The sequence below is a fragment of the Kitasatospora sp. NPDC058243 genome, from assembly GCF_042882025.1.
Lineage (GTDB): Bacteria > Actinomycetota > Actinomycetes > Streptomycetales > Streptomycetaceae > Kitasatospora.
Genome location: NZ_JBHVWW010000039.1, coordinates 1 through 57,671, shown reverse-complemented (window position 1 = coordinate 57,671; position 57,671 = coordinate 1). Strand labels below are relative to the sequence as shown.

General features: G+C 73.3%; 40 protein-coding genes. 18 read left to right on the top strand and 22 right to left on the bottom strand.

Going from position 1 to position 57,671, the window contains the following annotated elements; translation table 11 throughout:
- Positions 1 to 361 precede the first annotated feature (361 nt).
- Complete coding sequence (locus ACFVX9_RS24245) at positions 362 to 2,467, top strand: tetratricopeptide repeat protein (protein WP_387983404.1); 2,106 nt, start codon at positions 362 to 364, stop codon at positions 2,465 to 2,467.
- On the opposite strand, the gene ACFVX9_RS24240 is transcribed toward ACFVX9_RS24245, so the two are convergent.
- From ACFVX9_RS24240 to ACFVX9_RS24230, 3 genes are all read right to left on the bottom strand, one after another.
- Positions 2,451 to 4,238, bottom strand: coding sequence for a hypothetical protein (locus tag ACFVX9_RS24240; protein ID WP_387983402.1), 1,788 nt, complete (start codon positions 4,236 to 4,238; stop codon positions 2,451 to 2,453). The two genes, ACFVX9_RS24245 and ACFVX9_RS24240, sit on opposite strands and share 17 nt — an antisense overlap.
- A 165-nt stretch (positions 4,239 to 4,403) precedes the next feature.
- Entirely contained in the window at positions 4,404 to 4,601 is a 198-nt protein-coding gene (locus ACFVX9_RS24235) for a ferredoxin (protein ID WP_063349674.1), read from the bottom strand.
- Positions 4,602 to 4,641: 40 nt separating this feature from the next.
- On the bottom strand, positions 4,642 to 5,844 hold the full coding sequence (locus ACFVX9_RS24230; RefSeq protein WP_387983400.1) for a cytochrome P450: 1,203 nt from the start codon (positions 5,842 to 5,844) through the stop codon (positions 4,642 to 4,644).
- Between the two features lie 229 nt (positions 5,845 to 6,073).
- Between ACFVX9_RS24230 and ACFVX9_RS24225 the strand changes: the two genes are divergently transcribed.
- On the top strand, positions 6,074 to 6,637 hold the full coding sequence (locus tag ACFVX9_RS24225) for a MarR family winged helix-turn-helix transcriptional regulator (protein WP_380485225.1): 564 nt from the start codon (positions 6,074 to 6,076) through the stop codon (positions 6,635 to 6,637).
- Between the two features lie 68 nt (positions 6,638 to 6,705).
- Here the strand turns inward: ACFVX9_RS24225 and ACFVX9_RS24220 are convergent, their stop codons facing one another.
- The 11 genes from ACFVX9_RS24220 to ACFVX9_RS24170 all read right to left on the bottom strand — a co-directional run bounded on the left by ACFVX9_RS24220 (position 6,706) and on the right by ACFVX9_RS24170 (position 33,125).
- Positions 6,706 to 7,935: a PLP-dependent aminotransferase family protein gene (locus ACFVX9_RS24220; RefSeq protein ID WP_380485252.1), complete on the bottom strand. Its 1,230-nt coding sequence runs from the start codon at positions 7,933 to 7,935 to the stop codon at positions 6,706 to 6,708.
- A 65-nt stretch (positions 7,936 to 8,000) separates the two neighbouring features.
- A complete protein-coding gene (locus tag ACFVX9_RS24215) occupies positions 8,001 to 9,203 on the bottom strand; it encodes an alpha-hydroxy acid oxidase (RefSeq protein ID WP_380485227.1) in 1,203 nt (400 codons plus the stop codon).
- Positions 9,200 to 10,297: a 4-hydroxyphenylpyruvate dioxygenase gene (hppD, locus tag ACFVX9_RS24210; RefSeq protein ID WP_363374059.1), complete on the bottom strand. Its 1,098-nt coding sequence runs from the start codon at positions 10,295 to 10,297 to the stop codon at positions 9,200 to 9,202. Before hppD ends, ACFVX9_RS24215 begins: the two co-directional genes overlap by 4 nt.
- A 52-nt stretch (positions 10,298 to 10,349) precedes the next feature.
- On the bottom strand, positions 10,350 to 11,648 hold the full coding sequence (locus tag ACFVX9_RS24205) for an MFS transporter (RefSeq protein WP_380485229.1): 1,299 nt from the start codon (positions 11,646 to 11,648) through the stop codon (positions 10,350 to 10,352).
- A gap of 207 nt (positions 11,649 to 11,855) precedes the next feature.
- On the bottom strand, positions 11,856 to 12,869 hold the full coding sequence (locus ACFVX9_RS24200; protein ID WP_380485231.1) for a pyridoxal phosphate-dependent aminotransferase: 1,014 nt from the start codon (positions 12,867 to 12,869) through the stop codon (positions 11,856 to 11,858).
- Positions 12,869 to 13,915 (bottom strand): class I SAM-dependent methyltransferase, encoded by a 1,047-nt coding sequence (locus ACFVX9_RS24195; RefSeq protein ID WP_363374052.1) that lies wholly within the window; start codon positions 13,913 to 13,915, stop codon positions 12,869 to 12,871. The genes ACFVX9_RS24200 and ACFVX9_RS24195 overlap by 1 nt, the downstream gene beginning before the upstream one ends.
- Before the next feature lie 124 nt (positions 13,916 to 14,039).
- Positions 14,040 to 21,152: an amino acid adenylation domain-containing protein gene (locus tag ACFVX9_RS24190; RefSeq protein ID WP_387983398.1), complete on the bottom strand. Its 7,113-nt coding sequence runs from the start codon at positions 21,150 to 21,152 to the stop codon at positions 14,040 to 14,042.
- 167 nt (positions 21,153 to 21,319) lie between these two features.
- Positions 21,320 to 30,898, bottom strand: a complete 9,579-nt coding sequence (locus ACFVX9_RS24185; protein WP_387983396.1) for an amino acid adenylation domain-containing protein — start codon at positions 30,896 to 30,898, stop codon at positions 21,320 to 21,322.
- Positions 30,899 to 31,112: 214 nt separating this feature from the next.
- Positions 31,113 to 31,325: an MbtH family protein gene (locus ACFVX9_RS24180; RefSeq protein WP_380374148.1), complete on the bottom strand. Its 213-nt coding sequence runs from the start codon at positions 31,323 to 31,325 to the stop codon at positions 31,113 to 31,115.
- A 61-nt stretch (positions 31,326 to 31,386) separates the two neighbouring features.
- Positions 31,387 to 31,515: a hypothetical protein gene (locus tag ACFVX9_RS24175; protein WP_380374146.1), complete on the bottom strand. Its 129-nt coding sequence runs from the start codon at positions 31,513 to 31,515 to the stop codon at positions 31,387 to 31,389.
- Between the two features lie 365 nt (positions 31,516 to 31,880).
- Positions 31,881 to 33,125 (bottom strand): IS256 family transposase, encoded by a 1,245-nt coding sequence (locus tag ACFVX9_RS24170; RefSeq protein WP_387983393.1) that lies wholly within the window; start codon positions 33,123 to 33,125, stop codon positions 31,881 to 31,883.
- 338 nt (positions 33,126 to 33,463) lie between these two features.
- Here ACFVX9_RS24170 and ACFVX9_RS24165 point away from each other — a divergent pair, with 338 nt between their 5' ends.
- Positions 33,464 to 34,447, top strand: coding sequence for a LuxR C-terminal-related transcriptional regulator (locus tag ACFVX9_RS24165; RefSeq protein ID WP_387983391.1), 984 nt, complete (start codon positions 33,464 to 33,466; stop codon positions 34,445 to 34,447).
- 54 nt (positions 34,448 to 34,501) lie between these two features.
- Here the strand turns inward: ACFVX9_RS24165 and ACFVX9_RS24160 are convergent, their stop codons facing one another.
- On the bottom strand, positions 34,502 to 36,058 hold the full coding sequence (locus tag ACFVX9_RS24160; RefSeq protein ID WP_387983389.1) for an ABC transporter permease: 1,557 nt from the start codon (positions 36,056 to 36,058) through the stop codon (positions 34,502 to 34,504).
- Between the two features lie 48 nt (positions 36,059 to 36,106).
- On the opposite strand from ACFVX9_RS24160, the gene ACFVX9_RS24155 reads away from it, so the two are divergent.
- The 6 genes from ACFVX9_RS24155 (at position 36,107) to ACFVX9_RS24130 (ending at position 40,525) form a co-directional block, all read left to right on the top strand.
- Entirely contained in the window at positions 36,107 to 36,628 is a 522-nt protein-coding gene (locus ACFVX9_RS24155) for a hypothetical protein (RefSeq protein WP_387983387.1), read from the top strand.
- An 824-nt stretch (positions 36,629 to 37,452) separates the two neighbouring features.
- The gene (locus ACFVX9_RS24150; protein WP_380561834.1) at positions 37,453 to 37,650 is read left to right on the top strand and encodes a hypothetical protein; all 198 of its coding nucleotides are present in this window, start codon (positions 37,453 to 37,455) and stop codon (positions 37,648 to 37,650) included.
- Between the two features lie 94 nt (positions 37,651 to 37,744).
- Positions 37,745 to 38,155 (top strand): hypothetical protein, encoded by a 411-nt coding sequence (locus ACFVX9_RS24145; protein WP_387983385.1) that lies wholly within the window; start codon positions 37,745 to 37,747, stop codon positions 38,153 to 38,155.
- Positions 38,156 to 38,201: 46 nt separating this feature from the next.
- Positions 38,202 to 38,639 carry a hypothetical protein gene (locus tag ACFVX9_RS24140; RefSeq protein ID WP_387983383.1) on the top strand — a complete coding sequence of 146 codons (438 nt, stop codon included), beginning with the start codon at positions 38,202 to 38,204 and terminating at the stop codon, positions 38,637 to 38,639.
- A 264-nt stretch (positions 38,640 to 38,903) separates the two neighbouring features.
- Positions 38,904 to 39,260, top strand: coding sequence for a hypothetical protein (locus ACFVX9_RS24135; protein ID WP_380481135.1), 357 nt, complete (start codon positions 38,904 to 38,906; stop codon positions 39,258 to 39,260).
- Complete coding sequence (locus ACFVX9_RS24130) at positions 39,260 to 40,525, top strand: hypothetical protein (protein ID WP_063349692.1); 1,266 nt, start codon at positions 39,260 to 39,262, stop codon at positions 40,523 to 40,525. The genes ACFVX9_RS24135 and ACFVX9_RS24130 overlap by 1 nt, the downstream gene beginning before the upstream one ends.
- A 42-nt stretch (positions 40,526 to 40,567) precedes the next feature.
- On the opposite strand, the gene ACFVX9_RS24125 is transcribed toward ACFVX9_RS24130, so the two are convergent.
- Both ACFVX9_RS24125 and ACFVX9_RS24120 read right to left on the bottom strand, forming a co-directional pair.
- Positions 40,568 to 42,007 (bottom strand): M1 family metallopeptidase, encoded by a 1,440-nt coding sequence (locus ACFVX9_RS24125; protein ID WP_387983381.1) that lies wholly within the window; start codon positions 42,005 to 42,007, stop codon positions 40,568 to 40,570.
- A 23-nt stretch (positions 42,008 to 42,030) separates the two neighbouring features.
- The gene (locus ACFVX9_RS24120; protein WP_380481144.1) at positions 42,031 to 42,996 is read right to left on the bottom strand and encodes a M20/M25/M40 family metallo-hydrolase; all 966 of its coding nucleotides are present in this window, start codon (positions 42,994 to 42,996) and stop codon (positions 42,031 to 42,033) included.
- 143 nt (positions 42,997 to 43,139) lie between these two features.
- On the opposite strand from ACFVX9_RS24120, the gene ACFVX9_RS24115 reads away from it, so the two are divergent.
- From ACFVX9_RS24115 to ACFVX9_RS24100, 4 genes are read left to right on the top strand one after another with little or no spacing between them, the layout of a single operon-like run.
- Positions 43,140 to 43,901: a response regulator transcription factor gene (locus tag ACFVX9_RS24115; RefSeq protein ID WP_387983380.1), complete on the top strand. Its 762-nt coding sequence runs from the start codon at positions 43,140 to 43,142 to the stop codon at positions 43,899 to 43,901.
- Positions 43,891 to 45,825, top strand: a complete 1,935-nt coding sequence (locus ACFVX9_RS24110; protein ID WP_387983379.1) for an ATP-binding protein — start codon at positions 43,891 to 43,893, stop codon at positions 45,823 to 45,825. Before ACFVX9_RS24115 ends, ACFVX9_RS24110 begins: the two co-directional genes overlap by 11 nt.
- A 44-nt stretch (positions 45,826 to 45,869) precedes the next feature.
- Positions 45,870 to 46,235, top strand: coding sequence for a PadR family transcriptional regulator (locus ACFVX9_RS24105; RefSeq protein ID WP_063351477.1), 366 nt, complete (start codon positions 45,870 to 45,872; stop codon positions 46,233 to 46,235).
- Complete coding sequence (locus ACFVX9_RS24100) at positions 46,232 to 47,239, top strand: hypothetical protein (RefSeq protein ID WP_387983378.1); 1,008 nt, start codon at positions 46,232 to 46,234, stop codon at positions 47,237 to 47,239. The genes ACFVX9_RS24105 and ACFVX9_RS24100 overlap by 4 nt, the downstream gene beginning before the upstream one ends.
- A gap of 192 nt (positions 47,240 to 47,431) precedes the next feature.
- On the opposite strand, the gene ACFVX9_RS24095 is transcribed toward ACFVX9_RS24100, so the two are convergent.
- The 5 genes from ACFVX9_RS24095 to ACFVX9_RS24075 all read right to left on the bottom strand — a co-directional run bounded on the left by ACFVX9_RS24095 (position 47,432) and on the right by ACFVX9_RS24075 (position 51,583).
- Positions 47,432 to 47,671 carry a hypothetical protein gene (locus ACFVX9_RS24095; RefSeq protein WP_387983377.1) on the bottom strand — a complete coding sequence of 80 codons (240 nt, stop codon included), beginning with the start codon at positions 47,669 to 47,671 and terminating at the stop codon, positions 47,432 to 47,434.
- Between the two features lie 288 nt (positions 47,672 to 47,959).
- Positions 47,960 to 48,679 carry an ATP-binding cassette domain-containing protein gene (locus ACFVX9_RS24090; protein WP_363375544.1) on the bottom strand — a complete coding sequence of 240 codons (720 nt, stop codon included), beginning with the start codon at positions 48,677 to 48,679 and terminating at the stop codon, positions 47,960 to 47,962.
- Between the two features lie 217 nt (positions 48,680 to 48,896).
- Positions 48,897 to 49,700 carry a helix-turn-helix transcriptional regulator gene (locus ACFVX9_RS24085; protein ID WP_159398536.1) on the bottom strand — a complete coding sequence of 268 codons (804 nt, stop codon included), beginning with the start codon at positions 49,698 to 49,700 and terminating at the stop codon, positions 48,897 to 48,899.
- 119 nt (positions 49,701 to 49,819) lie between these two features.
- The gene (locus tag ACFVX9_RS24080) at positions 49,820 to 50,449 is read right to left on the bottom strand and encodes a hypothetical protein (RefSeq protein ID WP_063349701.1); all 630 of its coding nucleotides are present in this window, start codon (positions 50,447 to 50,449) and stop codon (positions 49,820 to 49,822) included.
- Between the two features lie 714 nt (positions 50,450 to 51,163).
- On the bottom strand, positions 51,164 to 51,583 hold the full coding sequence (locus ACFVX9_RS24075) for a hypothetical protein (protein WP_387983376.1): 420 nt from the start codon (positions 51,581 to 51,583) through the stop codon (positions 51,164 to 51,166).
- Between the two features lie 329 nt (positions 51,584 to 51,912).
- Between ACFVX9_RS24075 and leuC the strand changes: the two genes are divergently transcribed.
- Genes leuC through ACFVX9_RS24050 form a run of 5 tightly spaced genes read left to right on the top strand, consistent with a single transcriptional unit; the run spans position 51,913 to position 57,560 of the window.
- A complete protein-coding gene (leuC, locus tag ACFVX9_RS24070) occupies positions 51,913 to 53,313 on the top strand; it encodes a 3-isopropylmalate dehydratase large subunit (protein WP_380338220.1) in 1,401 nt (466 codons plus the stop codon).
- Positions 53,314 to 53,348: 35 nt separating this feature from the next.
- Positions 53,349 to 54,032, top strand: coding sequence for a 3-isopropylmalate dehydratase small subunit (gene leuD / locus ACFVX9_RS24065; RefSeq protein ID WP_363375500.1), 684 nt, complete (start codon positions 53,349 to 53,351; stop codon positions 54,030 to 54,032).
- Complete coding sequence (locus tag ACFVX9_RS24060) at positions 54,029 to 55,228, top strand: pyridoxal phosphate-dependent aminotransferase (protein WP_380373313.1); 1,200 nt, start codon at positions 54,029 to 54,031, stop codon at positions 55,226 to 55,228. The genes leuD and ACFVX9_RS24060 overlap by 4 nt, the downstream gene beginning before the upstream one ends.
- Positions 55,225 to 56,253, top strand: coding sequence for a TauD/TfdA family dioxygenase (locus ACFVX9_RS24055; protein WP_063349705.1), 1,029 nt, complete (start codon positions 55,225 to 55,227; stop codon positions 56,251 to 56,253). The genes ACFVX9_RS24060 and ACFVX9_RS24055 overlap by 4 nt, the downstream gene beginning before the upstream one ends.
- The gene (locus ACFVX9_RS24050; protein WP_387983374.1) at positions 56,250 to 57,560 is read left to right on the top strand and encodes an MFS transporter; all 1,311 of its coding nucleotides are present in this window, start codon (positions 56,250 to 56,252) and stop codon (positions 57,558 to 57,560) included. The genes ACFVX9_RS24055 and ACFVX9_RS24050 overlap by 4 nt, the downstream gene beginning before the upstream one ends.
- The last annotated feature ends 111 nt before the right edge of the window (positions 57,561 to 57,671 follow it).

Below are 57,671 nucleotides of genomic sequence, written 5' to 3'. Positions count from 1 at the left end.
GCTGGGTCGCGGGGGCGGTGGCGTTGGCGCGGCCGTTGAGGATGATGTTCTCCATGAATGCGGCTGGTGCGGCGGAGGACGCCTTGTTCAGCGCGTGGAGGGCCGGGCGGGTCGCGAGTCGGGTGTAGGCGTCGTGGGCGTCGGTCTGCGGGGAGGGGGGGAAGGGGGAAGCGGAAGCGGATCCGGCTGTGGGCAAGCGGGCTGGTGCGCGCCCGTGGTGGGGTTCGGCAGGCTACCGTGGGGCCGGACGCGAGGGTGCGGCGGTGCTGGTCGGGTGCCGCGATGGACCAGGGGGTGTGGGGTGTTGGAGCCGGTGTCGCTGTCGGCGGTGGCCGCTGTTTTCGGCGCCGTGGGTGCGAGCGTGGCGAACGAGGCCGGTAAGTGGGCCTGGGAGTCGGCGGGTGCGTTCGTCCGCCGGGTGACGGGACGGGATGTGCCGGCGCCGACCGATACCGCCGAACGGGCCGCTGTGGCGCAGCTGTTGCTGGATGTGGCCGAGTCGGATCCGGCGCAGGCCAGGGCGCTTCGCGCCTGGCTGGGCGGCCAGGGCGGGGCCTGGTCCGGGCCGTTGGCGACGCCCTCCCTGCTGCCGCCCTCTGACCGCTTCTTCACCGACCGGCGCAAGGTGTTGGCGTTGTTGGACAAGGAGGCCGGACGGAAGGCGGACGGCACGCCCCGCGTCAGCGTCCTGTACGGACCTCAGGGGATGGGCGTGAGCACCGCGGCCGTCCACTGGGGTGCGCAGCAGCGGAAGCGGTTTCCGCACGGGCAGCTCTACGCGGACCTCTCCGGCGGGTCGCTGGCCACCGCACCCGATGCGGCCGCCGTGCTCCGGCAGTTCCTGATCCACCTCGGCATGCCGGCGGACCGGGTTCCGCCGGCCGCGCAGGACCGGGTCGAGCGGTTCCGGTCGCTGGTCGCCGAGCGGCAGTTGCTCGTCGTGCTGGACCACACCCGGTCGGCGGCCCAGGTCCGGCCGTTGATCACCGCGGCTCCGGGCGTCGTCACGGTCGTCGTGGCCCGGCGTCCGCTCACCGGTCTCGACGCCGTCCCGATCCCGGTGGGGCCGCTGTCCGACAAGGACGCCAGGCGGCTGCTCACGGACCTCGTGGGGAAGGAGACCGTCTCCGCCGCCGGCCCCGCCCTGTCGGGCATCCTCGAACGGTGCGAAGGATCGCCCTTCGCCCTGCGTGCCGCGGCTCCCCGGCTGGCGTTCGTCCCCCAGCAGCGCCGGGGCCGGGGCGGTGGTGGTGACGGCGATGCCCATGTGGGTGATCCGGTGCGGGCCGCGGTGCAGGAGTCGTACGAGGCGCTGGAGCCGGAGGAGGCCCGGCTGTTCCGGCTCTGCGCCTTGCGGCCGTGGCCGGCCGTCGGTCCCGAGCTGGCCGTGGCGGTTGTCGGACCCCATGGAACTGGCGGGCTCACCGTCGAGCGCGCTGGTGTCCTGCTGGCCGGGCTCGCCGAGGCCGGCCTGGTGGAGGCCACGCCCGAGGGCCGCTACCGCTACCGGCCCGCCGTGCGCCGGTTCGCCGAGGAGCAGGCGGCGCGGGAGGACGGTTTGGCCGCGTGCGCGGGTGCGGTGACGCGTGCCGTGGAGCACCTGCTGCGCTTCGCCGTCCGGGCCGACTACGCGGCGTTGCGGGAGCGTTGGCACGTCGGGCCGCTCTACCGGGAGCTCGGGCCCGGTGACTACCCGGACGCCGGTGCGGCGTTGGCCGCGCTGGCCGCGGAGGTGGGCAACCTGGTCGAGGCGGTGCTCGCCGCCGAGGAGTTGGCCGCGCCGGCCACGGTGTGCGAGCTGGCGGAGGCGTCGTGGGCGGTGCAGCTCAAGGCCGGTCGGCACGAGACCTTGTTGCCGGCGCTGCGAACCGCCGTGCGGGCGGCGGTCGCGCACGACCCGGACTCGGCGATGGCCGGCCGGATGCACACCCAGCTGGCGTTCGCCCTGATGGAACTGGACCTGCTGGCCGAGGCCGAGAGCTGTCTGGTCGACGCCTCCTCGGCGTTCGAGCGGGCCGGTCACCTGCTGGGCCGGGCCACGGCCGTCGAGTCGCTCGGGCTGCTGAGGCTTCGGCAGTGGCGGTGGCAGCCCGCGTACGACTGCTTCGAGCAGGCCGACGGACTGCTCGGGTCGATCGGTCCGGACCACGAGCGGGCGGGGGACGTTCCGCGGGCCCGGGCGCTGTTGAAGCGGCACCGGGGGCGGGCGCTGCGAGGCCTGGCCGAGTACGAGCGGGCCCGGACCTGGCTGACGGAGGCGTTGTCCGAATTCCGGTGTCTGCGCGACAACTACAACGCGGCCCGCACCCTCACCAATCTCGCGGAGACCTGGGCGGACACCTCGGCGACGGAACAGGCGCTGGCCGCGATCGACGAGGCCGCCGCGATCCTGGACCGTGAGCAGGCGGAGCCCCATCTGCGCTACCTGGCGGGCCTGCGGCAGCAGTGCCTCACGGAACGGGACTGACCAGGACCGCGTGGGACGCGCCGCCGGTGCGCACCGTCAGCTCCATCCGCGGCAGCGGACGGGGGATGGTGGTGCCGTCCACCTGGGCGAACAGTGCCGAGGCGGCCGCCGCCGGGTCGAGCGAGGGGCTGGTGAGGCGGACGAATCCCCGGTCACGCAGCAGTACTTCACAGGTGCCCGGACCGGAGACGAAGGCCGCGAGCGAGCAGTTCGGGTAGCGGGCGAGCGTCGCCGCGGCCCACTCCCGGGGCGGGCCGATCCGGGGGTCGTCGGCCTCCCCGTACCGGAGGATCGCGTCGGCCAGACCGAGGAGGCCCTGGTCGAGGGTGTCCTCGTGCACCGCGAGGTGATCGGAGCCGGGCCCGGAAGGCCCGTACCGGCCTTCGGCGACCCGCTCGATGGTGACCTCGTGCGGGCGGGGCCCCGGGCGGGTACGGACCCGCAGCGGCACGGTTCGGGTCGGTGGCCGGTAGTCGGGGAGTGGGAGCAGGTCCAGGAGAGCCGGCTCTGTCGGCTCGAGCAGTCCCATGACCTCGTAGAAGAGCGAACGCAACAGGCCGGCCGCCTCGCCGGGTGCTGATGTCGTCAATTCGCTTGTGCTGGTTATGGGTTGATGGTGCGTCAGGAGTAGGTTCAGCTGCGGCAGCAGAGGGGAGTCCAGGGCGAGTCTGGGGGCTTCGCGGACGAAGGCTGCCACCGGTGAGGTGGCGCCCAGGACTTCGTCGGAGGCCGTGCCGAGCAGGACGGGGGTGCCCAGTGCCGCGGCGTAGTAGCTGACCGAGCCGAAGTCCCCGATCACCGCGTCGGCGGCGACCAGTGCCTGCCGCCAGCCGTCCAGGGGGTCGATCAGGGTGAGGCCGGCCCGCTCGGCGCGGTCCAGCCAGAGGCGGACCTGGCCGGGGCCGTGGCCGTGCCAGATGTTCGGGTGGAGGACGGCCGCCACCCGGTAGTCGTCGACCGGGAGTTCGGTGGCGAGGCGGTCGAGCAGCCACGGCAGCGGGTCGTTCGCGCCGGCGTCACCGAAGAGCGACTGCGGGTTCCAGGTGGAGTTGAGCACGATGAACCGCTGCCCGGGTCGGACGCCGAACGCGCGGCGATGGCGTTCGCGGCGCGGAAGGGCGGCCAGGATGCGGTCGAAGCAGGGGTCGCCGCCGAGCACCGCCGTCGGAGCGGCCTCGGGGCAGGCTTCGCGCAGGCGGCCGAGCTGCTCGGGGTGGGAGAGCACCATCGCCCGGGCGAGCGGAACCCCGTCGGACAGCAGCCACTCGGGCGCCAGGCCGAAGACAGGGGCATGCGGCGTGTTCGGTGTTCGGTGTTCGGTGTTCGGTGTTCGGTGTTCGGTGTTCGGTGTTCGGTGTTCGGTGTTCGGTGTTCGGTGTTCGGTGTTCGGTGTTGCGAGCTTTTTATTGTATCCGACTCCGTGTGAGAGGACGACCAACTTCCCTTGGAAGCCCGATAGTTCACCGCCGAAGCTGGCCGACAGGGCGAGGTCGACGGGGGTCTGCTTGGCCTGCTCCCACGGAAGTACCGGAACCCCGAGGGAGCTCAGCAGCTCGGCGACTCCTGCGCTGAAGGGGGACGATCCCGTGCAGGAGGCCAGTAACTGGATCCTGAGGTCGTCGCGGAACAGTGGAACGACGTCCAGGAGCCGGGTCGCGGAGGTCACGTTGTGGACGACGAGGAGAACGCGGCGGCAGCCACCGCGGGTGGTCCACCTCGAAGCGTCCTCGCCCACCGGAACCCGGATCCAGTCGGTCACCAGCCCTGCCAACCCGCCGCTCCTTCGATGCTCGCCGCCTCCCCCGCGCGAGGCCCGTCCATTGTTCCACGGCGTGGATGTCGAGGATCGGCCTCGGTCGGGGTCCGGTCGGTTCGGCCGGGCCCGACGCGCGGTCAGGGGCGCCGCTCGGCGGCGGGTTGGTGGGGTGGGGGGTGGTTACGGCTGGTCGAGCCGGATGGCTGCGGCCGGGCAGACCGCGGCGGCGTCCTGGACGGCCTGGTGGAGGTCGGCGGGGGGTGCGGCGTCGAGGAGGACGACGATGCCGTCCTCCTCGCGCTGGTCGAAGACCTCGGGGGCGGCGAGTACGCAGTTGCCGGCGCCGCAGCACTTTTCCTGGTCGATGTGGATGAGCATGGCTTTCCCTTCGGAGGATCGGTTCGGACTCGGGGGGCCGTTACCAGGCGAGGGGGAGCTCGTGGACGCCGTAGATGAGCATGTCGCCCCGGAAGCGGATCTCCTCGAACGGTACGGCCAGGCGCAGTTCGGGCAGTCGCTGCAGGATGGTGTTCAGCGCGATCTGCAGTTCCAGCCGGGCCAGGGGCTGTCCGAGGCACTGGTGGACGCCGAAGCCGAAGGCCAGGTGGAGGCGCGCGTCGCGGGAGAGGTCGAGTTCGTCGCCGTCGGGGAACTTCTGCTCGTCCCGGTTCGCGGTGCTGATCATGCAGATCACGCCCTCGCCCGCCCGGATCCGGACGTCGCCGATGGTGACGTCCTCGGTGGCGACCCGGGTCAGGCCGGAGTGCACGATGGTGAGGTAGCGCAGCAGTTCCTCGACGGCGCCGGCGACCGACTCCGGGTGCTCGCGCAGGTGGGCGAGCTGGGTGGGGTTCTGCAGCAGGGCCAGGATGGAGAGTGCGGTCATGTTCGCCGTGGTCTCGTGTCCGGCGACGAGCAGCAGCCGGCCCATGGCGCCGATCTCCTCGGTGCTCAGCTCGCCGCGGGCGACCAGGCGGCTGAGGATGCCGTCGTCGGGCTCGGTGCGCTTGGAGTCGGTGAGCTTGACCAGGTAGTCGGCCAGGTTCTTCTGGGCGATCTGCACCTCTTCGACCGAGGAGTCGCGGCGCAGCAGGACCCGGCTGCACTCCTGGAAGAAGTCGTGGTCCTGGTAGGGGACGCCGAGCAGCAGGCAGATGACCAGGGACGGCAGCGGCAGCGCGAACTCGTGGACCAGGTCGCCGGAGTTGCGGCCGGCGGTCAGCTCGTCGAGCAGGTCGTCGGCGATGCGCTGGACCTCGGGGCGCAGTGCCTCGACCTTCTTGATCATGAATTCGCTGGTGAGCATCCGGCGCAGCTGGGCGTGCTCCGGGTCGTCCATCCGGATGAAGGTCCGCTGGCCGGTGCTCAGCTGTCGGGCGCCGGCGCTGATGAACGGGAAGCCGGGTCGGGCGGCGTCCGAGCTGAAGCGGGCGTCGCTGAGCACGGCCTTGATGTCGTCGTGGCGGGTGACCAGCCAGCTGGGGGCGCCGTCCCAGAGGGCGATCCGGCTGATCGGTTCGTCCTGCTGGGCCTGCTGGTAGGCCGGCGGCGGGTCGAACGGGCAGCCGCCACGGGCGGCGGGGTGGGTGAACTGGGGGTGGTGAGCGGCGGTGGCCATCATGGGCTCCCTTCACGGAGCGGATTTGCCGGTGGCGCCGAGCGGATGGGCCTGCGGTGCCGTGGGGTAGCGCCCGGGACCATTGCATGCCCTAAGCAACTAACTCACCGTCACGCTAACTCGCGGTCAGTGGTGGCGAAAGGGTCCATCCGGTGGCGAACGAATCTGTCCGGAAACCGGTCAGTGGTCGAGAGGGGAGCCACTCCTCGAACGGGGTCGCTACAGTTCCCCCATGCCGGACGCAACAGACAATCCGACCGCCACCTCCGAACTGGAGGAGGTGCTGGCCTCGCTGGCCTACCTGCTGACCCGCTCGCAGGAGCACGAGCGCCAGACGGCGCGGGCCGGCATCACGGCGGCGCGCTCGGACGTCTACCTGCTGCGCGCGCTCGCCGAGGCCGAGGAGGTCAGCCGGGTGGGCGACCTGGCCGCCCGGTTGATGGTCAAGCCCTCCCACGTCACCCGGCAGATCGACCGGCTGCAGACCCAGCAACTGGTGGAACGCACCCCGGACGCGCTGGACCGCCGGGCCCGCCAGGTGGCGCTCACGGCCGAGGGGCGGGCGATGCTCAACCGTCTGAAACAGGCCAACATCGCCGGTCTGGCCAATGCGCTGGACGGCATTCCGGCACCGGACGTCGCCGCCACGGTCAGCGTGCTGCGCCACTTGGTGGACCGGTACGTGCGGCAGGTCCGGATCAAGATGCTGTCCGAGGACGCCACGCCGGCGGACCGGGCGGTCGGGGGCGTCGGGGGCGTCGGGGGCGTCGACTCGGGCTCGTCCCACTGCCCCTGACGCGAGGGCCCGGCAAGGGAGGGGGCGCCGGAGCGGGCGCCCCCTCCGAGGTCAGGACCGTGTGGCGATCAGGACCGTGCGGCGATCAGGGCGGCCAGCCCGTCCAGCCCGCGGTCGACGGTGTCCGGGTCGACCTGGCTGACGGAGAGCCGCAGTTGCCGCTCCCCGCCCGCGCCCGGGTAGAAGTGCGACATCGGGGTCCAGATCACCCCGTACTCCGAGGCCGAGAGTTCGAGCAGTGCGTCGTCCACCGCGAACGGCACCGTGACCACCAGGAAGAACCCGCCGCGCGGCTCGTTCCAGCTCACCCCGCTGCCGGGCGGGAATCGCCGGGCCAGGCCCGCCAGGACGAGCGCGAGGTTGCGCCGGTAGAGCGCGGCGACCTCGGTGTTGGCGGCCCGCAGGCTGTAGCCGTGTTCGAGCAGTGCCCCGCCGATCACGGCCTGGGCGATCGGTGAGGTGTTCACCGTGGTCATGCTCTTGATCATGCCGAGCAGGTCGGCCAGCAGGTCGGTGCCGCCCGCGCCGTCGGCCACCGGCTGGTCCGCCACCACGTACCCGACCCGGGCGCCCGGGAGGGCCGTCTTGGCGAAGGAGCCGAGGTGGACGACCCGCTGTTCGGTGTCCAGGGCCTTGAGCGAGGGCAGCCGCTCCTCGCCGGCGAAGACGCAGTACGGGTTGTCCTCCAGCAGGAGGAAGTCCTCCTCGGCGGCCAGGGCGAGCAGCTCCCGCCGCAGCTCCAGCGGCAGGCTGGCCCCGCTCGGGTTGGCGACGTCCGGCACCAGGTAGAGGGCGCGCGGGCGCAGCCCCTCGGCCCGGGCGGCGGCCAGTTGGCGGCGCAGGTCGGCGAGGTCCACGCCGTCCGGGCCGTCGGCCACCGGCCGTACCGGGAGGTCGGCGAGCAGCGCCGCGCCGGTCAGCCCCACGTACGTGGGCGAGACGGCGAGCACCACGTCCTCGGGGCCGCGGCGCAGTGCCCGCAGCACCAGGAACATCGCCTCCTGGCAGCCCACCGTCACCACGATCGACTCGGCGGGCACCTCGATGCCCTCGTCCACCGCGAGGTGGGTGGCGATCAGCTCGTGGATGATCCCCTTGGTCCGCCCGTACTGGAGCACCTGCCGCCGGGCCGCCTCCTCGGAGAGCCCGCGCTCGGCGCGCAGGTGGGCGACGTAGCGGTCCAGGTGGCGGTGGACGGCGTCGAGTTCGAAGAACTGCTCCGCCGGGCGGCCCGCGGCGAAGGAGACCGCCTCCGGGTAGCGGATGGAGATCTCGTTGAGCAGGTTCATCGAGGTCATCGCCGGGTCGGCGAGGGAGGGGTGCAGGTCGGCCCGCAGCAGGCCGCGGGGTGGGGCGGTGGTGGTCACGGGGCACTCCAGGTGGGGCAGGGCATGGGGGTGGTGCGCAGCGCGGCGGCCGCGCTCAGGTCGGCGCAGCCCGCGAGGCCGAGCGCGTGCCGCAGCTCCGCGGCCAGCAGGTCGAGCACGTGGGCGCAGCCGGCCTCGCCCCGGGCCGCCAGGCCCCAGATCATCGGGCGTCCGAGCAGCACCCCGGACGCCCCGAGGGCCAGGGCGGTGAGCACGTCCGAGCCGCCGCGTACCCCGCTGTCCAGCAGCACCTGGCAGTCGCGGCCGGCCAGCGCCTCGGCGACGGCGGGCAGCGCGGTGATCGAGGGGACGGCCCGGTCGAGCTGGCGGCCGCCGTGGTTGGACACCACCACGGCCTCGGCGCCGAGTTCGGCGGCCCGCACCGCGTCCGCCGGGTCGAGCACCCCCTTGACCATCAGCGGCAGGCTGGTGTGCTCGCGCAGCCAGGCGAGATCCGCCCAGGTGACGGCGGGGGAGAGCAGCTCGGCGGTGTGCGCGGCCACGGCCGAGACGGCGGTGGTGGCCTGGTGGGCCCGCCCGGCGGCGCCGTCTTCGAGCAGGACCGCGCGGACGTCCGCGGGCAGCGCGAAGGCGTTCTTGGCGTCGCGCAGGCGGCGGCCCATGAACGGCACGTCGGCGGTGACGACCAGGCACTCGCTGCCCGCCGCCTCGGCCGCCGCGACCAGGTCGAGCAGCCGCCCCCGGTCGCGCAGCCAGTACAGCTGGAACCAGAGCGTGGCTCCCGTCGCGGCCAGGTCCTCGAAGCCGACGCTGCTGAGCGTGCCGACGGTGAACGGCACCCCCGCCGCGGCCGCCGCCCGGGCCGAGGCCAGCTCGCCCTCGGGGTGGAACAGCCGGTGGTACGCGACGGGCGCCACCGCCACCGGCAGGCTCGCGCGGCTGCGCACCAGGGTGGCGGCGGTGTCGCAGGCGGAGACGTCGGCCAGCACCCGGGGCACCAGGGCCAGTTGGTCGAAGGCCGCCCGGTTGCCGGCGAGGGTGCGCTCGCGCTCCGCGCCGCCCTCCAGCCAGTCCCAGACCTCGGGCGCGAGCGCGGCCCGGGCCGGCTCCGCGTACTCGGCGACGGAGAGCGGCTGGGTGGAGGGTGGCTGGGAGGGGAGCGGCTGGGTGGAGGGCGACGGGGTGGAGGGTGACGGGGCGGGGGAGGGCTGGTGCCCGGTCAGGGCCGGCGCGTTCATCCGGCCACTTCGCTGGCGCTGCGCTGGAGTTCGACGGCCTCGTAGAGGGCGCGGACGTTGTTGCTGCCGAAGGTGCGGGCCCGGATGCGCTCGATCACCTCGAAGAAGAAGGTGCCGCGCGGGTGCTGGGAGCGGGTGAAGATCTGGAACAGCTGGCCGTCGTGGTCCTGGTCGACCAGCAGGTGCAGGGCGCGCAGCTGGTCGAGGGAGTGCCGCAGCGGCGTCAGGCGGGCGGGCAGCGCGTCGAAGTACGCGCCCGGGGTGCGCAGGAACGGCACGCCGCGCTCCGCCATCGCGGAGACGGAGTGCACGGCGTCGGCGGAGGAGAAGGCCACGTGCTGCACCCCGGCGCCGCCGTGGTCGGCGAGGAAGGAGGCGATCTGGCCGCCCGCGTCCGGGCTGAGCGGCTCGATCAGGGTGAGCGTGACGCTGTGGTCGGTGCTCTGCACGACCGCCGAGTCCATGCCGAGCGCGCCGACCTCGATCCGCTCCTCGAAGATCATCCGGAAGCCGAAGACCTCGCAGTACCGGCGGACGGTCTCGCGCAGCTCACCGGAGGGGACGCAGACCGCGAAGTGGTCGACGGAGCGCAGCCCCGTCGTACCGGCACCGGTCACGGGGGCGGCGTCCGGCAGGCCGGGGATCCGGTCGGCGGGGGCCTCGGGGCCGCGTTCGATCAGGGTGTGCACCACGTCGCCGAAGGCGCCGACCACCGCCGTGACGCAGCCGTGCGCGGCCTGCGGCGGGCGCAGCCCGTCGGCGCCCCGGCCGGTCAGCGTCCGGTAGGCGTCGGCGGCGTCCGGCACCCGCAGGGCCAGTGCGCCCACGCCGTCGCCGTGCCGGGCCAGGTAGTCGGTGGCCGGGTGGCCGCCGGCCAGCGGCTGGGTGAGCAGCAGCCGGACGGTGCCCTGCCCGACCAGCGCCGAGAGGCAGCGCTCGGCGGCCTCGCCGCGCTCGGTGGGCGGGACGAGCAGCTCGAAGCCGTACTCGGTGGTCAGCCGGGCGGTCTCGGCGGTGAGGTCGGACAGGTAGAACTCGACGTGGTCCAGTTCGACGGGGAGCGGGGCGGCGGTGGGTGAGGAGCGGTCGGTCATCTGAGGAGCTTTCTGGTGAGGAGGAGAGGAGGTGTCGGGGGTGATCGGGCGATCAGGTGCGCTGGAGGTCCGGGGCGCTCCCGGGCTCGGTGGGGCTCGCGGAGTCGGCCGGGGGCTCGGTGGAGCTCTCGGGCTCTTCGGGGGCCTCGGTCCCGGCGGGGGCCTCGGGCTCGGTCGGGGCCTCGGGCTTGCCGAGCAGGTGGACGGCCGCGAGCAGGGCGCCGAGCACCATCACGGCCAGCACGACCCGGAAGTCCAGGGCGGCCACCAGCCCGGAGCCGACGCCGACCGCGAGGGCCTGCGGGGCGGTGAGCGAGAGGTTGACGGCCGCCTGGGCGCGGCCCATCAGCTGGGGCGGCGTGGCCGCCTGGGCGGCCGTGGCGAGGCCGACCATGGCGGCCGGGATGCCCGCCCCGGCGATCACCAGGCCGGCCGCCACCACGGGGAGGGACGGCGCGAGCAGCAGGACCGTGCCGAGGCCGAACACCACCGACCCCGCCATGACCGTCCGGCGCGGCCCGAGCCGGCCGATCAGCAGACCGCCGACCACCGAGCCGCCCAGCGCCCCGACCGCCTCGATCGTCTCCAGCACGCCGAGGAACTGCGGCGGGCGGTGCAGCCCGTGCTGGGTCAGTGCGAACAGCACCGGCTGGAGCAGGCTCAGCACGAAGCCCGTGACGGCGGTGGCCGCCACCAGCGGGCGCAGCCCGGTCGCGCCGCGCAGGTGGGCGAAGCCCGCCAGCACCTCGGTGCGCCACCGGCGGCCCGAGGGCTCCGGCCTGGGCTCGTCCGCCCGCAGGCCGAGGAAGGCCAGGGCCGCCAGCAGCAGCACGCCGAGGTCGGCCAGCGCCACGGCGCGCCCGCCCAGCCAGCTGTAGAGGCCCGAGCCGAGCAGCGGCGCGACGAGCGTGGTGCCGGCCCGGGCGCTCTGGGTGAACCCGGCTGCTGCGCCGAAGTCCTGACGGTCCGTCAGGATCGTACGCAGCAGGGCGCTCTGCGCCGGGGCCAGCACGGCCCCGGCGAGACCGCAGAGCGAGGCGGTGCAGTAGATGATCCAGACCCGGTCCGGACCGTCGACGAGCAGCAGGGGCGTCAACCCCACCGCCACCACCAGGTTGACCCCGACCAGCAGCGGCCTGCGCCGGACCCGGTCGGCGAGCAGGCCGCCCAGCGGCAGGAGCAGCAGCGGCGCGGCGAAGCAGAACAGCACCAGCCCGGCGGCGGAGTTGCTGCCGGTCAGCACCTTGGCCCAGATGCCGAGGGCGATGGAGAGGGCGCTGTCGCCGAGGACGGACAGGGTCTGCCCGGCGAGGTAGCGCCGGAACTCCGGGCGGGCCAACAGCGGGTGCATCGCGGTTCCTTCGCTGCGCCGACGGCGCTTCGGGGTGCTGGACGTGCTGGACGTGCTGTGTGTGCCGTGTGTGCCGAGTTGCTGGGCTGCTCGGCGCGTGGGGCGCGGACGGTGCGCCCTCACGCGCCGTGCGCGGGGACGTGCGGGATGTGCGGGACGTGCGGGGAGGTGCAGGGATGCGCGGGGATCCGCGGACGCGGGGTGCGGTCAGGGAGCGGCGGGCGCGGTGGCGCCGAAGCCCTCGATCACCGCGTCGTTGGCGTCCTTCTCGCCGACGGCGATCCGGATGCCCTGCCCGGCGTAGTAGCGGACGGCCACCCCCCGGCGCTCCAGCTCCGTCCGCAGGGGGAGCTGGTCACCAGGCGCGACGACCCAGAGGAAGTTGGTCAGGCTGGGCGCCACCGTCCAGCCCAGCCCCAGCAGTTCGGCCCGCAGGCGCTCCCGCTCGGCGGCGATCTCGGCGATCCGCCGGTCCACCTCGTCCTGGGCCGAGACGGCGGCCAGCAGGCCCGCCTCCTGGAGCCGGTTCACCGCGTACGGGACCTGGTGGTCCCGCACCCGCTGGGCCACGGACTCCTTTGCGAGCGCGTAGCCGATCCGCAGGGCGGCGATGCCGTGCGACTTGGAGAGGGTGCGCAGCACCACCAGGTTCGGCCACTCGGCGATCCGGTCCGGGACGGCCGGGGCCGCCCAGTCCCGGGCGAAGTCGACGTACGCCTCGTCCAGCAGGATCAGCGCCGTGGCCGGGACCAGGCGGAAGAAGTCCGTCAGCTCCGCCCAGGAGTAGACCGTGCCGGTCGGGTTGTGCGGGTTGCACAGCACGACGATCCGGGTGCGCTTGTCCAGCCGCTCGGCCATCGCGGCCAGGTCGTGCCGGGCGTCGGGGCCGAGCGGGACGGCCCGGGCCTCGGCCCGGGCGATCTCGCAGAACAGCGGGTACGCGTCGAAGCAGGGCGCCGAGTGCACCACGTTGTCGCCGGGCTCGACGACGGCGTGGAAGAGGTCCAGTGCCACGCCCGCCGAGCCGTGGCCGACCACGACCTGGCCGGCCGGGACGCCCTGCCAGTCGGCGATGATCCCCTCGATCCGCTGCGGGCGGAAGTCCGGGTACCGGTGCAGGTCGCCGGCGGCCGCGGCCAGGGCGGCCACGACGGACGGCAGCGGCGGGCCCGGGTGCTCGTTCTGCGCCAGCAGGTGTCTGGCGGCGGGGGCGGCGGCCATCAGTCGGCCTGGAGGACGTAGAGCCAGGAGTGCGGGGTGGCCAGCGCCTCGACGCGGTCGATCCGCAGCCCGGCGTCGGTGAACAGCTCCTCGTACGTCTCCTTGGTGTGCAGCGGGACGCCCATCATCGCGTGCGCCAGCTCGAAGCCGACCGAGAAGACCGGCAGGGCGCTCTGGGACTCGCCCGGGCCGCGCAGCATGGTGTCGCCGAGCACGAAGGTGCGGGCCTTCGGGAAGGCCTCCCGCATCCGGGTGAAGATCGAGGAGCGGGTGGCCGGGTCGGCCAGCAGGTCGTGCAGCAGGAAGAAGCTCATCACGGTGTCGACCTCGGCCACCTCGGCGGCCTCGGCGTCGTTGTCGATCTGGGTGCCGAGCAGGCCCAGGACGTCGGCCCGGACGGCGGTGACGCGGTCCTGCATCCCGGCCGTGACGATGTCGCGGCGGGCGATGTCGGTGGCCGGGCGGCTGATGTCGATGCCCAGGCCCCGGGTGCCCTCGCGCTGCCCGACCACCCGGCGCACCCGGGCGGAGGTGCCGCTGCCCAGGTCGGCGATGGTGCGGAAGTCGATGCCGGAGAGCACGTCGGTCAGCTGCGCGGCGAACAGCGACTGGTCGCACTGGGCGGAGCCGAGGGCGACCATCGCCTCGTCGCGCAGGACGTCCTCGCTGTAGCGGTGCGTCCCCGCGCTCAGGTGCCCGGCGCGGCCGAACACGTCGTGGTACCCGCCGACGGCCCAGGTGAAGTAGCCGCGTGCGGCGGCGACTTCGAGACCGACCTCGGTGGGCACGTAGGCGGCGCCGTCGGCCTTGACGTAGCCGCAGTCGGCGGCGGCGCGCAGGACGGCCTCGGTCCGGGCGGTGTCGCCGCCCTGGGCGGTGGCCTCGACGGCGGAGAGCGGCTCGCCGCGCCCGAGCTTCTCCAGGACGCCGATCCGGTCCAGCGCGAAGATCACGTTGGCGGCGATGAAGCCGTTGTAGGCGTCGGTCGACGTGATCGGCGACGGGGTGACGCCGCGCCAGGTGTCGGGGATGGCGGCAGTGGTCATGGTGGTGTCCGTTTCTCGGTGGGCGGGCCGGGTGCGGCCCGCGCGGTGGGTGCAGGTCGGTGGCCTGCGGTCGGAAGGGATGCGAAAGTCGGCGGGTCGGGAGGCCGGTCGGGAGGCCGGTCGGTCAGGAGGCCGGTCGGGCGGTCAGACGGGCGGCGAGCACCGGGCCGATGACGGCGAGCGCCTCGGGGCCCGTCATGGCGCCGTGGGTGCTCGGCACCTCGTGGACGTCGATCCGGCCGCCCACGTGGGGGCGCCAGCCGTCCGGGTCGGGGGCGTCGGCCGGGCGGTCCTTGGCGGCGGTGAAGACCACCGCGTCGCCGTCGTAGCCGGGCAGCGGGAGCGCGTGCGCCAGCTCGGCGTTGGTCTGGAAGACCGCGACCACCCGGGCCACCGCGGCGCCGCTGAGGCCCGCGAGCGGGCCCTCGCCGTGCCGGACCAGCTCGGCGTAGCCGTCCTCGTCCTCGGGCCAGGCGCCGATCTCCCCGGCCGGGTGGCCGAGCGAGTCGAGGATCACCGCCAGCTGCGCCGGGTCGTCCCGCCACTGCTCGGGCCCGGCCTCGCCGGCGCCCGGGTAGGCGTCCAGCAGGGCCAGCAGTTGGACCTCCTCGCCCTGGTCGCGCAGCAGCGCGGCGATCGCGTGGGCGACGGCCCCGCCGAAGGACCAGCCGAGCAGGGCGTACGGGCCCTCGGGGCGGACGGCGCGGATCTGCGCGAGGTAGTCGCGCGCCAACTCCGCGACGGAGGAAGGGCGGTGGCTCGGATCGGCCAGGCCCGGGGCCTGGAGGCCGTAGATCGGCTGCTCGGCGTCGAGGTGGCGCAGCAGCCCCGTGTACACCCAGCTGATGCCCGCGGCCGGGTGGACGCAGAACAGCGGCGGGCGCGAGCCCCGGGTGCGGATCGGCAGCAGGACGGGGAAGCTCTCGGCGCCCGGCCCCCGGGCGAGCCGCTCGGCGAGCCCGGCGACGGTCGGCGCCTCGAACACGGTGCGGACCCCGATCCCCTCGCCCGCGCCGACCAGCTCCCGCAGCCCCGCGACCAGCCGGGCGGCCAGCAGCGAGTGCCCGCCCAGCTCGAAGAAGTTGTCGTCCACGCCGACCCGTTCGAGCCCGAGCACGTCGGCGAACAGCCCGCAGAGCACCTCCTCCTGCGGCGTGCCGGGCGCCCGCCCGGCGCCGGGCCAGGCGGCGGTGTCGGGGGCGGGGAGGGCGCGGCGGTCGACCTTGCCGTTGGCGGTGAGGGGGAGGGCGTCCAGGGCCACGACGGCGGAGGGCACCATGTAGTCGGGCAGGGTCGCGCCGACGTGGGCCCGCAGGAGGGCCTGGTCGACCGTCTGGCCGGGCCGGGCCACGGCGTAGCCGACCAGGCGCCGGTCGCCGGGGCGGTCCTCGCGGACCAGGACGAAGGCCTGGGCGAGGGAGGGGTGCCGGACGAGGGCGGCCTCGATCTCGCCGGGTTCGATGCGGAACCCGCGGACCTTGACCTGGTGGTCGGTGCGGCCGAGGTACTCCAGGGAGCCGTCGGCCCGGCGGCGGACGAGGTCGCCGGTGCGGTACATCCGGCTGCCGGGGGCGCCGTACGGGTTGGCGACGAAGCGCTCGGCGGTCAGGCCGGGCCGGTTGAGGTAGCCCCTGGCCAGGCCGGCGCCCGCGAGGTAGAGCTCGCCGACGACCCCGGCGGGGACGGGCCGCAGGGCGGCGTCGAGGACGTGCAGCCGGGTGTTCAGGATGGGCCGGCCCAGCGGCGGTGCGATCCGGCCGGACAGCGGGGTGGTCATGCTGGCGCAGACGGTGGACTCCGTCGGCCCGTAGGCGTTGACCATCCGCAGGCGGGCGGACCAGTGCTCGACGAGGTCGGGCGGGCAGGCCTCCCCGGCGACGGCCAGGGTCTCGACGGGCGCGAGCGCGTCGGGGGGCAGGACGGCCAGGGCGGTGGGCGGCAGGGTGACGTGGGTGACGCCCTGCTCGGCGATCAGTTCGGCCAGGGCCGGGCCGGGCAGCAGTTGGTCGGCGGTGCCGAGGACGGCGCGGGCACCGGTGAGCAGGGCCATGCTGAGCTCGGCGACGGCGGCGTCGAAGGAGGGGGAGGCGAACAGCAGGACGCGGCTGTCGGGGGTGGGCGCGAGACTCTCGCGCTGGCTCTCGATCAGGGAGGCGAGGCCGGTGTGGGGGACGACGACGCCCTTGGGGCGGCCGGTGGAGCCGGAGGTGTAGATGACGTACGCGGCGGCGTCGGGGGCGGTTTCGGCGTCGGTTTCGGCGTCCGTGAGGTTGTGTGTGGGGTGGCCGGAGGTGTCGAGGTCCTCGACCAGCAGGCGCGGGACGGCGCTGTCGGTCGGCAGACCGGCGGCCACCGTACCGGTGGTGAGGACCAGGACGGGGGCGGCGTCGGCGAGCATGTAGGCGATGCGGTCGGCCGGGTAGCGCGGGTCGAGCGGGAGGAAGGCCGCGCCGGCCTTGAGGACGGCGAGCTGGGCGACGATGAGCTCGGTCGAGCGGTCCAGGGCGATCGCGACGAACCGCTCGGGGCCCGCGCCGTGTGCGGTGAGCAGCCGGGCGAGGCGGTTGGCGCGTCCGTTCAGCTCGGCGTAGGTGAGCTGCTCGGCGCCGAAGGCGAGGGCGACGGCGTCGGGGCGGGCGGCGGCCTGGGCCTGGAAGAGCGCCGGGAAGGTGGCGGGGGCGACGGGGTGGTCGGTGTCGTTCGAGGCCGTGATCAGCTGCCGGCGCTCCTCCGGGGCCAGGATCTCCACCTGGCCCACCCGCTGGTCCGGGTCGGCCAGCACCGCGCGCAGGGCGCGCTCGAACCGTGCGGCCGTCGCCGCCGCCGTGGCCCGGTCGAACAGGTCGACGGCGTACTCGACCGACAGCTCCAGCCCGGCGGGGGCGCCGTCGCGATCGAAGGTCTCGCCGAAGGCGAAGGTCAGGTCGAACTTGGCGAGGTCCGAATCCAGTGCCTCGACCCGGCCCGGCAGGCCGCCGAGGCGGATCTGTCCGGCGTCGCCGCCCGAGGTCAGCATCACCTGGCAGAGCGGGTGCCGGGCCGTCGAGCGCGCCGGGTTGAGCAGCTCGACCAGGCGCTCGAAGGGCACGTCCTGGTGCCCGAAGGCGTCCAGGGTGCCGATCCGGACGCGCTCCAGCAGCTCCCGGAAGCTCGGGTCGCCGGACGTGTCGGTGCGCAGCACCAGGGTGTTGACGAAGAAGCCGACCAGGTCGTCGAGGGCTTCGTCGGTGCGCCCGGCGACGACGGTGCCGATCGGCAGGTCGGTGCCCGCGCCCAGGCGGCCCAGCGTGGTGGCGAGTGCCGCCTGCATCACCATGAACACGCTGGCCCGGCTCTGCTGCGCCAACTCGACCAGGGCGCCGTGGAGTTCGCTGTCCAGGTGCAGTTCCACCGCTGCGCCCCGGCGGGTCGGTGCGGTCGGGCGGGGGCGGTCGTAGGGGAGCGCAAGCTCTTCGGGGAGGCCGGACAGCGTCTGCTGCCAGTGGGCGAGTTGTTCGGTGAGCAGGGTGGTGGGCTGCTGGGGGGTGCCGAGGAGTTCGTGCTGCCAGAGGGCGTAGTCGGCGTACTGCACGGGGAGTGGCTGCCACTGCGGTGCGGTGTTGGCGAGGCGGGCGTCGTAGGCGGTGGAGAGGTCGCGCAGGAGCGGGGCGACGGACCAGCCGTCGGTGGCGATGTGGTGCATGAGGACGAGCAGGACGTGTTCGTCGTGCGGGAGGGAGAGCAGCGTCGCGCGGACGGGCAGGTCGTGGGCGAGGTCGAAGACCGCCCCGCCGGCCTCGGCCAGGGCGGCCTGGAGCTCGGTCTCGGTGGCCACCGACACGGTGTGCAGCGGGAGTTCGGGGCGCTCGACGATCAGCTGGTGCGGCTGGCCGTCGGTGGCCGGGTAGACGGTGCGCAGCACCTCGTGGCGGTCGAGGACGTCCGTCAGCGCCGCCTGGAGGGCGGGGGCGTCGATCCGGCCGGTCAGGCGCACCGCGCACGGGGTGTTGTAGAGCGCGCTCGGGCCCTCGAACTGCTCGATGAACCACAGGCGTTGCTGCGCCGGGGAGAGCGGGATGCGCTCGGGCCGGTCGACGGGCCGCAGGGTCGGGCGGGCCGTGCCGGAGGCGGGCAGGACGGCGGCCAGGGCGGCGACCGTGGGAGCGTCGAACAGGGCCCGGATGGGCAGTTCGGTGCTGAGGGTGGCGCGGATGCGGCTGACCAGCTTGGTGGCGAGCAGCGAGTGGCCGCCGAGGTCGAAGAAGCGGTCGTCGATGGTGACGGTGGTGAGTCCGAGGACGTCGGCGAAGAGTGCGCAGAGGGTTTGTTCGGTGGTGTTGCGGGGGGCGCGGCCTTCGGTGGTGCCGGTGTAGTCGGGGGCGGGGAGGGCGCGGCGGTCGACCTTGCCGTTGGCGGTGACGGGGAGGGTGTCGAGGATGACGACGGCGGCGGGGAGCATGTAGCTGGGGAGGGTGTCGGTGACGGCGGCGCGCAGTTCGCCGGCGGTGACGGTGTCCGCGCCTGTGCTGGCGAGGGTGGTGTAGACGACGAGGCGTTTGTCGCCGGGCTGGTCTTCGCGGACGTGGGCGAGGGCTTGCCCGACGGCGGGGTGGGCGGTGAACGCGGCCTCGACTTCGCCGAGTTCGATGCGGAAGCCGCGGATCTTGACCTGGTCGTCGGCGCGGCCGAGGAATTCCAGGATGCCGTCGGTGGTCCAGCGGGCGAGGTCGCCGGTGCGGTACATCCGCTCGCCGGGCGGGCCGTAGGGGCAGGCGACGAAGCGTTCGGCGGTGAGGGAGGGGCGGCCGGTGTAGCCGCGGGCGAGTCCGGCGCCGGCGATGTACAGCTCGCCTGCCACGCCGGCGGGTACGGGCTGCAGTGCGGTGTCGAGCACGTACGTCCGGGTGTTGGCCAGCGGGCGGCCGATCGGCACCACGTTCGGGACCGCCGAGGAGGGGGTCATGGTGAAGGTGGTCTTGATGGCCGTCGTCTCGGTGGGCGCGTAGACCGCGACGACGGAGGTGTCCGGGCACGCCTGGAACAGCCGGCGGACGGCCTCGGGCGGGACGACGTCGCCGCCGGTCCACACCTGCCGGACGGCCCGGAAGGCCTCCGGCGTCTCCTCGGCCATCAGCCGCAGCAGGCCCGAGGGCGCCTGGACCAGGGTCACCCGGTGGGTGGTGATGGTCTCGGCGAGGCGCCGGATGTCCAGCTCGCCGGGCTCGGCCAGCACGATCGCCCCGCCGGTGACGAGCGGTGCCCAGATCTCGGTGGTGGAGGCGTCGAAGGCGGTGGGCGAGTGCAGCAGGACGCGCTCGTGGTGGCCCGTGCGGAAGTGCTGGTTGCCCAGCAGGTCCACCACGTTGCGGTGGGTGACGGCGACGCCCTTGGGCAGGCCGGTCGAGCCCGAGGTGTACATCACGTAGACCAGCTGGCCGGGGTGCACGGGCACGGCCGGGTCGCCCGCCTCGGGGGCCGTGGCGAGCAGCGCGTCGGTGACTTCGACGGTGGCGAAGCCGCCGGTGGCGAGGACCGGATGCCCGTGGTGGGCCGGGTCGGTGAGCAGCAGGCCGGTGCGGGTGTCGGTGAGGATGTGCTGGAGCCGGTCCAGCGGGTAGCGGTCGTCCAGCGGGACGTACGTGCCGCCCGCCTTGGCGATCGCGAGGACGGCCGTGAGCAGCCCGGCGGAGCGCTCCATCAGCACCGCCACCGGCTGTTCGGTGGTCAGGCCGCGCGCCAGCAGCAGGGCGGCGAGGCGGTTGGCGCGGCCGTTCAGCTCGGCGTAGCTGAGCTGTTCGGCGTCGGTGATCAGGGCGGGGGCGTCGGGGGTGGCGGCGGCCTGGGCCTCGAACAGCCGGGGCAGGCTGGTGTCGGGCACCGGTGCCGTCGGTCCGTTCCAGCCGGTGAGCAGGTGCTCGCGTTCGGCCGGGTCGAGGATCTCGATGCTGCCGATCGGGGCGTCCGGGTCGGCGGCGACGGCGCGCAGGATGCGCAGCAGCCGCTCGGCGAGGGCGGTCGCGGTGGCGTGGTCGAAGAGGTCGGCCGCGTAGTCGACGGCGCCGCGGACGCCGAGGCAGTCGCCGTCCGCCGTGAGGTGCTCGACGAAGTTGAAGTTCAGGTCGAACTGGGCCTGGGCCTCGCCGGCCTCGACCGGCCGGGCCGTCACCGGGCCGAAGGCGAGATCGCCGGCCCGCTCCGTGTTCAGGGTGACGAGCGACTGGAAGAGGGGGTGGCCGGCGGTGCGGGTGGGGTTGAGGTGTTCGACCAGGCGCTCGAAGGGGATGTCCTGGTGGTCGTAGGCGTCGAGGTCGGTGCGGCGGACGCGGTCCAGCAGTTCCCGGAAGCTCGGGTTGCCGCTGGTGTCGGTGCGCAGCAGCAGGGTGTTGACGAAGAAGCCGACCAGGTCGTCGAGGGCTTCGTCGGTGCGTCCGGCGACGACGGTGCCGATCGGCAGGTCGGTGCCCGTACCGAGGCGGGTGTAGAGGGCGGCGACGGCGGCTTGCAGGGCCATGAAGAGGCTGGCGTTCTGCGTGCCGGCCAACTCGGCCAGCGCGGTGTGCAGTTCGACGTCGAGTTCCAGCTCCGCGGCGCCGCCCCGGCGGGTGGGCGCGGTCGGGCGGGGGCGGTCGTAGGGGAGCGCAAGCTCCTCGGGGAGGCCGGACAACGCCTGCTGCCAGTAGGCGAGTTGCAGGGAGACGACGCTCTCCGGGTCGTCCTCCTCGCCGAGCAGCTCGCGCTGCCAGAGGGTGTAGTCGGCGTACTGCACCGGCAGCGGCTCCCACTGCGGCTCGGTGCCGGCGAGCCGGGCCTCGTAGGCGGTGGCGAGGTCGCCGAAGAGCGGGGCGACGGACCAGCCGTCGCTGGCGATGTGGTGCGTCAGCAGCAGCAGGACGTGCTCGCCCGGCGAGGGGAGGGCGTACAGCCAGGCGCGGACGGGGAGATCGGCGGCGAGGTCGAAGACCTGCCCGGCGTCCTCGCGCAGCCGCTCGGACAGTTCGGCCTCGTCGGCCACCGGCACCCGGTGCAGCGGCGGGCGCCCCTGGTCGAGGATGTGCTGGTGGGGCTGGCCGTCGGTGGTCGGGAAGACGGTGCGCAGCACCTCGTGCCGGGCCACCACGTCCCACAGCGCGCCTTCGAGGGCGGCGGCGTCGAGCTCGCCGGTCAGCCGGAGGGCGAACGGCGTGTTGTAGAGGGCGCTCGGGCCCTCGAACTGCTCGATGAACCAGAGCCGCTGCTGGGCGAACGACAACGGGATCAAGGTCTGCCTCCGACTGGCGACTTACGGGTGCTGTGACTGCTGTGACTGCTGGGGCTGGTGTGGCTGGTGGGGTTCGGCGGTCGCGGGACGCGGCGGGCCGCGCCGCCGGCCGGGCCGGCGGCGGGCGCGCATCCTGCGGTGGACGGGGCCGCGAGGTGGGCGGCAGGTCAGGCCGGACCGCCTGGGCGGCGCATCGGCCGCAGGGCCGGGCGGGCCTTCTTCGGCGTGGCCTTCTGTTCGCGCTCGGGCAGGACGGCGGCTAGGGCGGCGACCGTGGGGGAGTCGAACAGGGTGCGGATCGGCAGCTCCGTACCGAGGGCGGCGCGGATGCGGCTGACCAGCTTGGTGGCGAGCAGCGAGTGGCCGCCGAGGTCGAAGAAGCGGTCGTCGATGGTGACGGTGGTGAGTCCGAGGACGTCGGCGAAGAGTGCGCAGAGGGTTTGTTCGGTGGTGTTGCGGGGGGCGCGGCCTTCGGTGGTGCCGGTGTAGTCGGGGGCGGGGAGGGCGCGGCGGTCGACCTTGCCGTTGGCGGTGACGGGGAGGGTGTCGAGGATGACGACGGCGGCGGGGAGCATGTAGCTGGGGAGGGCTTCGGCGACGGCGGCACGCAGTTCGCCGGCGGTGACGGTGTCCGTGACGCTGTCTGTCGAGGTGGTGGTGAGGGTGGTGTAGACGACGAGGCGTTTGTCGCCGGGCTGGTCTTCGCGGACGTGGGCGAGGGCTTGGCCGACGGCGGGGTGGGTGGTGAACGCGGTTTCGACTTCGCCGAGTTCGATGCGGAAGCCGCGGATCTTGACCTGGTCGTCGGCGCGGCCGAGGAATTCCAGGATGCCGTCGGTGGTCCAGCGGGCGAGGTCGCCGGTGCGGTACATCCGCTCGCCGGGCGGGCCGTAGGGGCAGGCGACGAAGCGTTCGGCGGTGAGGGAGGGGCGGCCGGTGTAGCCGCGGGCGAGTCCGGCGCCGGCGATGTACAGCTCGCCTGCCACGCCGGCGGGTACGGGCTGCAGCGCGGTGTCGAGCACGTACGTCCGGGTGTTGGCCAGCGGACGGCCGATCGGCACCACGTTCGGGACCGCCGAGGAGGTCGGCATCGGGAACTGGGTCGCGCACAGGGTCGTCTCGGTCGGCCCGTAAAGCGCTCGCACCGCGATGCCCGGGACGGCCTCCAGCACCCGGCGGACGGCCGGGGCGGAGACGACGTCCCCGCCGGTCAGCACCTCGCGCACGCCGGTGAAGATGCCCGGGTCCTCCTCCGCGATGACACGGAACAGCCCGGCGGTGACGTGCACGTGGGTGAGCCCGTGCGCCCGGACCAGCTCGCGGATGGCGGAGGCGTCCAGGTCGCCCTGCGGCGCGACGACCACCTGGCCGCCGGAGAGCAGCGGCGCCCACAGTTCGTAGGTCGAGGCGTCGAAGGCGTGCGGCGCGTGGAAGAGCACCCGCAGCCCGTCGGGGTGGTGCCAGCACGGGTCCGTCGCGAGCTGCACCACGTCCCGGTGGGTGATGGCGATGCCCTTGGGCATCCCGGTGGATCCGGAGGTGAACATCACGTACGCGAGCTGCTCCGGGTGGAGCCCGGCGGGCTGGGCGCGCCGCCTGCGAGGGCCGTCGAACCAGCCCTCGGTGAGCGGCAGGACGGGGCAGGGGGCGTCGGTGGCCAGCGGGTGGCCCTGGTGCGCGGGATCGACCAGGACGAGCGCCGCCCGCGTCTCGGCGGTGATCTGCCGCAGCCGCTCGGCCGGGTGCCGGTCGTCCAGCGGGACGTAGGTGCCGCCGGCCTTGGCCACCGCCAGGATCGCCGTCACCAGGTCGGCGGAGCGGTCCATCAGGAGGATCACCGGGGTGTCGGCGCCGACGCCCGCCTCGGCGAGGTGGGCCGCCAAGTGTTCGGCCCGGGAGTCGAGTTCGGCGTAGCTGAGCTGTTCGGCGCCGGTGATCAGGGCGGGGGCGTCGGGGGAGGCGGCGGCCTGGGCCTCGAACAGCTGCGGCAGGGTGGCCTCGGGCACCGGCGCCGCCGGTCCGTTCCAGCCGGTGAGCAGGTGCTCGCGTTCGGCCGGGTCGAGGATCTCGATGCTGCCGATCGGGGCGTCCGGGTCGGCGGCGACGGCGCGCAGGACGCGCAGCAGCCGTTCGGCGAGGGCGGTCGCGGTGGTGTGGTCGAAGAGGTCGGCCGCGTACTCGACCGCCACCGACAGGCCCGCCTGGGAGCCTTGTTCGGTGAAGCGGAAGGACAGGTCGAACTTGGCCACGTCCAGCTCGAAGGGGTGGTCCGCGCAGGCCAGGTCGCCGAAGGCGGCGGGCACCGCCGGGCCGCTCTCCAGGGCGATCAGCGACTGGAAGAGGGGGTGGCGGGTGGTGCGCGGGGGGTTGAGGTGTTCGACCAGGCGCTCGAAGGGGAGGTCCTGGTGGTCGTAGGCGTCGAGGTCGGTGCGGCGGACGCGGTCCAGCAGTTCCCGGAAGCTCGGGTTGCCGGTGGTGTCGGTGCGCAGCAGCAGGGTGTTGACGAAGAAGCCGACCAGGTCGTCGAGGGCTTCGTCGGTGCGTCCGGCGACGGGGGTGCCGAGCGGGAGGTCGGTGCCCGCGCCGAGGCGGGTGTAGAGGGCGGCGACGGCGGCTTGCAGGGCCATGAAGAGGCTGGCGTTCTGCGCGGCGGCCAACTCGGCCAGGGCGGTGTGCAGTTCGGCGTCGACCTCGAACTCGGCGGCGCCGCCCCGGTGGCTGGGCGCGGTCGGGCGGGGGCGGTCGTAGGGGAGTGCCAGCTCTTCCGGGAGGCCGGACAACGCCTGCTGCCAGTAGGTGAGTTGCTCGGTGAGGAGGGTGGTGGGCTGGTGCGGGGTGCCGAGGAGTTCGTGCTGCCAGAGGGCGTAGTCGGCGTACTGCACCGGCATCGGCTGCCACTGCGGTGCGGTGCCGGCGAGGCGGGCTTCGTAGGCGGTGGCGAGGTCGCGGAGGAGGGGGGCGACGGACCAGCCGTCGGTGGCGATGTGGTGCATGAGGACGAGCAGGACGTGTTCGTCGTGCGGGAGGGAGAACAGCGTCGCGCGGACGGGCAGGTCGTGGGCGAGGTCGAAGACCTCCCCGCCGGCCTCGGCCAGGGCGGCCCGGAGCTCGGCCTCGGTGGCCACGGGTATGGTCCGCAGGATCGACTCGGGGGTCTCGGCGACCAGTTGGTGCGGCTGGCCGTCGGTGGTCGGGAAGACGGTGCGCAGCACCTCGTGCCGGGCCACCACGTCCCGCAGCGCGCCGTCCAGCGCGGGGCGGTCGAGGGCGCCGGTCAGCCGGAGGGCGACGGGCGTGTTGTAGAGCGCGCTCGGGCCCTCGAACTGCTCGATGAACCACAGGCGTTGCTGCGCGGAGGACAGCGGGACGCGCTCCGGCCGGGCGGCGGGCCGCAGGGCCGGGCGGGCCGCGCCGGAGGCGGGCAGGGCGGCGGCCAGGGCGGCCACCGTCGGGTGGTCGAAGAGCGCGCGGATCGGCAGCTCCGTGCCGAGGGCGGTGCGGACGCGGCTGACCAGCTTGGTGGCGAGCAGCGAGTGGCCGCCCAGGTCGAAGAAGCTGTCGTCGATGCCGACCGAGGCCAACCCGAGGACCTCGGCGAAGAGTTCGCAGAGCGCCTGCTCGGTTTCGGTGCGCGGGGCCCGGCCGGCGGCGGCGCCGCTGTAGTTGGGGGCGGGCAGGGCGCGGCGGTCGACCTTGCCGTTGGGGGTGACGGGCAGCGCGTCGAGGGTGACGATCGCGGCGGGCACCATGTAGCCGGGCAGGCGGTCGGCGACGAAGGCGCGCAGCTCGTCGGGCCGGACGGGGCCCGTGACGTACGCGACCAGGCGCTTGTCGCCCGGCTGGTCCTGGCGGACCACGGCGACGGCCTGGCCGACGGCCGGGTGGGCGGTGAACGCGGCCTCCACCTCGCCGAGTTCGATCCGGAAGCCGCGCAGTTTGACCTGGTCGTCGGCGCGGCCGACGAACTCCAGTTCGCCCGTGGTGGTCCAGCGCACCACGTCGCCGGTGCGGTACATCCGGCCGCCGGGCTCGCCGAAGGGGCAGGCCACGAACCGCTCGGCGGTCAGGCCGGCGCGGCCGACGTAGCCCCGGGCCAGCCCGGCGCCCGCGACGTACAGCTCACCGGCGACGCCGACGGGGACCGGGCGCAGCCCGGCGTCCAGCGCGTACACCCGGGTGTTGGGCAGCGGCCGCCCGATCGGCACGGCGGCCGGGACCTCGGCGGCGGTGGCCATCGGGTGGCGGGTCGCGAAGGTCGTGGTCTCCGTCGGTCCGTAGCCGTTCACCACCCGCAGGCCGGGGCAGTGCTCCAGCACCCGCCGGATGGCGGCCGGCGAGACGATGTCCCCGCCCGTCCACACCTCGCGCAGCCCGGCGAAGGTCTCCGGGGCCTCGGCGGCCAGCACGTTGAAGAGCCCGACCGTCATCCAGGCGGCGCCGACCCGCCCCCGGCCGATCGCGGTCGCCAGCTCGGCGACGCCGAGCCGCCCGGCGGGGGCGACCACCACGCGGCCGCCCGAGAGCAGCGGCACCCAGAGCTCGTAGGTGGAGGCGTCGAAGGCGACGGGGGAGTGCAGCAGGACGCGCTCGTGGCCGCCGCCCGCGAACGCCCCGCCGAGCGCGAGGTCGACCACGGACCGGTGGGTGACGCCGATGCCCTTGGGCACGCCGGTCGAGCCGGAGGTGTGCATCACGTACGCCAACTGGTCGGCGCTCAAGGGGAGTCCGAGGTTTCCGGCGGTGTCGTCGCCCTCCGGGTCTCGTGCGCCCTCGGGGTCGAGCACGTCCAGTCCGGTCAGCGCGGGGTGTGCCCGGTGGGCGGTGTCGGCCAGCACCAGCCGGGCCCCGGAGTCCGCGAGGACGGCCCGCAGGCGCTCGGCCGGCTGCGCGCCGTCCAGCGGCACGAAGGCGCCGCCGGCCTTGAGCACGGCCAGGATCGCCACCACCAGGGCGGCCGAGCGCTCCATCAGCAGCGCGACGGGGGTCTCCGGGCGGACCCCGGCCTCGACCAGCCGCACCGCCAACCCGTTGGCCCGCGCGTTGAGTTCGGCGTAGGTCAGCTCGACGTCGTCGGCCGTGAGCGCGACCGCGTCGGGCGTCGCGGCGGCCCGCGCCTCGAACAGCTCGGGCAGTGCGGCCTCCGGCAGTGGCGCGGTGGCGCCGGCCCCGCCGGTCAGCAGCCGCTCGCGCTCCTCCTCGGTCAACACCTGGACGCTACCGACGAGTTCGGCCGGGTCGGCGACGATCCGGTCGAGCAGGCCGAGGAAGCGGTCCAGCAGGGCGCGCGCCTCGGCGGGGGTGAAGGCGTCGGGCCGGTGGTCCAGGCGCAGTTGGAGGCCGTCGCCCGGGGTGAGGGCCAGCAGCAGCGGGTAGTGCGCGCTGTCGACGTCCTCGACCAGGGTGACGTGGGTGGCGCCGCTCGGGTCGGCCTCGTCCAGGGCGGACGGGTCCGGGTAGTTGCCGTACACCGTGACGGTGTCGAACAGGCTGCCCACTCCGGCGAGTTGCTGGATCTCGGTGAGGCTGAGGTGCTGGTGGTCCAGCAGTGCGGACTGCTCGTGCTGGAGGCGCAGCAGCAGCTGCCCCCAGCTCTCGGCCGGGTCGAGGGTGACGCGCACCGGCACGGTGTTGATGAGCAGGCCCACCATCCGCTCCACGCCCGGCAGGTCGTGCGGCCGGCCGGAGACGGTGGTGCCGAAGAGCACGTCCTCGCGCCCGGTGAGCCGGGCCAGCAGCACGCCCCAGGCGGCCTGGACAAGGGTGTTGAGGGTGACGCCGTAGCGGCGGGCGGTGCGGGCCAGCGCCTCGGTGGCCGCCGGGGTGAGGCCGGTGTGCAGGCGCAGCGGCAGCTGCGGGGCGGCGGCGGAGCGGCCGGGGGCCAGCAGGGTGGGCTCGTCGGCGCCCGCCAGGGCCTGGGTCCAGGCGGCGCGGGCGGCGGCGCCGTCGCGCCGGGTGAGCCAGCGCAGGTACTCGCGGTAGGGGGCGGCCGGGGGCATCGGCTGCTGGAAGTACAGGCCCCACAGCTCCTCGGCGAACAGCGGGGTGGACCAGCCGTCCAGCAGGATGTGGTGCGCGGCGGCGATCAGCTGGTGGCGCCCGGGGGCGAGGGTGAGCAAGGTGTAGCGCAGCAGCGGCGGCCGGGCGAGGTCGAAGCGGCGGCCGTACTCGGCGGCGGCGATCCGCGCGGCCTCGGCCTTCGGGTCGGCGTGCGCCGTCAGGTCGATGGCGGTGAAGGGCAGTTCGACGCCGTCCGGTACGGCCTGCACGGGCGGGCCGTCGGGGCGCTGGTGGAAGCCGGCCTTGAGGTTGGGGTGGCGCAGCAGCAGCGCCTCGGCGGCGGCGCGCAGCCGGTCGGCGTCCACCGGGCCGGTGAGGTCGAAGGTGCAGACGGAGGTGTAGACGTCGGCGCCGTCGGTGTCGTACGCCGCGTGGAAGGCCATGCCCTGCTGGAGCGGCGAGGTGGGCCAGACGTCCACCAGGCGGGCGGGGGCGTGGTGTCCGGCGAGCTGGTCCAGTTCGGACTGGCCGAGCGTGACGAGCGGGAAGTCGGAGGGGGTGTGTCCGCCCGCGTCCGGCCGGTCGGCGTGCTCGGCGAGCGCGCGCAGCGCGGTGAACCACGCCTCGGCGAGCGCGGCCACGCGCTCCTCGGCGAGCAGCCCGGTGGCGTAGGACCACTGGGCGACCAGCAGCGGGCCCTGCGGGGTGTCGACGGTGGTGGCGTCCAGGCCGAGCACCCGGCCGAGCGCGAGGCCGGTCGCGGCGCCCTCGCTCATCGCCTCGGTGCCGGCGAGCACGTCTTCGGAGGTGACGCCCTCCGGCGCGAAGCGGCCCAGGTAGTTGAACTCGACCTGCGGATCGGCGTACCCCTCCAGCACGGCGGCGGTGGCCGGGTTGAGGTGGCGCAGCAGGCCGTAGCCGATGCCGTTGTCCGGGACGGCGCGCAGCTGCTCCTTGACCCGGCCGAGGGCCCGGCCGAGCCCGGGGCCGGCCGCGGTGACCTCGGACCAGGGCAGCGCCCCGGGGGCGAGCCGGACGGGGTAGAGGGAGGTGAACCAGCCGGCGGTGCGGTGCAGGTCGACGCCGTCGACGACCTCCTCGCGGCCGTGGCCCTCGGCGGTCACCAGCACGGCGCCGTCCGGACCGGTGGTCGCCGCGCCGCGCCAGTGGCCGAGGGCGAGCGCCAGCGCGGTCAGCAGCACGTCGTTGACCTGCGCGTGGTAGGCGGCCGTGACCCGGGTCAGCAGCGCCTGGGTGGTCTCGGCGGGCAGCACGAGCCGCAGGACGCCCTCGGTGGCGTAGGTGTCCCGGGCCGGGTCGAGGGGGCGCGCGCCGAGCAGCGGGTCCGGGGTGGCCAGGGCGGCCTCCCAGAGCGGGAGTTCGGCGGCCCGGCGGTCGGTCCCGGCCTCGGCGGTGAGCCGCTGGGCCCAGCGGCGGAAGGAGGTGGGCACCGGCGCCAGCGCCACGGCCCGGCCCTCGCGGGCGGCGGCGAGCGCGGCGAGCAGGTCCTCCTCGACGATGCGCCAGGTGACGCCGTCCACCGCCAGGTGGTGGATCACGAGCAGGAGCTGCGGGGGCAGGCCCGGCCCGGCGTCGAACCGGACGGCCTGGAGCATCCGGCCGTCCTCGGGCGAGAGGCGCTCGCGGGCGGCCTCGGTCTCGGCGCGCAGCGCCTCCTCGGTGGCCGGGCCCGCGACGTGCCGCAGCGCGGCCCCGGCGGGGACGGCGCCGGGGGCGGGGACGTGCAGCGTCCAGGGGCGCTCGGCGAGCGGGGAGGTGCGGGCGCGGAAGACGTCGTGGTGGTCGAGCAGCGCCTGGAGGGCCGTGGCCACGTGCTCGGGCCCGCTCCCGGCGGGGAGGGTGAGCAGGGTGGACTGGTAGAAGCTCTCGACGGCGCCGTGCTGCGCGGCCAGCCAGTGCACGATGGGCGTCGGCGGCACCTCGCCGAGGCCGGCCCCGGCGGGTTCGGCGACGACCGGCCCCTCCAGCGGTCGGGCGATCCGGGCCAGCGCCTCGACGGTCGGCGAGAGGAACACCTTGCGGGGGGTGAGCTGCAGCCCGGCGTGCCGGGCCCGGGAGACGAGCCGGATGGCCACGATGGAGTCGCCGCCGAGCTCGAAGAAGGAGTCCGTGACGCCCACCGCGGGCAGGCCCAGCACCTCGGCGAAGAGCCGGGCGAGGGTGTGCTCCAGTTCCCCGGCGGGGGCCCGGCCGCCCTCCTCGGCGGCGGCGAAGACCGGCGCCGGCAGGGCGCGCTTGTCCACCTTGCCGTTGGGCGTGAGCGGCAGCCGGTCGAGCACCACGACGGTGGGCACCATGTGGTCGGGCAGCCGCTCGGCGCAGTACGCGCGCAGCTCGGCCGGGTCGGCGGCGCCGACGGTGTAGCCGACCAGGCGGCGCTCGCCCGGGCGGTCCTCGCGGACCAGCACCACGGCCTGGCGCACCTCGGGGTGGGCGGAGAGGGCCTGCTCGACCTCGCCGAGCTCCACCCGGAAGCCGCGGATCTTCACCTGGTCGTCGGCCCGGCCGACGAAGTCCAGCTGCCCGTCCGGCCGTTGGCTGCCGAGGTCGCCGGTGCGGTACATCCGGTCGCCGGGTTCGCCGAAGGGGCAGGCGACGAAGCGCTCGGCGGTCAGGCCGGGGCGCCCGAGGTAGCCCCGGGCCAGGTGCGGGCCGGAGACGTACAGCTCGCCCACGGTGCCCGGCTCGACCGGGCGCAGCCGCTCGTCCAGCACGTGGATGCGCACGTCCTGGCAGGGGTGGCCGATCGGGGGCTGCTCCTCGCCGGTGAGCGGCTCGCTCATGGTGACGATGACGGTGGTCTCGGTCGGGCCGTAGCTGTTGAGCATCAGGCGGTCGCGGCCGCAGCGGGCGGCCAGTTCGCGCGGGATGGCCTCGCCGCCGCCGATCAGGGTGCGCAGGGAGGGCAGCGGCACGTCCGGCAGGGTGGCCGCCATCGCGGTGGCGATGTCGGCGTGGGTGACGCCGTACTGCTCGATCAGCGCGGCCAGCGGCTCGCCGACCAGCTGGCTCTGCTCGCGGGGGAGCACCAGGGCGGCGCCGGTGGAGAGCGCCACGGCCAGGTCGGAGACGGAGACGTCGAAGCTGAGCGAGGCGGCCTGGAGCACCCGGCTGCCGGGGCCGACCCCGGTGGCGGCGACCTGCGTGTCGATCATGCTGGGCAGCCCGGTGTGGGTGACGGCCACACCCTTGGGCACACCGGTGGAGCCGGAGGTGTAGATCACGTACGCGGTGTTCCCGGCGCTCAGCGGCCGCACCCGCTCGGCGGCGGTGAAGGGGGTGCCGGCCTGGGCGGCCAGCTCGGCGAGGTGCCCGGGGTCGTCGAGCAGCAGCCGGGGGGCGGCGGTCCCGGGCAGCTGGGCGGCGGCCTCGGCGGTGGTGAGCACCAGGGCGGCGCGGGAGTCGGTCAGCATGTGGCGCAGCCGCTCGGCGGGGTAGGCCGGGTCGGCGGGCAGCCAGGCGGCGCCGGTCTTGGCCACGGCGAGGATCGCGGCGACGGCCTCGGGGGACTTCGGCAGGGCGAGCGCGACGATGTCCTCGGTGCCCAGGCCGCGGGCGGCGAGCACCCGGGCCAGCCGGTTGGCGCGGGCGTCCAGCTCGGCGTACGTGAGGGTGGTGCCCTCGGCGTACAGGGCGGGGGCCTGCGGGGTGCGGGACGTCTGGGCGTCGACCAGCGCGGTCAGGGTCGGCCGCTGGTCGGCTCTGTGCGTCTGCTGGACCCCGGACATGTGGCTCTCTCCCTCGTACGGCTGGCCCCCGCGGTGGCGGGAACGGCTTGCTCGGTGACCTTCGGGGCGGTCGGCCCGGGCGGTCGATGGAGCGGCGGTGCGGTGGCGTGGTGGCGTGGTTCTGGCTGTTCTGGCTGTTCTGGCTGTTCTGGTGGTGCGGTGGTGCGGTGGTGCGGTGGTGCGGTGGTGCGGTTTCGGCGCTGGGCTGCCGCGGTCAGTGGCCGGACTGCTGGGCGAGCAGGCTCTTCGGCCGCAGGTCCTGCCAGTGCTGTTCGACGTAGTCGAGGCAGTCCTGCCGGCCGGCGGCGCCGAAGGCCTGCTGCCAGCCGTCGGGCACCGGGCCGAAGGCCGGCCACAGCGAGTGCTGGCCCTCGTCGTTCACCAGGACGAGGTAGCTGGCGTCGGGGTCCTCGAACGGGTTCGCCATCGTCGGTTTCCTCTTTGTTCGGAGAAATTTCGGGGAGGGGGGAATTACGCCGGAGCGCGGCTCACGGACCCCAGCCGGAGTCGGCGTTGGGCGCCGAGACGAGGGCGGCGGCGGCCAGGGGCGAGTGCGGGTCGGCGCTGCTCTGGACGCCCAGTCCGGCGACCAGCAGAACGGCGAGAATCCCGAGCATATGGTGAATGCGAACGGCAAGATTCTTCATCGTTAATTCCTTTTTCCGAGGGGGCGGTCGGCCCTCTTCGCTCGGAAATTCATCCTGCCGAGGCTCAAACGGGGGTGGAAGCTCTGGCCATGATCGGGAACACGCATTGCGGGAACCGGAAGCCCGAACAGACCATGTCAAAAACAGACAGATCTGATCCAAAGAGCGCCTGGCACTGTCAGATCAGTGGTGGGAACCGGTCACTGGCGAGGGTTTCGGTCAAACCACTCCCCCGGCGCGTCGGCGAGGGAGGCCCCGGCCCCGGCCTCCGGAAGCCGCCGAAGCTGCCGCGGGGGCGGGGGTTACGGAGCGTCAGTGCGGAAGGTGATGGAGCGTCAGCAGTGCGATCCCCGGCGCAGTTCCTCGCGGACGGCGGGCCAGTCGTCGGTCCACGTCCGCCCCGCCGAGGCGGGCGACTCCAGGGCGATCGTCGCCAGGTAGGCGCGCTTGAGCGCGGCCCGCTCGTCCTGCACCCGGCCCGAGGCCTGCTCGATCCGGCGCAGCCGGGCGTGCAGCCGCTCCAGCGCGCCCCCGCCCGCGAGCAGACGCCGAGCCTCGGGGCCGAAGCGGAAGCCGGCGGCGAGCAGCGGCCAGGCCGCCCGCCACACCCGGAACACCTCGCGATGGCCCGGACCCCACTCCCGCTCGGCCCGGGACAGCCGCGCCATCGCCGCCCGCTCGGTGGGCGCGGCACAGATCTCGCGCAGCGTCCGCGCGAGCGCACCCCAGTCCTCGCCGGGCGCGTGCCGCAGCGCGGCGTGCAACAGGTGGGCCATCGAGCCGTGCACCACGGTGCGCGGCCACCGCGCGGCCACCGCCTCGGCCAGGCCCCCGCCGGTGTCGCCGACCAGTACCCAGACCTCGCGCACCCCGCGCTCGGCGAGCTCGGCCAGCACCTGCGGCCAGTGCTCCCCGTCCGTGGCCGGCCACAGGCCCAGGACCTCGCGCCGGCCGTCGGTGGAGATCCCGAGCGCCAGGTGCACCAGCGGGCCGCCCGAGCGGCCGCTGCGCACCGCGTCGAGGAAGACCACCGGGTAGACGGGGTCGAGCGGGCACCGGCGCCGCTCGTCGAGCTCGTCGAGCACCTGGTCGGTGATGGCGGAGACGGTCTCCCGGCTGAGCTCCACGCCGTACACCTCGGCCAGGTGCGCCACCAGCTCGCCCGAGCTGAGGCCGCGCGCGGTGAGCGAGATGACCAGCCGGTCGAGGCCGGGCAGCCGGCGGGCCCGGGGGCGGACGGCCCGGGGGGTGAAGCTGCCCTGGCGGTCCCGGGGCACCCGCACCTCGACCGGGCCGACCTCGGTGAGCAGCCGTCTGGCCCGGGCGCCGTTGCGGACGTTGGCGCCGGGGTCGGTGCCGGGTTCGGCCCCGCGCAGGTGCTCCTGGAGTTCGAGCTCCAGGGCGTGCTCGATCAGCTGCTTGGCGAGCGTCTGGAACAGCCCGCCGTCGCCCAGCAGCCGGATCGCGCCGGAGCCGACCTGCTCGGCGGCGGCCTCCGCCAACTGCCGCACCAGCCGCTGGTCCACCAGCTCGGCCAGGTCCACGGGCGGGACCGCCGGGCCGGGATCAGCTCGCAACAAGGGGTGCCCTCCGTCTGTCGGCCGTTCCGTCCGCCGACCGTCCGCCCCGGCCGCCCTGACGGGGCGACAGGCACGACACGGCGGCCATCCGCCTGTCACCGCGGCCGGGTACGGTCGGGTCCGCCACTGCCGCGGTCGGCTCCCCCGCCTCCGGGCGCGCTCGGCTTCGCCGTCGGCCGCTGATTTCCGCGCCACTTGGGCGTACACTCACGGCAGTCAGAGCCCGGGGGGACGGCTTCCGACCGACAGGTGATTTCCATCCTGCCATTTCAGACGCCTGGCGGTGGCCGGTACGGGCATTCGTGAAACCGCAATGCCGAAGCCGGAAGGATGCCCAGATGTGCCTATCCCAGGACAACAGCGCGGGAATGGGGACACCGCAGCTCTGTGACCGGGGGATCGAGTTCTACCGGGTGGCGCTGGCCGAGGGCTGCGCCGCCGGAGACGCCCCCGAGTGCCTGCTCGCGATGGGCCTGCTGCGCTCCGTGCCCGGCTCCGGCGAGCGGCTGACCCCCGTCCCGCCCGACATCGCGGTCACCGGCCTGACCCGGCCGCTCGAACTCGCCGTGCTGGGCCACCAGGAGCGGCTCGCCGAGCTGCGCACCGCCTTCACCGCCGCCGACCGCGCCTACCAGGACGTCATGCGCCGGGCCCAGCTGCCGGTCCGCCTCCTGACGGGCGAGGAGATCAACCCCGCGCTGGAGAAGGCCGTCGCCGCCTGCACCGAGGAACTGCGCACCGCCCAGCCCGGCGGCGGCCGCAGCCCCGAGCACCTCGCGGACGCCCTCCCGCGCGACCTCGCCCTCGCCGGGCGCGGCGTGCGCCAGCGCACCCTCTACCAGCACACCGTGCGCGCGCACGGCCCGACGTTGGCCTACATCGAGCAGGTCACCGCCCAGGGCGCCCGGATACGCACCCTGAACGAGGTGTTCGACCGGGTGATCATCTGCGACCGCTCCACCGCCTTCGTCCCGGCCGCGGCCGACCGCGAGGCCGCCGCGATGCTCATCCAGTTCCCACCGCTGGTCGAGTACCTGCTCAAGATCTACGAGTTGATGTGGGAACGCGCCGAACCGGTCACCTACCTGGAGGGTCGCCACCGCCCCCAACTGCTCACCGACCGCACCCGCCAGAACGTCCTGCGCCTGATGGTCAACGGCTACACGGACGAGGCCATCGCCTCCCGCCTCGGCATGAGCACCCGTACGGTCTCCAGCCACATCCAGAAGGCCAGCGAACTCCTCGGCAGCCGCAGCCGCGGCCACCTCGGCTACATCATCGCCCGCGAGGGCGTCCTGGACGAACCCCTCGACGACCTGTGACCGGTACCGGGGGCCGTCGCCGTCGCTCGGCGGGACGGCCCCCGGTGGCCGGTGCTACTCGTAGCGCAGTTCGCCGGGCCGCATCAGGCGCAGGAGCTGCGGCAGGCCGAGCGCGGTCGTGAGGAGGACGGCGCCGGCGGCGATCGCGGACATGGCCAGCATGGAGCCCCAGTCGAGGGCGAAGGGCAGGCCCGCCGTGTACTGCAGGACGGCTCCCATCAGCAGGCCGCCGACGGTGGCCAGCAGCATGCCCAGGGCCATCGGGACGAGGGTCTGCCACAGCACCGACAGGCCCAGGATCCGGCGCCGGGTGCCGACGGCGTTCAGCACGCCGAGGATGCGGCGTTGCTCCCGGAACCGCTCCAACTGGCCGACCAGCAGGCTGAGGGCGACCAGCAGCAGGGTGACGGCGGAGCCGGCGGTGAGCAGGCGTTTGACGGCGAGGTAGGTCGGGTCGACGGCGCGGTCGAGGGGGGAGCCGGCGAAGCCCTGCGGGTCGATCGCCATGACGGCGGTCGCGAGTTGCTCCTTCGGGTCCGGCACGCCGGGGGCCATCGCGACCAGGACGGTCGCGGGCTGGCCGCGCAGTGCGGCGGCCGGGGCGGCGGCCGGCGTGAGGAGCAGCAGGCCGGAGCCGAGCCGCCCGTTGGGGTCGGCGCCTTCGACGGGCTCGACGGTGGCCGTCACCGCGGGCAGTGGCCAGGGCGGCGGCTCGCCGTCACCGCGGAAGTAGGCGGCGTGGACGGTCGTGCCGGGCCTGGTCTCGGCGGCGGCGTCCGTGCCGCGGTTCGTTCCGGTGCTCGTGCCGGTGTTCGTTCCGGTGCTCGTGCCGTCGTTCGCTCCGGTGCTCGTGCCGCCGCCCGGTCGGATGGTCCGGCCCTGGACGGCGAAGGCGTCACCGTCCTTGCAGTCGGGCAGGGTGGCGAAGCCGTGCAGCACGGCGCAGCCGGCGATCCGGACGCCGGGCAGCTCCCAGGACTTGGCGGTGGGGGTCTCCAGGGCGAACTCGGTGTAGGCGGCGGTGGCCTGCACCCCGGGGGAGTGTGCCAGCCGCTCGGCGAGCAGGTCGGCCTGCGGTCCGCCGCCGGGGAAGGACACCGACTGCTGGTACGGCCCGACCGCGGCGCGGGGGCCGGGACGGTCCTCGTAGCTCGCGCTGACGCCGAGGAAGAGCGTCTGCAGGGCGATCGCCCCGGCGACGGCGACGACCACGCCGCTGACCGCGGCCGAGGCGGGGCCCGAGCTCAACTGGAGCCTTCGGATGGCGAGTTGCCAGGACACGCCGCCGCCGGAGCGCCGGGTGGCGGCCTCCACCAGCCAGGGCAGCAGGGTGCAGACGCCCACCAGCATCAGCAGCACGCCGACCGCGACCAGCAGTGAACCGCGAGTGTCCTGAACGGAGTTGAAGACGGCGGTGCGCCCCATCCCGGACGGGTTGTACTGCGTGGGCAGCGCCAGCGCGAGCGCCGTCAGGGCGAGACCGGCCAGCGGCAGCGCCAGCCGCCACCCGATCCGGCGCCGGCCGGGACCGGACCGGCGGACCACGCCGAGCGGGTCGACGGTGACCCGGCGCATCGCCAGCAGGGTCACGCCGACGCCGAGGAGCGGCACGACCACGGCGATCGCGGCGGCGATGGCGGGATGGCCAAGTGCTCCAACATGGGCACCAAGGTGGAGAGCGAGGGGCCGAACTACCAGAAGATCGTTGAACAGAACAACCGCGACTACTACGACACTGCTCGCGAGGTGGGGTTTGGGCCGACGCCCGCATATTCACAGAGGTTCGCTAAGTCGGGTCCCAGCAATGGCGGTGGTAACGCTATCATCATGGCGAGGTTATTCATCCATATGAAGAGTGTCGCCTTTGGGAGTTTGCTGGGGGATAATCGATCTTGGTCGAATTCGCCAGCCGATAGCGCGCGCATGACCGTTTTCTGGGATACCGATACCGGTGGCGCAACGTTTACCGTGATGCCGTCAACTGTGGCGGGGCATCACGATACGGTAATTGGCGGTACGTCGCGCCATCCGACTACGAGGAATGTCTGGGTGCCGCCGCAGATAGTTCCAGCGAAAGAGAGGGAGATCCTGGTCTGCTTGCAGTTCCGTTTTCGTCATCCCTCTTCCCGCCTTCGGGCCGTACCTACCAGAATGGCGGGTGTGTATCAGGGTGCTGATTAACAGATTTAATCGAGTCGGCCGGTGGTTCAGTCGGGCGCTGCTGAGATATCTTGCGGTGTGCGTGGCTCCCGTGTGCGTTTTTGTGCTCGTTCTTGCAGCATTTGCGCCCGGAGGGCATGACGCCAATGGATTCCCTCGACCCGACTTCCTGGATAGCCTCAAGCTGCTGGCGCTTATATCGATCACAATAACTGTCCCCACGCTGTTCTTTCTCTTCCTGGTCTCTTTTTGGGCGGCCAGGGGGAGGAATGTCCGGGGGGTGGCCGCCGTGTTGTTTGCTCTGCCCCCACTGCTCTATCTCCTTGCGGGTGCTTGGCCCTTCCTGCTGATGAGCGTACTTGGTGTGATCTACGCAATGGTAGTGATGCCCGCGCCTGCTCCTAGATCCTGATTTTGCGACATCTGGGTCCCCGGGCGCGTGATGCGCATCGGGGACCAAGGTGTTTATTCTGGGCACCTACGGTAACTTCCCGTTCAATCCTGGTGGGGCTCATCGAGTAATCGCTCGGCGAGTCCGCCAAGAGTTAGTATTCCAAGCAGCAGGACGGGGAGTGGCTGACGATGACTGGCGTGGACGCTGGTCAAGAACCGTTCTCCCGGCAATAGGCCGCTGGCTGTGGATTGCCAGTAGGTCTCTGCGATGAGCGCCCCATCCGGTTGCCGGATGGGGCGCTCATCTTTTGAAGGGCTAACTCGTGGAGCTGTTGCGTGGAGGATTGCAAGTGAACGAGGAAGGCTAGTGTTCAGGCGAACCGATGGATTGTCGGTTCTCGCTGGGCGGTGCTACCGTATGCGGTCGCTTTCCTGTGAAGTCAGGAGTTTTGATGGTCGTGCTTGGGATGCTGATACCGGTTGTCCTGGGATTAGCCTTGGTCACAAATTTTCGCGGTATCCGCGATTTCTTCGTGGAGGGTGCTGAGAAGAAGTCGATCCCGGTGATCGCGCTGGTTGTCGGCTGGTTCTTCATCGTGGTTCCTGGGACGGCTGTCCTCGGTATGGCCGTCAAGGCGCTCCTGCAGTGACCTGTTCGGACTGCCGCAGATAGCGGCGCACAGCTTCTGAGGCGGCGGGGCGGTCTTCGACGGCCTCGCCGCCGGATCGTTTGATGGAGGGTGCGTGAAGGGGCGGCGAATTGTCCTGTGGTGTGTGCTCGGCGGGTCGCTGGGTGTCCTCGGGGTGGGCTGGGCGGTGTGGATGATGGTCCGCCCGTCCGCGCCTGAGGTGCCCGATCCGGTCGGGCGGTGGGCCGGAGGAACGGCGGCTGTCGAGCTTCTTCCGGATGGGCGGGTCGGATCGGCACTAGTGCCGGCCCGCGTGTGCAGTGTTGGCTCGGTGGACCGGGAACAGTCGACGGAGATCGAGGGGCGCTGGAAGAAGGCGGTTCTCGATGACGTGGGGCCGGGGGTCTACGTGGCCGCGACCCGGAAGGACGGGAGCGGTAGTTGTCGGTTCTGGCTGACCGCCGAGGAGAACGGGAAGGACCTATGGGTGCTGGTCAGTCAGGGGTTCGCCATGAAGAAGGACTGAGATATCGCGGGGGATTCAATTCCTGGCGATATGGAACGGGGTGGGAGTGATCGGGATGCAGAGGCCGAGCCGGGTGCGTGGACGTGGGAGGCTGCCTGTTCTGACCGTCTGTGTGGCATCGGCTCTGCCGCTGGCGGCTTCGTGCACGGTGGCGAAGGAGCCTGTCCCGGCTGTCATCGGGTCCTGGAAGGCGCCCGTTGCTTCGATTCAGTTCCTGGAGGGCGGCAAGCTCGGCGAGGTGAGCCTGCTCCCCGCCATGTGTCGTGGAAAGAAGTCCCCGACCGTGGTGAAGTTCACCGGCACCTGGAAGTACGGGACGCTTTCCGACGCCGGACCGGGTGCGGTTGCCCAATTGGTCTCCGTCGACGGTGATCTGAGGTGCGAGGGGTTCTTTCAGTACGGCAAGGACCAAGGTGAGGAGTGGTTGCAGCTGACCGATGCGGACGACGGGGGCGTGCCGTTCGCCGCGTTCGTTCGGGAGTAGGTCCGTTTCGAGAGCCGCCCCCATCCGATGTGTCGGATGGGGGCGGCTCCCGCAATGGAGCATGGGCGACGCGGGGTCCGGTGGTGTCAGGGGGGCGTCAGGAGTGGGGTGGTGATCGTTGGGATGTCGTCAAGAGGGGGTGGGGCTGGGGGTGGGGTCGGGTGAGGTGGGTGGGTGCCGAGTCCTCCGTTGCCTGATGTGCCTGGTCCCACTGGTGGTTACCGCAATGCGCCTACCGGGGTGCCGCCGTACGGCGGGCCGGCGGTGCCGCAGCTGCCGGCTCTGGACGGGACGCTGGTGGTCGACTTCGCGTTGGTGGGCAAGGCCGGGGCGGATGCGGGGCGGGCGGCCGACGGCATGGCTGCCGCCTGGACGGCGCTGAGTTCCGCGGCCCTGTTCGGCGCGGCGCCCTGGGGGGATGATCCGGCGCTCGGGCAGGGCTTCGACCAGGTCTTCGCCCAGCCGCGGGACGATCTGCTGAAGGCGGTGCAGGCGCTGCCGGACACCTTGCGCAAGCTGGCCGATGCCCTCGGTGCCACTCGTAGCACGTTCGAGAAGGCCGACGAGCACGCCACGGAACTCGCCTGGACGTTCCCGGTGCCCGGTAGCGGCGGCGCGTGATGGCGGTCGACGCCCCCAACGCCTCGCTGCCGGACGGGTTGCAGAACCTGCTGATGATCCTGGTGGGGAACAAGTGGCCCACGGGGAACGAGAGTGCGCTGCGGGCCGAGGCGGATGCCTGGACCGAGGCGGCGAAGTCGATCCGTGCCTGTGTCCTGGACCTGGCGGACGCCAAGTCCCAGCTCGACCAGGGTCTGAGCGGTGCCACCAGGGACGCGTTCGACGCCTATCTGGCCAGGCTCGCCGTCGCCGACGACGCCGCGCTGCCGCTCATCGCCCAGTGCTGCGACGCCGCCGCCGACGCGCTGCACAACCTGGCGAACCAGATCGAGACCCTGCGCATCGAGATCATCGGTGCGCTGGTGGTCCTGGCCGTTCAACTGGCCATCGACGCAGCGTTGTTCCTTTTCGGCGGGGCCGAGGCGGCGCCCGTGGAGATCGCCTTCACCAGGGCCCTGGTGTGGGCCTTCCTGCGCAAGGCGCTGATCAGTGCGGTGACCCGGGTCGCCGAGTCGGTGCTGGCCCAGGTGGGCTTCGACCTGCTGGCCCAGGTGATCGAGCTGGGCCAGGGCCACCGCACGTCGATCGACGGCGGCGAGCTGGGCACGGCCGCCGTCAACGGGGCGGTGGGCGGCGCGGTCGGTGTCGGTGCCGGGTGGCTCGGCAAGGGGCTGGGCAAGGGCCTGGGCAAGGGGCTCGGGAAGGGCTTCACCTCGCTGACCGGCAAGGAGGCCGGCGCGTTCGCCAAGGGCGCGGCCGGGCTGGTCTGGAACACCGGCTACGGGGCGCTGACCGGGATGGCCGAAGGCGCGGCGCAGGATGCGGTGTTCGGGTTGTCGGGCGACTACGTCTCCGGCGCGGCCAACGGCGCGTTCGCCGGGGCGTGGGGGTGGCGGCACGGGGTGATGAACCCCGGGAACAAGTTCTCCATCTCGCCGGGCGACCACATCGAGGGCTGGCTGAACGGCCGGTTGGAGGGCCCGCGCCCACCGCGCGGCGGTACGACGGGGGACGGCACGCCAGGGGGCGGCCCGTCGGAGATCGAGCTCGTCCCGGTCGGGGACCTGCCCCATGAGCTGCCGCCGCTGCCGCCGCAGGACACGGACCTCTCGGGCCTGTTCCACGAGATGGGCCACTTCCCGGCCCCCGTCGGCGACTTCAGGCCGACGCACGGCGGCACCTCGGTTCCGCACCGCCCGCAGCCGAGGACCGTCTCCGACATCGTCCTGGAGGAGCTCAGCCCGGGCGTGCGCCAGCCCTCCTGATGGGGCATCAGGAGGGCTGGCGTCGGCGCGGGGACGGGGGTGTTACCGGCTGCCTGCCGGGGCGAGGGGGGCCAGGGGGCCGGGGTAGAGGTATTCCTTCGCCGGGATCGTGGTGCCGTGGGCCCAGGCGTCGAAGAAGCCCTTGAGGTCCTTGCCGGAGACCTTGGCGGCGAGGGCCTCGAACTGGGGGAAGGAGGCGTTGCCGTAGGCGTGGTCGGCGGTCCAGCGCTTGAGGGTGGCGAAGAACGTGTCGTCTCCGACGGTGCGCCGCAGGGCGTGCATCATCAGGGAGCCCTTGAAGTAGAGGGCCGAGGCGAGTTCCTTGCCCTGCCCGGGGTCGTAGAGCTTGGTGGACCAGTACTCCGGCTTGTTCCGGTTCTCCTCGACGCCGGGGGCGTAGAAGCCGGTGTCGAGGTTGCTGCCCTGGTGTTCGTCCCACAGCTGGTTGGCGTACTGGGCGACGCATTCGGCGATGCAGCCGTCGCGCCAGTCGGTGAACGAGACGCTGTCGCCGAACCACTGGTGGGTGATCTCGTGGACCGCCGCGGAGTCCCAGAAGTAGTTGGTGTAGGTGGGCCGGCTCTGGGTCTCCAGGTCCGGCGCGCCGGTGCCCGTCTCCTTGGTCCAGCTGCGGACGATGGCGCCCGCGGAGGAGAACGGGTACGGGCCGAACTTGGAGGCCAGGAAGGCGATGATCTCGGGCTGCTGGGCCTCGGTCGCCTTGGCCATGTCGTCGATCGGCACGTCCGGGCCGTAGGCGGTGATGACCGGCGTCCCGTCGGGCAGCGCCGAGCGGTGGACGGTGAACTTGTCGATGGCGACGGTGCTGAGGTAGGTCGCCATCGGCTTGTCCTCGCGCCAGCGGAAGGTCGTCGAGCCGTCCTTGCTGGTGGTCTGGCCGGGCCGGCCGTTGCCGATGGCGGTCCAGCCGTCGGGGACGGTCGCGGCGAGCGAGAAGGTGGCCTTGTCGGACGGGTGGTCGTTGGAGGGGAACCAGGAGGTCGCCGAGTGCGGCTCGCCCATCGCGTTGACGCCGCCGGACACCAGCTGGTGCCAGCCCTCGGGGTCGGGCTTGCCCGCGTACACCACCCGCACCGCGAAGGTGGCGCCGCCGGTCACCCGGCGGGCGGGCACGATGTCCAGCTTGTGCGTGCCGGAGCGGGAGAACGACTTGGCCGGGGTGCCGTTCACCGTGACGGAGGTGACCTGGAAGCCCTTGAGGTCCAGGGAGAGGCGGTCCAGCGACTGCAGGGCCCGGGCGGTGACGGTGGTGTCGCCGTTCAACTGGTCGGGGTGCGCCGGGTCGTAGGCGATCCGGACGTCGTAGTTCGCCACGTCGTAGCCGACGTTGCCGTCCTCGGGGAAGTACGGGTCCCCGATCCCGGCGGCGCCCGCGGGGAGGGCGGTCAGGGCGACGCCGAGGGCGGTGGCGGTCGCCAGCAGGACGGTGGCCTTGCGGGGGCGGATCGGTGGTGTGCGCATCTGTGCCTCCTGGGGACGGGCGGTCAGGACCGGTCGGCGGCGGGAGTGGTGGCCGGGGCGGTGGTGGCCGGAGCGGCGGGGGCGGCGGGCTTGGCGGTGGCGAACTGCCAGACCACGCCGATCATGGCGTTGGTGCTGGTCGCCTGCGTCGCGGGGTCGACGTTGGCGAGGTTGTCGCACGCGCTGTGCAGGCAGTCCGAGACTCCGCTGCTGAAGCCGGACGACGGGATGCCCGCGTCCCCGAACGGCTGGCTGTCGGAGCTGTCCAGCGGGATGTCGAAGGTGGCCAGTCCCCGGTCGGTGAACCACTTCTCGAAGGCCTGGAAGGCCGCGGTCTCGTTGTTCTTCGCGTCCTTCACCAGCAGGTACTGCTGGAGGTTCTTGCTGCCCGCCTGGTCGAGGTTGAGGTACAGGTCGATGGCCTTGCGGTCACCGGCGGACAGGTTCTTGACGTAGTCCGCCGAACCGACCATCCCCAGCTCCTCCGCCCCCCACCAGGCGAAGCGCAGGTGCCGCTCGGGCTTCAGCTTGGCCTTGGCCACCTGGAGGGCGGTGGTCAGGACGGCCGCCGAGCCGGAGCCGTTGTCGTTGATCCCCGGGCCCATCGTGACGCTGTCCAGGTGGGCGCCGGTGAGCAGCACGTGGTCGGGGTCGCCGCCCTGCCAGTCGGCGATCAGGTTGTAGCCGTCCTTGCCGTCGTGGGAGAAGCGGCGCAGCTGCGTCTGGAAGCCGGCCCGGTCCAGCGCGTGCTTCATGTAGGCCACCGACTCCGCGTACCCCTTGGTGCCGTGCGCGCGGTTGCCGCCGTTGCGGTCCGCGATCCGCTGCAGGGCCTGGAGGTGCGGCATCACCTCGGCCGCCTCGACGGTGGGCGCGGCGGGGGCGGGCCTGCGCTCGGCGGCCGTCGCCGCGACGGCGGGGACGGTGGACAGCAGCAGGGCGGCCCCGAGGACGTGGGCGGCGAGGGACACCAGACGGCGGGAGGGCATCACGCGGGAGCCTTTCGGAGGCGGGGCCGGGGGGCTTCCCCCGGCGGACTCGACCCACCCTGGTCCGTCGATGTCAGGAACTTGTCGAGAGGCTGTCGGGAACCGGTAGGGGTGCTTCCGGAGGGCGACTTACGATCATCCTCATGTGCGCACATGTCGTGGTCGCCGAGGACGATCCCAAGCAGGCCGACCTGGCCCGCCTGTACCTGGAGCGGGAAGGGCACCGCGTGGTCGTCGTCCACGACGGCCGGGCCGCGCTGGAACAGGCCCGGCGCGGCCCGGCGGACCTCCTGGTCCTCGACGTGATGATGCCCGTCATGGACGGGCTCGACGTCTGCCGCGCCCTGCGCGCCGAATCCGCCCTGCCGGTACTGATGCTGACGGCCCGCACCGCCGAGGAGGACCTGCTGCTCGGCCTCGACCTCGGCGCCGACGACTACCTCACCAAGCCGTACAGCCCGCGCGAGCTCGTCGCCCGGGTCCGGGCCCTGCTGCGCCGCGGGTCCCGGCCGCTGACCCCGGGCGCTCCCGCGCCGCCCGCCGCGCCCACCCTGCCGCCGCCCGCGCCGCCCGCCGCCGCGGCGCCGGCCGTGCTGACCGCCGGGGCCCTCGCCATCGACCCCCTGCGCCACGAGGTCACCGCCGACGGACGGCCCGTCAGCTGCACGCCCGGCGAGTTCCGGCTGTTGCAGGTGTTGGCCGCCCAGCCCGGCCGGGTCTTCACCCGGGCCCAGCTGCTGGAGCACCTGCACGGCATCGACCGGTACATCACCACCCGGACCGTCGACACCCACGTGATGAACCTGCGCCGCAAGATCGAGCCCCAACCGCGTCGCCCCACCCGCCTGCTGACGGTCTACGGCATCGGCTACAAGCTCGCGGAGGGGCCGCGCGGTGCGTCGTGACGCCCCGCCGCGCCGCAGCCTGCTGGTCCGGCTGCTCGCCCTCTCCGCCCTGGTCTCGCTCTGTTCGATCGCCGCGACGGCCTGGCTGACCGCCCGCACCACGACGGGCGCGATCAGACAGGAGCAGCGCCAGGTCCTCGCGGACCAGGCCCGGATCTACCACGAACTGCTCGGCTACGCCGCGACCCACCCCGACTGGACGGGTGCGGAGAGCACCGTGCGGCGGCTCGCCGCCGAGACCGGGCAGCGCATCCTGCTGACCACGCCGCGCTTCGAGCCGGTCGTCGACTCCGCGGCCGCCGCACCCGGGTCACCGCCGTCGGCCGCCACCGCACCCGGGTCACCGCCCCCGGCCGCCACCGCACCCGGGTCACCGCCCCCGGCCGCCACCGCACCCGGGTCACCGCCCCCGGGCGCCGCCGACCGGACGGTGCTGCCCCGGACGCCCACCACCACCGTCGACCCGCTCTCCGTCGACCTCGCCATGCTGCCCGACGCCCCGGCCGACCGGATCGACGCCCGCGCCGTGGGCCCGTTCCGGCTGACGACCGCCGAGCGCGCGGCCATGGAGGAGGCCGCGCGGAACCGGGCCGGCTGCCTGCGGTCGGAACTGGGCGTCGAGGCGACCGTCACCGACGACGCCGCCGGCCGCCCCGTGGTGAGCGTCCCCGGTGGCCGGCCGCTCGGCGTGCGCTGCGCGCCCCCGCTGGTGCTGGACGCCCCGACCCGCACCGAGAGCGCCGCCCTCGCCGACCTCACCGCGCTCGTCAACGCCTGCCTGGAGCGCCAGCAGATCCGGCCCGTGACGCTGTCCCTGGGGCTGCAGTGGGCCCCGGCCCGCGACCGGGAGCAGGAGCAGGTGATCTCCGCCTGCCTCGCCAACTCCCGCCGGCAGCAGCTCGTCCGGTACGTGGCGCCGCCCGTGCTGCTGTTCGTCGGCGCGCCCGCCGGCGCGGCGGACCAGGCCCCCGCGCTGTCGGCCCCGCACCGCGGGCGGGTCGCCGAGGTCGCCGCGCTGGTGCTGGTGGTCACCGTGGCGATCACCACGATCGTCGGCCTGCGGCTCTCCCGGCCGCTGAACGCGCTCACCCGCGCCGCCCGGCGGATGGCCGACGGGGACCTCTCCGCCCGGGTGTCCGCGACCGGCCGCGACGAGATCGCCGGACTCGCCGCCGCCTTCAACGCCATGGCGCAGCGCCGCGAGCAGCTGGAGGAGCTGCGCCGGGCGATGGTCGGCGACATCGCGCACGAGCTGCGCACCCCGCTCAGCAACATCCGCGGCTGGCTGGAGGCCGTCGAGGACGGCGTCGTCACCGCCGACGGCGCCCTGACGAGTTCGCTGCTGGAGGAGGCCCTGCAACTCCAGCACCTGATCGACGACCTGCGGGACCTCGCCGACGCCGACGCCGGTGAACTGGCCCTGCACCGCGAGCCCGTGGACGTCGAGGACCTGCTGGCCCAGGTCGCCACCGCGCACGGCGCCCGGGCGCAGGCGTCGGGCGTGGCCCTGGTCGTCGACACCGCCGACGCTCCGGCCGGGCGCGAGGTGTCCGCCGACCCGGTGCGCCTGCGGCAGTTGGTGGGCAACCTGGTCGCCAACGCCGTCCGGCACACCCCGGCGGGCGGCACGGTCACCCTGCGGACCCGCCCGGAGGCCGACGCCCTGCTGATCGAGGTCGCCGACACCGGCGGCGGCATCGCCGAGGCGGACCTGCCGTTGGTGTTCGAGCGCTTCTGGCGGGCCGACAAGTCCCGCAACCGGCAGAGCGGCGGCAGCGGTCTGGGCCTCGCCATCGTCCGCAAGCTCGCCGAGCTCCACGGCGGCGGCGTCCACGCGGCCAGCAGCCCCGGCGCGGGGTCGGTGTTCACCGTGCGCCTGCCGGCTCCGGCGGCCGCCGGGTGCGGGGGCGGAGCGGGCCGATAGCTAAATCATCGACATATGTTTGCCATTGATCTATGCTCACGGTCATGGCTAACCGTCAACTACAGGAGCCGACCCGGCTCGTGCTCACCGCGCTCGCCGATGCCCCGCGGCACGGCTACGCGATCGTCCAGGAAGTCCTGGCCATCTCCGACGGCCGGACCAAGTTGCTCACCGGCACGCTCTACACCGCGCTGGACCGGCTCCTCCAGCAGGGGCTGATCCGGATCGACCACGAGGAGGTCGTCGGTGGCCGGATGCGGCGCACCTTCGCCCTCACCGAGGACGGCCGGGACGTCCTGGGCGCGGAGACGGCGCGGCTGCGGGCCGGAGTCGTCGAGGCCGAGCGCAGGCTCGCGCTCGGGCGGGGTCCGCGCCTCGGGGCGCTCCGGCTGAGCGGCGGTGCGGCATGACCGCGCAGCAGGCCGGGGCGCTGCCCGGCAGGCTCCCGCTGATCGGCATCTACCCCGCCGCCTACCGGGCCTCGCACGGCGAGGAGATCGCCGCCGTCTTCGCCGAGTCCGTCGAGGGCGCCGACCGGCGCACCGTGCTGCGCGAGTGGGTCACCCTGGCCGCGCACGCCGCCCGGCTGCGGACCCGGCTCAGCTCCGGAGACCCCGCGGGCCGGGCGCTCGCCGGCGCCGCGCCGTACCTGCTGGCCGGCGGGGCGGCGCTGGCCTTCGTCCAGCTGCTGATGGGCCTCTTCATCAGGGAGCCGCACTCCGAACTGATGGGCCTGCACACCACGGCCGCGTTCGCGGTGGGCATGGTGCAGACCGTCCCCTGGCTCCTCGCGCTGCTCGGCGCCGGCCTCGGGCACTGGGGCGCCGCCCGCGTCCTGGTGCTGGTCGGCGTCCTCGTCCGGATCGGCGCCGCGGTCGGCTATTTCGTCCACCCGGCCGGGGTGCTCTTCCTGTCCCTCTACCAGCTGCCCCTCTGGCTCCTGCTCGGGGTGCCGCTGCTCATCGCCCCGCCCGACGGCGTCGACCAGCGCGTCCGCGCCCGGGTCGGGACGGTCGTCGCGGCGGGTGCCATCGTGCTGCCGATGAGCGCGCTCGTCCTCGCCTGGCCCTGGCGCGAGTTGGAGGACTACTCCGAGGTCATCTTCCCGCGCAGCACCCAGATGCTGCTCGACGCGTCGTCGGCCTGGCCCGCCGTGGTGATGGCGATCGCCTTCTTCGTCCACTTCGCCGCCCGCCGGCCCGACCGGCCGCGCGCCGTCGGCGTGGCGCTGGCCGCCCTCCCCTGGGCGGTCATGCTCCCCGCGCCCTACTACTGGGCGCTGCCGCGCGACCTCGCCGACCTCGGGCGCAACCTCGCGGTCGTGGTCGGTCTGCTGGCCGTCGCCGCCACCCTCGCCGCGTTCAGCCGCACCCTGGCGGCCTCCCGGAACCCGGAGCCGGTCGAGCCGGCCTGACCGCGCAGGCGGTGCCCCGAACCGACCGCCGGTGTCGGGCCGGCCGGTCCGAGGATCCCCGAGTCCCTTCTTCCGGAAGGGGCTCGGGGATCTTTCGGCGTCGGTCCTCGGCGATCGGGCGGTCCGTCCTCGGCGATCGGCGATCGGCGATCGGCGATCGGTACGCGGTGATCGGTGCGCGGTGGCCGGTCCTCAGCGGTCGGCGGAGAAGCCGTTGATGACGCTCAGGGCGCTCAGGGTGCTCAGGGTGCTCAGGGCGCCGAAGCCGCCGTCCGCGTGGACCGGTTGGAGCTGGACGTCGCCGACGATCTGGAAGAGCCTCTCGGCCGGGTCGGCGGCCGTGGGGTTGCAGACGGGCCGGCCGACGTGGTGGTGGATGGTGGCCACGCCGTCGCCGGTGACGGCGGGGGAGGCGGTGGTGCAGAAGGTCACCACGCCGATCTTCGCGGGGTTCGGCCCGTCGGGGTCGTGCGGCTCCCACGTGCCGGAGGTGGTGGAGTCGGCGACGTTGCCGCCGCACTGCCCCGCGGCGGCGGGTGCGGCGGGTGGCGGTCCGGGATGCGCCGGCGCGGTGCGCGGGAGGGCGCACGGGGCGCGGGAGCCGCGACTGGGGAAGCGCTGTGCACCGCTTGACCGGGGGGCGCCGGGGAGGGCGAGGGACGCCGGGGAAGGGGCGCCGGGGGCGCCCTGGGAGAGGGGCGCCGGGGAAGGCGGGGCGGATCAGGTGGTCGAGCCTCTTCGGAGGTGCTGGAGGCAGTCGGCGATCTCGGCGGGGGTGGAGGGGCCGAGGGCGTCGGCGAGGCGGCCGTGGTGGAGGAAGACGACGCTGTCCGCGCACGCGGCGGCTTCCGGGTCGGTGGTGACGAGGACCGCCGTGAGGTCGAGGGCGCGGACCGCGCGGCGGAGTGAGGCGCCGATGGCGCGGGCGAGTTCGGGCGAGTCGTCGTGGCCGGGGGTGTCGACCAGCAGCAGGCGCGGTGAGCCGGCCAGCAGCCGGGCCAGCATGGCGTTGTGCTGCTGGACCCGGCCCAGTCTCCGGAGCGGCCGCCGCCAGAGCCACAGTCGGGTGACCCGGCTGATCTGCCAGGCCTGGCGGCGGCCGAGTGCGGAAACACCCGGGTCGACGAATTCACGAACCGTCACATTCGGGTGGACTGGCTCGTGTTGGCCCCAGAGCGCACCGACGGAACCCCGTCCACCGTCGGCCCAGTGGACCGTTCCGGTGGACGGGGTGGTGACGCCGGCCATGCACTCCAGGAGTGCTGTGGTGCTGGCGCGTTCGTCTCCCATGACGGCACAGAAGCGGCCTTTTCGTACGCCGAGTGAGAACTCGCGCAGGACCGCTGTGGGACCGTTCGTGCCCGGGTGGATTTTCGACACGTTTTCCAGCGTGACGGCACAGTCTGGGGCGGCTTCCCGCTCAGCTGGTCCACCTCCCATCATGAATCCGCTCCCAGGCTTCCGTAAATGATGCGTGCGGCGACAAGGCATCGTGCGTGCATGCCCAGAACCTACTCGCTCGTAATGGGTTTAGGCCATGCTGCCCGCATCCGTATGTATGGTGCACTTTCCTAGACCATCCGTGTCGGATCCAGATCGCTCCTCGGGGCGTGTTGCGGGTTCGTTACTTCGGGAATCGTCGGTATAGGGCGAATTGTCAGACGAGTGGATCCCCACGAAGAAGCGCCCCGCCCAGGGGGGTCAGGGTGTGGTGCACTTTGTTGAGCGAGCGCAGGGTGGTGATAAGGCCGGCCGCCCGCAGGACGGCGGTGTGCTGGCTCGCGGCGGCGGTGGAGATGCCCACCAGCTCGCCGACCTCGGTGGTGGTGCAGGTGGTCGTCAGCACCTGGAGGACGGCCGCCCGGGTGCGCCCCAGCAGGGCGCCCAGGGCCTGGTCGCCGTCGGGCGCCGGGTCCCACAGGTTCTCCCGGTCGCGCGGGACGGGGATCGGGTAGAGCAGCAGCAGGGGCCGGTCGCCCTGCTGTTCGACCAGGATCGGCGACCGGGAGAACAGGAACAGCGACGGCGCTATCTCCAGGCCGGTCGACTCCAGTTTGATGTCGTGCCCCGTCCCGGGGACCTCCAGCACCGGGGGGCGCCAGCGGATCGCCGGGTGCAGGGTGCTGAGCAACTGGTCGACGCCGCCGCTCATCATGATCTGGGCCCGGGCGTTCCGGTCGACTTCGAGCAGGGTCGACACCTGGTTCCAGTACGGCTCCACGGCGATCCGGTGGAATGTCTCCAGATCGCGCAGGACCCGCGGTCGGAATTCGTTCCCGGATCCGGCCGTGGAGGAGTTTTCGAGAATTCGGTAGAGATCCGGGAAAGGGCGGACGGTGCGGGCGAGTTCGGCCAGCGCCCGGCCGTCCCGTTCACCCGCGACCCGGCGTCGCCAGGAATGGAAGACGGGGCCTCCGCCGCCCGTCGCGAAGGTTTCGAGGGCGCACAGCGCCTCTCTCATCGGATCCAGATGGGCGGCCGACGATACTTTGGCCAGGCTCGCCGGACTGAAGAATATGCGTCGCATTGCTGTTTTCCCCCTTGAAGTTCCGATGCTGTCGCGATCGGAGGTCATCGGTCTCAGGCCGGCATCGCTGCCGCTTCGATCACGCCCTCGGTCGCACAGTTCGGTCCGTCGGGGAGAATGGGGTAGAAGAGCGTCGGTCCGTCGGCAATGGTGTGGTCGTCCACCAGGACCGGGGAATCGGGTGCCAGGAAGTAGGACGGCGCAATGGTCAGCCCGACCTCCTCCAGTTGCACGTCCTCGTTCTGTCCGGGTATCTCCAGCGAGCAGGTGGAGAGCCGGACGGTCGGGTGAAGAGTGCTCAGCAGGCTGCGGGCGCCGCAGTCCTGGAGGATTTCCAGCCGCTTCTTCCGGTCGCTCTGAACGGTGAGGGAGATCACGTCCCAGTGCGGGGCGACCATGATGCGGTAGAAGGACTCCAGGTCCCGGAGCAGGCGCAGGTCGGCGCCGTTCCCGGAGTGCCGGGCGCGCCGGACCATGGTGTCCATGTCGGGGAACGGGCGGATGGTCCGGGCGAGTTCGACGAGCCGCTGGGTGGAGCCGAGCCGGTGGGTGGGACCCAGCCGGCGGGCCGGCCCGACGGGACGGGTTTTATGCCATCGGAGCCGGCGTTTCGCCTGGCGGTGCCGGGAAGAGAGCAGGTCCAGGGCGAAGAGTGATTCGCTGACCCAGTCCGGGGTCGGCATGATACGCGTTCTCAACAGGCTTGCCGACGTGAAGTGCAGACGTGGCACGAGTCCCCCATGAATGCCGTTGATGTAGGCGGGTCGGGAGCCGGGATCCACGGTGAGGTGGATGGTCGATCGTGCGTGACCGCAAGTTCGACATGGCCATGCCCGTTCCCGTACCGACTACGCTACGTGGCGCTTTAGGGGGGTGACAGTCGAGTCTTCGCCAGTTCGAAGGTGCAGTTCTCTGCACCTGATCCGGATAGCGGACTCGACTCGGTTCGGCCGCCCCCTGACGGGTCGTGTGACCCGTGGGGCGGGTGGGGTGAGAGGGGTCTGTGGGGCCGGAGTCGCGCCGGACGTGGGTCCGCGCTCTCGGCCTACCTGCCAAGAGCGCGGAAGTTCCTCGGGCGCGGATTCGATCTGCTCGTCAGATCGTGATAAGCACGTTGATCAGAACACCAACGGCGACCACCGCGAGGACGACCCAGGGCCACATCGGGCGTTCCTTAGTGGGCTTCCAGCCGCTCGAATCGGGCATGACTGCTCCTGGCTTGTATTGGTACGGGGAGATTTACGGCCGGGCCCCCCGGAAGACGGGGGACCCAACGAGGGGCCCGGCCAAGGGAATCGGTGGGGGAACTGTTAGTGCCCTGTTCACCGATTCCGGTCTGTGGTCACCGTGCGCTCGCTGGGAGCCTCAACGGTGACGCTGCTTCGGAAGCCCAGTCATCACGGGTAGTCGTGGTGGTCGAGGCAGGTCTGGCGCAGTTCCTTGATGCGGTCGTTCTGCTCACCGATGTATCCGACCACGGTGCGCACCGCACCCTTCTCGCGGATGTCGGCGTTGCGCATCTTGTCGGCGGTCGACTGGATCGCATTGCGGAGCTTGTCGTCCCCGGCCTGCTTGGCCAGCCCGTCGAGCTCGTCGGCCCGTGCCCGCATCTTCTTGCGGGCCTCCTCCACGTTGTCCGGGAACGGATCGGTGAAGGTCTTGCCGAAGATCTTCGCGCACAGCTCGATCCGGTCGGCGGCCTTGGTACTGACCTGGCAGGCGGACGTTCCGGCGCCGACCAGGAGGACGGCGGCCAGGGTCAGCACGACCGTCCTGCTCCGCCGGTGTCCGGGGTCGGCCCCGTGGCTCCTGCGCATCGGGTACATGCTTCCTCCCTGGGTCCCGTGGGATCCGATGATCTTCTGCCCGTCGTCCCGGCGTTGGTTCCGCCTTCGATGACTCCATCCTGAACCCGGGCGCCGCCGATTTCATGGGGGCTTACTTCCGATCCGAGGTGCAGTTCTCTGCACCTTTCTTCGTGCACGTGATCGCCTGTGCTGGGCGTTTTCGCACCGGCTTAAAGACGTGGTGGGCGGCGGGTGGCGCCATGGAGGCTGAGGTCCGTACGGCCGGGACGGCATGCGGTGGCCGGGGTTCCGCCCCGAGGCCGTAGTGCACGGACAGCGCAGGGGAGAGAGGGACGACGATGGGCCCAGCACGGACACTCGCGGAGAAGCTGTGGGAGCGCCACGTCGTGGCGTCCCGGCCCGGCGGACCGGACCTCCTCTACATCGACCTCCACCTCACCCACGAGGCCACCTCCCCGCAGGCCTTCGACGGGCTGCGGCTGGCCGGCCGCAGCGTCCGGAGGCCGGGGCTGACCCTGGCGCTGGAGGACCACAACGTCGCCACCACGGCGACCGCGGTGCTCGACCCGGTCAGCCTGGTCCAACTGGACACGCTGCGCCGCAACTGCGCCGAACAGGGCGTCGAGCTCTACTCGGTCGGCCACCGGCGGCAGGGGATCGTGCACGTCGTCGGACCCGAACTCGGCCTGGTGCAGCCCGGCATGACGATCGTCTGCGGGGACAGCCACACCGCCACGCACGGCGCGTTCGGCGCGCTCGCCTTCGGCATCGGCACCAGCGACGTGGAGCACGTCCTGGCCACCCAGTGCCTGGAGATCGGCCGGCCGCGCACCCTGGCCGTCGAGTTCACCGGCCAACTCCCCCCGGAGGTCGGGGCGAAGGAGATGATCCTCGCGCTGATCGCCCGGATCGGGGCCAACGGGGCGCAGGGCCACCTCATCGAGTACCGGGGCGACGCGGTGCGCGGGCTCTCCATGGAGGCCCGGATGACGCTCTGCAACATGAGCATCGAGGCCGGCGCCCGGGCCGGGATCGTCGCACCCGACGAGACCACCCTGGAGTACCTGCGCGGCCGTCCGCACGCCCCCGCCGGGGCGGACTGGGACGCCGCCGTCGCCGACTGGTCGACCCTGGCCACCGACCCCGGCGCCGTGTTCGACCGGACGGTGGTGCTCGACGTGGGCGGGCTCACCCCGCTCGTCACCTGGGGCACCAACCCCGCCCAGACCGTGCCGCTCGCCGCCGCCGTGCCCGACCCGCAGACCTTCGCCGACCCGCTCGAACGCGCCTCCGCGCAGAAGGCGTTGGCCTACATGGGCCTGCGGCCCGGAACCTCGATGCGGGACCTCGCGATCGACGTCGTCTTCGTCGGCTCCTGCACCAACGGCCGGATCGAGGACCTCCGCTCCGCGGCCGGGGTGCTGCGCGGGCGCACCGTCGCCGCCGGCACCCGGATGCTGGTCGTCCCCGGCTCGATGCAGGTGCGGGCCGAGGCCGAGGCGGAGGGACTGCACGAGGTCTTCGCGGCCGCCGGCGCCGAGTGGCGGCTGCCCGGCTGCTCGATGTGCCTGGGGATGAACACCGACCGTCTTGAGGGTGTCGAGCGCTGCGCCTCCACCTCGAACCGTAACTTCGAAGGCCGCCAAGGGGCGCGGGCCCGCACCCACCTGGTGTCGCCCGCGGTCGCCGCCGCGACGGCGGTGGCCGGGCGGCTCGCGGCCCCGGCCGACCTGGCCTGACAGCGCCGGCCCGGCCGGAGAGAGGACAGCTGAGTATGGAACCCTTCGTCGAACACCACGGTCGCGCGGTCGCCCTGCGCCGCGACGACGTCGACACCGACCAGATCCTGCCCGCGGAGTTCTGCAAGCGGGTCACCAAGAGCGGCTACGAGGACGCGCTGTTCGCCCGCTGGCGCGCCGAGGACGGCTTCGTCCTGGAGCAGCCGCGCCACGCGGGCGCGACGGTCCTGCTGGCCGGCCGGGACTTCGGCATCGGCAGCTCCCGCGAGCACGCCGTCTGGGCGCTGCGCGACTGGGGGTTCCGCGCCGTCGTCGCCACCGGCTTCGGCGACATCTTCCGCCGCAACGCCCTCAACAACGGGCTCGTCCCGGTCGACCTGCCGACGCCCGTGGTCGAGGAGCTGATGGACCTCGCGGAGTCCGCCGAGGGCCTGCGGCTCACCGTGGACCTGCGGGCCGGCCTGCTGCGCCGGCCGGGCGGCGAGCACCCGTTCACGGTCGACGCGCGGGCCCGGGCCCGGCTGCTCGAAGGGCAGGACGTGATCGCGGAGACCCTGCTCAGGACCGGGGACATCGAGGCGTACGAGGCGGGCCGCCCGTCCTGGCTGCCCGAGATCCCGCGCGGCGCCTTCGACCTGGCCGAACAGCGGCTCCAGGGCGAAGCGCCGCTCCAGACCGAACAGCGGCTGCGGACCGACGCCGCGGGAGTGAGCCGATGAGCGCCACCACGCACCATGACACCCCGGCCCGCCGCGCCCTGGGCGCCGAGCGGGTCGCCGGACTGCCCGGCGGGGGGCTGGCCGCGCTGCTGCTGGAGGGGCTGCCGCCGGACACCGTCGACCTGGCGGTCGGCACCCCGGCCTACCCCGACACGCCGCCCGGGCTGGTCGAGGCGGCGGTGGCCGCGCTGCGGGCCGGCGTCCACCAGTACCAGGACCCGGCCGGGCTGGCGCTGCTGCGCGAGCGGATCGCCGCGGCCCTGCCCGGCGCCCCGGACCCGGGCTCCGAGATCACCGTCACCGTCGGCGGCAGCGAGGGGCTGGCCGTCGCCCTGCTCTCGTTCGTCGACCCCGGCGACGAGGTGATCGTGTTCGAGCCCTTCTACGAGAACTTCCTCAGCGCCATCGCCCTCACCGGCGCCCGCCCGCGCCCGGTCCGGCTGCGGGAGCCCGACTGGAGCGTCGACCCGGACGAGCTGGCCGCGGCCTTCGGGCCGCGCACCCGCGCCGTCATCGTGAACAGCCCGGCCAACCCGACCGGCGTCGTCCTGGAGCGCGGCACCCTCGACCTGCTCGCCGAGCTGTGCCGGCGCTGGGGCACCGTGGTGATCTCGGACGAGGTGTACGCCGGGTACGTCTACGAGTCGGCCGGCTACCGCTCGGTCGCCGAGATCGAGGGCCTGGCCGACCGGTCCGTGGTGGTCGGCAGCCTCTCCAAGAGCCATGCGATCAGCGGCTGGCGGCTCGGCTTCCTGCGCGCGGCGCCGGAGCTCACCGCCCTGCTGCGCAAGGTGCACGTGGCCACCACCGGCGGCGCGGCGGCCGCGCTCCAGCACGCCGCCGCCAACGCGGACCTGCTGCTGCCGGAGCGCTGGGACCACGCGGCGGGGATGCGCGAGCGGCGCGACCGGACGGTGGCCCTGCTGCGGGACGCCGGCTTCGACTTCACGCCCCCGGCCGGCGGCTGCTACGTGCTGGCCCGGATCGACGGGCTGACCGACGAGCCCAGTCCGCGCTTCGTCCGCACGCTGCTCGCCGAGACCGGTGTGCTGGTGGCGCCGGGCACCTCGTTCTTCGTCGATCCGGCCGATGGCGAGCGCTACGTCCGGATCGCCTTCAACCGTCCACTCCAGACCCTCGACACCGCTGCCGAGCGGCTTCGCGCCCGCAGCCCGCAGAAGGGAGTCACTCCGTGACAACCGCCATCAGCATCTCGACCGAAGCGCGGCACGACGGACTGGTCCTCGGGATCACCGCCGAGACCGCGGGGAACCGGCTGGTCGACCTCGGCAAGGAGCAGGGGGAGTTCATCCGCCGGCGGATCACCGAGCACGGCGCGGTCGTGCTCAGCGGCTTCGACTGGCAGGAGTGGCCGGAGCTGGACACCTTCGTCAACGCCGTCGTCGGCCGGCCGCTCGACTACACCGAGCGCTCCTCGCCGCGCACCGAGCTGCACCCCGGGGTGTTCACGGCCACCGACCACCCGGCGACCGAGGAGATCTTCCTCCACACCGAGCAGTCGTACAACCTGAACGTCCCGCGCTACCTGTTCTTCTTCTGCCGCCAGGAGTCGCCGGACGGCGGCGCCAGCCTGCTGGCCGACTGCCGCGCCCTGCACGCCGGGCTGCCCCGGGAGACCGCCGAGCGGTTCGAGCGCGAGGGCTACCTGCTCGTCCGCAACTTCCGCCCCGGCCTGGGCCTTTCCTGGCAGGAGGCGTTCGGCACCAGCGACCCGGACGAGGTCAAGGCCTACTGCGACGCCAACAGCATCGAGCTGGAGTGGCTGGAGCGCAACCATCTGAGGACACGTCAGCTGCGCTGGGCCGTCGCCACCCACCCGGAGACCGGTGTCCGCTCCTGGTTCAACCACCTGACCTTCTTCCACGCCCGCACCCTGCGCGAGGACGTCGCCGACTTCCTGCTGGAGGAGTACGGCCCGTGGGGGATGCCCACCAACACCTTCTACGCGGACGGCAGCGAGATCCCGGACGAGGTCGTCCGGCAGCTCCAGGCCGCGTACCGGGCGCAGCAGATCGACGTCAACGTGCACACCGGTGAGGTCCTGATCGTGGACAACATCAGCGTGGCGCACGGGCGGGCCCCCTTCGTGCCGCCGCGTGACCTGTTCGTCAGCATGGCCGGGGCGCACGCGTGGTCCGAACTCCGCCCGGTGGAGCGGACGTCGGCGCCCGCGGTGGCGCTGCCGACCCCGCCGCAGTGACCTCGGGCAGTACGACGGCCGATGCCGCCGTGGCCGCGGAGCCGGGCCCTCCGCCGCTGTCCCGCAACCGCGAGTACAACGTGCTGTGGACCGCGAACATGGTCTCCCAGCTGGGGGCGCAGGGCACGCTGATCGCGTACCCGCTGCTGGTGCTCGGGCTCGGCGGCTCCGCCTTCGAGGCCTCGCTGGCCGAGTTCGCGATCGCCGGGTCGCGGGCACTCGCGGCGCTGCCCTCGGGGGCGCTGGCCGACCGGGTCAGCCGCAAGACGCTGATGCTGGTCTCGGAGTTCGGGCGGGCCGCGGCGCTGGGCGTGCTCGCGCTGCTGGTGGCGATCGGGCACGCGCCGCTGGCGGCCATCGTGGTGGTGGCGGTGGTCGAAGGGGTGTGCACCTCGCTGTTCGGCACCGCCGACCAGGCGCTGCTGCCGAGCGTCGTGCCGTCCTCGCAACTCGCCGACGCCGTGACCCGCAACACCGCCCGCTACTACCTCGCGACCATCGTGGGCCCGGGGATCGGCGGATTCCTGTACGGCGTCCAGCGGTTGCTGCCGTTCGTCGCCCAGGCGGTGACCTCGGCGATCGCCTTCGTCACGCTGCTGTTCCTGCGGCTGCCGGCGCCGCCCGCACCGGTGTCGTCGCCCGAGGGCGAGGGCGAGGGTGCGGACCGGCCCGAGGGGACGTTGCAGGCGATGGCGTCGGGGCTGCGCTGGCTGCGCGGCAACCCGGCGGTGCGGGCCACCGTGCTGTTCGGCACCGCCTTCAACCTGGTGTTCAGCGGCCTGCTGATCGCCGTGGTGGTGATGGCCCAGCAGGACGGGCGGTCCGGTGCCGAGATCGGCGCCATCGGCGCCCTGGTCGGCGCGGGCGGCGTGTCGGGTGCGCTGGCGGCCGGGCGGCTGCGCCGCTCGCTCTCGCCGTTCACGGCGCTCATGGTGCTGACCTGGGCCACCGCCGTGCTGGTGCCGCTGCTCGCGGTGGTGCCGACCGGCTGGCCGTCCGGGCTGGTGCTGGGCGCGGCCGCGTTCCTCGCCCCCACCGCCACCGCCCTGGTGGCGGGTCATCAGATGATGGTCACCCCCGATGAGATGCGCGGCCGGCTGGCCGGCCTGATCGGGGTCTCGATGGGCGCCGGCGCGGCGCTCGGCCCGCTGCTGTGCGGGCTGCTGCTGGAGACGGTGCACGCCGTGCCCACCGTCCTGAGCTGTGCGGCGGCGTTCCTGCTGATCGCACTCGGCGTGGCCGTCACCCCCGCGGTCCGCGCCTTCCCCGCCCTGCCCGACAACCGGGAGCACCCGTCCGGGAGTTGAGGAGGGGGACGCGGGGGGGGGGGGGGGGGGGGGGGGGGGCCCCCCCCCCCCCCCCCCCCTCCCCCCCTCCCCCCCCCCCCCCGGGGGGGGGGGAAGAAGAAAACCACAATG

Bases quoted from the DNA above. Each gene is read 5' to 3' on its own strand.
- ACFVX9_RS24235 (WP_063349674.1), bottom strand. From the start codon at position 4,601: ATGCTCATCCACATCGACCAGGAAAAGTGCTGCGGCGCCGGCAACTGC.
- ACFVX9_RS24230 (WP_387983400.1), bottom strand. From the start codon at position 5,844: ATGATGGCCACCGCCGCTCACCACCCCCAGTTCACCCACCCCGCCGCC.
- ACFVX9_RS24225 (WP_380485225.1), top strand. From the start codon at position 6,074: ATGCCGGACGCAACAGACAATCCGACCGCCACCTCCGAACTGGAGGAG.
- ACFVX9_RS24220 (WP_380485252.1), bottom strand. From the start codon at position 7,935: ATGACCTCGATGAACCTGCTCAACGAGATCTCCATCCGCTACCCGGAG.
- ACFVX9_RS24215 (WP_380485227.1), bottom strand. From the start codon at position 9,203: ATGAACGCGCCGGCCCTGACCGGGCACCAGCCCTCCCCCGCCCCGTCA.
- hppD (WP_363374059.1), bottom strand. From the start codon at position 10,297: ATGACCGACCGCTCCTCACCCACCGCCGCCCCGCTCCCCGTCGAACTG.
- ACFVX9_RS24205 (WP_380485229.1), bottom strand. From the start codon at position 11,648: ATGCACCCGCTGTTGGCCCGCCCGGAGTTCCGGCGCTACCTCGCCGGG.
- ACFVX9_RS24200 (WP_380485231.1), bottom strand. From the start codon at position 12,869: ATGGCCGCCGCCCCCGCCGCCAGACACCTGCTGGCGCAGAACGAGCAC.
- ACFVX9_RS24195 (WP_363374052.1), bottom strand. From the start codon at position 13,915: ATGACCACTGCCGCCATCCCCGACACCTGGCGCGGCGTCACCCCGTCG.
- ACFVX9_RS24185 (WP_387983396.1), bottom strand. From the start codon at position 30,898: ATGTCCGGGGTCCAGCAGACGCACAGAGCCGACCAGCGGCCGACCCTG.
- ACFVX9_RS24180 (WP_380374148.1), bottom strand. From the start codon at position 31,325: ATGGCGAACCCGTTCGAGGACCCCGACGCCAGCTACCTCGTCCTGGTG.
- ACFVX9_RS24175 (WP_380374146.1), bottom strand. From the start codon at position 31,515: ATGCTCGGGATTCTCGCCGTTCTGCTGGTCGCCGGACTGGGCGTCCAG.
- ACFVX9_RS24165 (WP_387983391.1), top strand. From the start codon at position 33,464: ATGTGCCTATCCCAGGACAACAGCGCGGGAATGGGGACACCGCAGCTC.
- ACFVX9_RS24155 (WP_387983387.1), top strand. From the start codon at position 36,107: ATGGGCACCAAGGTGGAGAGCGAGGGGCCGAACTACCAGAAGATCGTT.
- ACFVX9_RS24150 (WP_380561834.1), top strand. From the start codon at position 37,453: ATGGTCGTGCTTGGGATGCTGATACCGGTTGTCCTGGGATTAGCCTTG.
- ACFVX9_RS24130 (WP_063349692.1), top strand. From the start codon at position 39,260: ATGGCGGTCGACGCCCCCAACGCCTCGCTGCCGGACGGGTTGCAGAAC.
- ACFVX9_RS24125 (WP_387983381.1), bottom strand. From the start codon at position 42,007: ATGCGCACACCACCGATCCGCCCCCGCAAGGCCACCGTCCTGCTGGCG.
- ACFVX9_RS24120 (WP_380481144.1), bottom strand. From the start codon at position 42,996: ATGCCCTCCCGCCGTCTGGTGTCCCTCGCCGCCCACGTCCTCGGGGCC.
- ACFVX9_RS24115 (WP_387983380.1), top strand. From the start codon at position 43,140: ATGTGCGCACATGTCGTGGTCGCCGAGGACGATCCCAAGCAGGCCGAC.
- ACFVX9_RS24105 (WP_063351477.1), top strand. From the start codon at position 45,870: ATGGCTAACCGTCAACTACAGGAGCCGACCCGGCTCGTGCTCACCGCG.
- ACFVX9_RS24100 (WP_387983378.1), top strand. From the start codon at position 46,232: ATGACCGCGCAGCAGGCCGGGGCGCTGCCCGGCAGGCTCCCGCTGATC.
- ACFVX9_RS24090 (WP_363375544.1), bottom strand. From the start codon at position 48,679: ATGGGAGGTGGACCAGCTGAGCGGGAAGCCGCCCCAGACTGTGCCGTC.
- ACFVX9_RS24085 (WP_159398536.1), bottom strand. From the start codon at position 49,700: ATGAGAGAGGCGCTGTGCGCCCTCGAAACCTTCGCGACGGGCGGCGGA.
- ACFVX9_RS24080 (WP_063349701.1), bottom strand. From the start codon at position 50,449: ATGCCGACCCCGGACTGGGTCAGCGAATCACTCTTCGCCCTGGACCTG.
- ACFVX9_RS24075 (WP_387983376.1), bottom strand. From the start codon at position 51,583: ATGCGCAGGAGCCACGGGGCCGACCCCGGACACCGGCGGAGCAGGACG.
- leuC (WP_380338220.1), top strand. From the start codon at position 51,913: ATGGGCCCAGCACGGACACTCGCGGAGAAGCTGTGGGAGCGCCACGTC.
- leuD (WP_363375500.1), top strand. From the start codon at position 53,349: ATGGAACCCTTCGTCGAACACCACGGTCGCGCGGTCGCCCTGCGCCGC.
- ACFVX9_RS24060 (WP_380373313.1), top strand. From the start codon at position 54,029: ATGAGCGCCACCACGCACCATGACACCCCGGCCCGCCGCGCCCTGGGC.